This is a genomic window from Ureibacillus sp. MALMAid1270, from assembly GCF_049202975.1.
Lineage (GTDB): Bacteria > Bacillota > Bacilli > Bacillales_A > Planococcaceae > Ureibacillus.
In genome coordinates, this window is the sequence record NZ_JBMIRP010000057.1 from 1 (window position 1) to 41,049 (window position 41,049).

Here is a 41,049-nt window from a genome sequence, read left to right on the forward strand (position 1 = left end):
AACGAAGTTTTGATAAGTTTCGTGTGCAATAAACGTTGGTTTCATTTTGGCACCTCAATCACAAGTAGTAAGGGAAAATAATCCCTTCACCGGCGATTATTGTGGTGTTTTTGAAAAGTCAAGTGTTTCTTGTCGAATTCGAGGAAATATTTTGATAATTAATTTCCAGTTTTAAAAAAATGAACATTAAAAAATCCCACCTAAAATAGGAGGGATGAAATAAATTGGTTTGAGTAAAATCCTTGAACCACAAAGCTCGGCGAATGCCGAGAGTCTATTAAGAAAAGAGGAGGACGATATATTATGAGAGAAATTAAAATAAAGGATAATAAAGATTTTATTTTAGAATACATCCATGGAGTACATGGGCAAAAAATTATAATTACTAAGGCTGGGGAATGCTATCGAGTAGATTGCAATACTATTTCAGGTGAAAATGAATATGAATTTCCATTAAATCAGTTCAATGAATTATCCCCATTCCAACTATATAAATACCTTGATGAGAATAACTTTGCGCTAACCCTTTTTGATGAAAATGAAGGTGATATTGTGATTCAAGCAGAAAGAATAGAATTTAGGGATTTATGTGATACCGAAGAAGAACTTTTAAAGTATATAAAATGGGATTTAGTTGATCATCTAGTTGATCTTGCTTACATTGAGGAAGAAGACGAGGAAGAGTATCAGGATTTCAAAGATGATTTATTAGATGCTTCTACCAAAGAAGAAATACAAAAACTATTAAATCACTACATAGAACTAAATGGAAAATATAGTATTGAAGATAAAATCGATAGTTTCATGTTCCTCATTTAATTCCTTGTTTGGCGAACCGTATTACAAATAGGGGTAGAATAAAGGAAGGGATTGGCAATGAAAAGTGGATAAACAAGTCGAATTTATAAAACGTTAAGGGAACAAGTTCGGTATATGGGCAACTTGTTCCTCTTTTAGTTTCTGTAATTGACTTCGCAAATAGTCTATCTTTTTCTTTTCCCGGTTGTAATCTACCATTAATTTGAATAGTTCAAGAAGTTAAATTAGTTATTTGTACTGGTCTTCTTCCCATTTATCATAATCTTTGTCATATTGGTCAAGATTGCCGTCTCTTTCGAAATATTCTTCGACGTCTGGACGTGAACCATAATCCCAATTACCTTCTGGATCGTCTGGATGATTTGTGTAATCATTTGGATCGGCTACCATAATAATTTATTCTCCCTTCATTATTCTGAAATTGATGTAGCATATTTATTTTAACCGAATATAAATGTATGTTCCAGTGCGTCTAAACGCTTAATTTACCCACTTGTAACAAAACCCACGTTAATTTAGGTAGATGGTGTTTTTTTGCCCAAAAATCGGGGTTAATCAGTCTCTTAAATCAACTTTAGGCATGGAAGTAATACATAGTATTATAGTCAATCCTAAATGTATTTCTTCCCATAAAAAACAAGGTTTTTACTTCATTATCTTGAAGAGTCATCATGTATAAATTTTCAAAAGATAATGGAGGAGATACACTTGCAAAGAACAAATCACTCAAGAAAAACAATGGAAAATGAAATTGTTGAATTCCATCACGAAGATTACCAATTTATCATTACACGTTTTAAAAAAATCAACTGGAAGCAATACAAGGGGTTCGCTCAATATCAGTACTTTTTATTTGTGTTCGACAAAAGGCTAGCAAAGGTTAATAAAGAGGAATCTTTAACCGAAGTTTTCAATACAGAGATTAGAGACAATGTTTTTGAAACCTTTGAAAATCTTAAGCAAAATATAGATGCTATTTTGAGCGAGTATATTCTGGATGATGATGCAATCTTTGAGTGTTTAAAAGTGGTTGAAAAATTGAATCCTATTTATTTGGACAAGGACGAGGAGTGAATCCTTGTCTTTTTGATTGTTTAAATTTCCGAATATAAATTATAAAAATCTAATCCGAAAAATGCAGTAATCATCGCTTTGATGTTGAAATAAACGTAAAAGGAGGTGGAAATATTGCTTAAATTAAGTGTAGAAGAATTAGTCGAAATTAATGATTTTTATAATGGTTCATCTAGAGTCACAATCACCTATGTAACAGGCGATACCGTTCTATTAGAACTTTATGATGGTGGTGATATAGATGAGTTCATTCTTAGTAGGAGGGATTTGATAATGGTACTTAGAAACTTTTATGTTGAGGATATTTGTGACATTGTTCATTCTGGAGTTAATGGATATTTTGACGTAAAAGTAGATGAGTCTAGTGAACATTATCCAGTGCAAATTACTGTTGAAGATGGACATAAATATTACTGTAATTTAAAAGAACTTAATTATATAAAAAATATAATTGACCACCAAAAGGAATCTTAAGTAAAAAGACCTTTTTCGTAGATAGACCGAATGTACAAATGACAGAACCAGTTTTAAGATGTTATGAGTATGGCAAAATAAACTTGACAAATACAAAATTACAGTCGTTAGCGGTTAAAAACAGGTCCATATAATGGTTACCTATGATAAAATAGGAAAAAAGATGGATTTTCATTCTTATGGGGGGCTATTTATGAATATTAGAGACAACCAAGAAAAATTTTTAGATGAAATATCATTGCTAAAACAAGACTTAATTTCTACCTTGAATTCAGTTAATGTAGAGAAATTCAGAGAAGAATATAAAGGACGCTTTAGTTCAGAAAGGTTTAAGGAATATTTTGTTGAAAAGGCCGCAATACATACAGTTTTGAAATATGTCTTAATTCGTATGATCGAAGAATCGATGGCTAGGGTAAGACCTAAGTTGAATGAGGACGGATTGAAGATTTGGCATGAAATGAGTAAGAATTTTAGAAAAGATTACAATTTGTTATTTGATTTCGCCATTAACGATGTAAAAAGAGAGCAGGATCTTGGATACATATTTAAAGATACAATTTACGACGATGATGCTTTTGGAAGTAAATCAGATGGAGTTTTGAATAAACATATCCCAATACTGGCTAGGTATAATTTTTCAACCTTAGATGAAAATTCATCATTAACACTCATAGACAGTTTATTTAGTTCCGAAAAAAGGGAAGAACTTCAAAATTTCTATGAACCTTCTCCTATAGTAAATTTCTTATTACAACAATTAGGCTTGATATAAAAGGTGGTGCAATATGTTAAATAAAATTCGCTTAATAAATGATTTGAAGGAATTACATAAAGAAATCGTAATTGTTTATAAAAATATTTTTGATTATAAGTATATCAATGACCCATATTTTGTGAATTTGATTACTGAGGAATATAAAAAAGAAAATATTTCTGCAGAGGATAAAAAAGAGTCTTGGAATATACAGTATTTTCATCGATCTGCCTATACATTGCTAAATAAAATTTTATTTATTCGTATATGTGAAGATAAAGGATTCATGTTGAATGATGAAGATAAAATCATGGACCAAGAAATTAATACTAATGCGGGGCAAAAGTTGTCTATGCTTGGATTACAAAAGTGGACAAGCCTCATTTCAAATTACAGTCTGTCTGAATTGATAAGATTTGCTTTTAAAGACATGAACCGATCTTATTATAATATTACTTTGTACAAAGAGGATAAGTATGATTGGCTAATACCTAACAAAAAAGATGTAGAACTTTTATTTGGTGATGAAGATTCAAATAGCAAAAAGTTATTTTATGATTTCGAATCACTAATAAAGAATATTATTGAAGTTTTAGATACCTCAAGATATAACTTTGGTGACTCATCAGATAACGTTTTAGGAGACGTTTATGAGAACTTTATGGATCGTGATACACGTAAAGCATTGGGGCAATTTTATACACCAGACTTTGTTATTGAGTATATCTTAGAAAATACAGTTAAAAATGTTGATATTATTTCAAACCCTTTTGTTAAGGTATTGGACCCATCCTGTGGATCTGGTCACTTCTTAACCATGGCATACGATTTGTTAAGAGAGAAATTTGAAGAGAATATTGATAGGCTACGTGAAAAATATAAAAGTGAAATCTATGAAATATCAGTTGGTGATAATAAATTCAATATTAAAGGAATTGACTATTGGTCTAAAAAGTATTTGCACTATCATTTATTAAAACATTGTATATATGGCGCAGATATTGATGGATTTGCACTACAAATTACAACAATTAACCTATTGTTAAAAGACTTGGATAACTTTATAACCGATGAACTAAATATCATTGAATGTGACAGTTTAATTAAATGGGAAAGAGATTACGAATGGTTATCACTAAAGGAACAATTAGAAACAGGGGATTTATTGTTGGAAGTTAAGCATAGAAATATTCTAGGGGTAAAAGAGACCTTAACTCCATCCTTTGAAGAAGCATATGAGATAGTTAATAAAGGGGCTTTTTGGTCAAATGAATTTGACTATATTGTAGGTAATCCACCATATATAACCGTTGGTGGTAAATACACGGAACTACTAGAGGATATCTATGAAGGGTATTTATCCACAAACTATAAATTTTCCGACTATAAAATGAACACTTATATTTTGTTTATGGAACGGGGAATGGATGTTTTAAAAGAAAACGGAAGTTTATCATATATTACTCCACGGGCCGTACTTGATAATTATTATTTTAAAAATATAAGAAAATTTATATTGGATAATCTAAAAATCAATTCACTAATTGAAATAAATTCAAAAGTATTTGATATGGCGGAAACAGGGGGAAATGCAATATTTGTTTTGGAAAAACAATCTTTAGAGTATAACTATGAAATAGATGTGGCTAAAGTAAATAACAATGACGAGTTACAAAACTTGAATTTTACAAAATTAAGCCAGTCTAATTTCCTAAATAACAACAACTATAATTTTACTATAGGCAGTTCTTCAAGTTATGAGATTATTTCCAAAATAAAACAAAACACAGTCCCTCTTGGTGATATTTTTGAAATAAAGAACGGAGTTAACACAGGTAATGCTGCTAATGTGCTACTGTCTGATAACAAATTAGATGACAGGTACTTACCAATTATAGAGGGTAAGGATATACAAAGATTTAATGTAAATTGGGGTGGGTTATTTATATGTTACGACAAAGACATAAGGGAGAAAATTGATTTAAAGAGCCTAAAGACGAAGCAAAAGAAAATTGATTTTGCACTTAGAACAATTGATATATTTTCTAGAGAAAAGATAGTAGTTCGTCAAACAGGTGATAAACTTATTAGTGCAATTGAAAATCAAAAGTATATTACACGTCATTCAGTCCATTTAATGTATCCTAAAGAGGAATCATCGATTAAATCCCAAAAATATATAACTTGTTTATTGAATTCAATATTAATGAATTTTTATTATCAAACAGTAATTCCAGAAAAAAAGAAAGCATTTGCTGAAGTAAAGATTGTAAACTTGGAATATTTACCCATAAGAAAAATATCGACCGATAAAATTCAATTGTTTGAGATACTTTATGACAAACTATTTGAAGGGTATTCAAAACTAGAGCAATTTAAAGAAGAGTCAATTGAAATATTTATGAAAAATGACTTTATGGAAATCAAAAAATATCTTGATAAAAAAGGAGAACTTTTAGGAGAAATATCTTTACTTACAACGGAAATAAATAAAAATATATTTGATATTTATGAAATGGATTTAGATGAAATTAAAAGTATTTATAAATTGAGTGATATGGAAATGTCAAAAGAAGAGGAAATAATCTATAGTAGTAATGGCGCTGTAGGAAAAAGCGAAATATTATCTAAAACCATAAATGAAATTAAAAAGATATTGGACCCAGAGAGTTTCATTAACGAACATGTTAATAATAATTTATCATTAACTGATATGAGCAAAAAGTACAATTCACATCTAATTACAATTAACTATCTTAGGGAAAATTACTCCAGTGAAAATGCAAAGGAAGAACCTTGGATATTCTATAACTTTTCTGAGGTATACGAGACCATTGACACTAAAATTCGCAAGAAAGCACTAAATTTATTGAGGGAAGAAATGGAATATACCTCTTTAACGAAGTTAAGTGAGAAATTATTGGAGATTAATCCCGAATTAATAGTTGCAATGGAGAATTATAAGAAAGACTTTCCAGTTAAAAAACAAAAAGAAATCATAAAAAAAGCAATTAATGATCAAGCAAGTACTTGGAGTTCTTTTGTGAAAAACAAAGGTAAAAATAAACAATTTGTTAAATATGATACTAATATATATGGACTGTCTGATTGGGAGGATGAAGTGCATAAAAGGTATTTTATTGATTTAGTCAACTATTATACTTCAAAAAATGAAGCGAACTTTGTTGGAACTATATTTGAAGGATTGTCTAAGACGAAAAAGAAAGCAGAGGCTGCCTTGAAATCCTTAAAAGAATTAGTCTTTAAAGATAAAGAGGAATATTTAGAAGTACTTACTGAAAAGGTAAGGAAGGCTTTTGATTAGACTGGAGGGCTAGTTAAATGGACCATATATTGCCCATGTCAGAAAGAGTGCCTGTAGATGAAACTCTACAGGCACTTGAGTATATAAGGTATGAAAGAGATAAAGACGCTGTACGGCAATATTTTGAGGATGTAATGCCATTCAGCGAGTCCACATCAATAAAATATCGTAGAAGGCTATTTGAGCGTTATGTAGTTTTGGAAGAGGAACAAGTTGTTTACACTCCTTTTCTAGAAATACTCAGTGAAATCGGTAGTTACCAAACCAAGAAGGAAATATTGTTTTACATGACTGTTGTTAAAACTTTAACACTTCAAATTGTGTTAAAGGATATTTATTCAGGCAAGTTATGCAAGCATTTCACAAAGACTGAACTAATGGATTATTTAACGCAGCGAATGATAGAACATAAAACTTCTTCGGTTGAGAAAACATTATCGGTTTTAACAACTATCCTAAAGGATTTTAATATTATATCTGCCAAAGAAGATCCCTTAAAAAATGAAACTAGTTTTGTTGTGAATGAACGATTGCGACCAACAAATGAGACAGTTGCATTTAGTTTATACTATGAATTTTTTGTAGTTCAGGATAATCGAATTCCAAGGACAGAAAGGTTACATAATGCAGAGACATTTAAATATTTATTAATTGACCGTTTTTTGGCAGATAGATATATAAAATGGCTAATTACAAATAACTATTTAGAATTCCATAAAATGGGGGCAAATGAACAATACCAGTTTACATGTTCTTCATTAGATGACTTTGTTAAAAAGGTGATAGAAAATGTTGAAGAATAAAATAAGTTCAAAAATATCTTCAATGGCAAAAAGGAAGTTGCTTTTTATTATCGGAGAACACCAAAATGGTAAGACAAAGGGAGTTCAAAGTTTTTTAAATGAACAATTTGGCGATTCTTGGGACAACTATTACATTGATTTAGGGGTGTACTTACAAAGTCAATTAAACGAAGAACAAATTGAAACATATAGCATGTTCCCAGAGGAATTTGAGTACGATTCTGTTAATATTATTTCCGAACTTTTTAATGTTAAGTCAGAGGATCTACTAGTGATAGACCACTGTGAATGGTTATTTGCTGAAAACCAAACAGAATGGTTAAAAATATTAATGAGGGAGTCAGAAGATAATAGGACAATCATTGTTATAGTTCCAGAGGAATATAGTGAACTTGTACCATCACAAGCATACAGTGTTATTCATTGGGGAGGAGGATCACAATGAAGATTAGGGATATAATTGAAGTACCCGATATAGATAAAATTGTAAAGTTAAAAGAGAATTTATCAGAGGATGCAGACCAACAAAAGATTGAGGAACTCCTTAAAGGCTATGTCATCACTAGTAATGTAGCGGAAAATTTGGAAAGGTTCTTCTATAGTATTGTAACAGCACCTGATAAGGGGAAAGGTTTCCAAATTACAGGTTTACCGGGTTCAGGTAAATCACACTTTTTATCTGTAATTGGATTATTGATGCAAGATGAGCATGCATTTGATTTACTGCAAATAAAAAGTGAAATTATCAATAAGGGAAAAACATTTGTGAAAGGTAAAAAGATATTTACTGTACCGCTTGTTGCAGAAGAAGGAGGAGCAAATGTTTCCTTAGAAGATATGTTTTTTAAGGCAGCAGAGGATATAACGGGTTTTCCTTTTACAGATGAAAGCGATTATATTCGTCAGTTTGAAGAGGCGATTATTGGCAATGATAATTTTAACCAGAAGTTTTCGGATTTCATAAGTGAGAAATCTAATCAGAAATATAGAAGTTGGTATGATATTAAGGAGAAACTAAATAGTAAACGATCCTTAACAGGAGCAGCCAAAGAATTTATTAACAAGGAAAAGATTTCTTTCTTTAATCCTGATCGAGGACGTACAGAACGAATAGAGTATTTGTTTAATTATTTAGTGGAAGAAGATTTTGATGGACTCTTGGTGTTAATCGATGAATTATCTGAATATCTAAATGATAGAGGAAATAACGCTAGAAATGACGCTTTATTTTTAAAACAGTTATTAGAGTATGAAAGTAAATTACCCGCTTGGATAATTGGTTCATTTCTTAACGCGTTGAATGATATTACGGTACCTGATGTTTATCAGTTAATGAGGGACCGTTTCCCTTCTGAAAATCAGTTACGTTTAACTGTAACAGATGTAGAAGATATTATTGATCAGCGATTAATAGTTAAAAATAATAAGGATAGAATTAAAGAAATTGCTACAATTCTTGAAGACAAATACAATGCTTTTAAAAAAACCGATCTTAACCAATTTCTTAAAACATACCCTTTGCACCCTGAAACTTTAAACCTATTGTCAAAGTCCCTTCGATTCTTATCCCGACAGAGGTCGCTTGTTGACTTCATATTGACAGAAGTAAAAGGTAATAAAGACGGAGAAGGTATATTAGATAGAGACGAAATGCATTTAGTAACCCCTGACCGTATATACACTCATTTTCAGGATCGTATAAAAGAGGATGCGAGTAAAAGAGAAATCTTTGAAATAATTTATGCTTACTATATGGGGCTTGAAGGTGATGCAAAGGGAAGAATAAGTGAATTATTCGAAGGGGAAGAGAAGGACCACGCTATTAAATTAATTAATCTGATGACTCTATTAAAGGTATTGGATTTGGAAGAGGACTACAACGTAAGGGATTTAACTTATATGATCCAATATCCTAAACTTGAGGGTGACTTAGCAGAGAGTAAAGTTAACAAACTACTTTATAAAATGTTTGACAAAGGGCGTTATATCGAGTTTATAGACAAAGAAAATGCCGGAGATAATATTTATTATATTAGTAAGGACACTAGTGTAGTAACAAAGATTAAGAATGATACAAAGCAGGTTTTAAATACACTTGAAAGCAAGAATAGTTCCATTATTGTGGATGAAGTAATGAGGGCACTTGTGAGAGAGCCGCTTCCGATCTCTCAATACAACGAACCTTCAACCTATACCGCTGCGAAATGGAATAATACTGAACGCCAAGGAATAATCCAATATGGCCGTATAGATGATATAGCGAAAAAGGAAATATTAAATCGTGCTTTAAGAAATATTAAGGATTCTGAAACTGATTACTATCTGTTTATTGGTACATTTTTGGATATTGATTATCAAAAGCAATCTTTCAAACAAGCAACAGATTCTATATTAGAGGGAAATGTTTCTAATTTAAGTCTATTTGGTGGTAGTAAAGATACAACAAAAGAATTAGATAAGCGTTTACTGAACAATATCATTTGCTGGCTACCATCAAAACAACTAGATAGTCAAGAAGGAAAAAAGGACCTTGAAGAACTTAAACGTTATTACGCCCATTTAAAAGTACTTAACAATTATAAAGAAGAGTATGAATACTCAGCAACAAAAGAGTTACAAGAGGCAATTGAAAAACTACAAGAGACAATTTACAGAGATGAAGATAATGTCCAAATAATTTTGCAGAACTTGTATTTAAATGGTTCAGTTTTTACGTATGAGGGTGAACTGGACGATTCAAAATTATTATCAGAATCATTTACCAAAATAACTCAATCAATTATTTCAGCCGCTCTAAAACATTCGTTTAGTGATCATACTTTTATCAGACCTGAAGAGTATATTCCACTATCTGAGCAAATGCTTAACAGGTTCGTTGGCAATTATATATTCGGAGTAAAGGATTTTAATGAGGCACCTCATAATGAGCAGAGGATTATTACACACATTGTTCAAAAGTTTGGAGAGGTTGAACAAGTTGAGGGGAAAACAAAATTTAGACTAAATAGTAACGATAATAAGTTAATAAAATTAGTAATCGATACTGTCTCGAATTCCAACTCTGGAGAGGTAACTTATAACGAATTGTATAAGACAGTGCGAAAATCATCATTCGGTCCAGATAAAAATACGGTTGAATTATTATTTTCGCTACTTATGAAAAAGGGTTATTTACTTCCAGTGAAGAGTGATGAACGAATACAATTATCACAAGTAAAACTTCCATTAAAAACCGGAATTCATAAATTTCAATTGGGACAGTTTGTTGACACCAAATTTATCGAACCATTAATGAAATTAACTTTGGTTTTATTTGGTCGACGTTTTGAAAAGGAAGACTTAGCCTACCAAGAGGAGTTATGGGAAGACTTAGTAGCATATAAACAAAAAACGCTAGATAATGTCGATTTACTACTTCGTAAAATTGAACAATTCCAAAGTGATATCCACCTTGATAAAAGTAGTTTTAATAAAACTTACTCAATTGTTGAATCGATAAAACAATTTGTTGATAGTGTGGAGGAGTTAAATGGGTCAAAAGATGGCTTAGAATACTTTATATCCCAAAATTTGCAGTTATTTGAGGTTAGTAAGTTACAAGAACTTGATAATGCCTACCAACAAGTTGTTGATTGGTTTTTTGAGACAACCGAACAAAGCAACCAATCGGAAGTAGTAATGGTATTCAATCAGATGAATGATAACAAATTAATAATACCTTCAGCGAATAAGTATCAAACACTTAGAGAGCAAAAAGGCATAGTTGACAGTTATTTAATGGTCGGAGATGCATTTATATTTGATAATGCAAAAGAAAGGTTACTAAAAGAGTTTAGAGCCTTAAAAAAGCAATATGAAAAACTTTATATCATTGAGCATCATGAGCAAAATAATCAGGAAGTATTCCAAGCCATAGAAGATATAAGACACAGTGAAGATTACTTATTCCTTGAAAAGATTAACCAAATTGAAAATATTAGTGTCGATTATGACTTTATTAATATTCAGGCAGCCTTAGCAAAAGAGTGGAACAAGGCTTGTCATGAATCTCCTTCTAGGTTCCTAGAAAGTAATTGGACGTGTACTTGTGGTTTTGAACTAGGCAGCCAAATCATAGTTAACAGTCCAGCAGAATTTATTGAATCAATTAATGAAGCAATAAAAAAATATATGATCTCATTAACAGAAACATTTAATCGAGATAAAATCAAGAAAAGAATAGATTACCTCAAGGAGATAAAAAAGCAAACGAGTGTTGTTTTATTGGCTGAAAAAATGCTTGAGTTAGAATTAGATGAAAATATCACAAATAAGTACCGTGCATTATTGGAAGAACATCCAGAGTTAATTGTATTTATTAATGAAGCCCTTAGTGCGGATGCAAAAGTAGTTGAACGTGATATTAACAAACTTATTGAAGCCTTTAAAAACAAGGCATATCCAAAACGAGAGTTGTTGCTAAAATTTAAGAAAATGATTGATGCACAGGGAAATATTGAAGATGATCAATATATAAAGTTTGTAGACATTGAGGATTGATAAAATGGCAAACGAAATTTATAAGTATTATTTAGCAAAATATATTGAATTGATAAAAGATACTGTTCCCATGCATCCAATTATAGTTCTAAGGGATGATAATGGCTTATTTACGGACATTGAGGATATAGAAATTTCTTTTCTATATCCCCACCATGTTTATAAAATTGAAGACCATCATGGGTTTAGAAAAAGGTTTGAACATTTAAAACAAGGCTTAAATAAAGATGATTATTATATTTTTATTGTTAATAAGTCAGAATTAATAATGAAAATACAAGATTTTACTAAACGTGCTTATAAAAAGGTTATTCATGAAGTCAATTTAAAGGATTTTCTTAATCAAATTGAGCAAGGTCTAAACTGGCATGAGCGAATAAATGACTATGCAGCAAGTGACATAGAAAAAACCTTTGAACGTTTACTTATGTATAGAAAGACTATCCCTAAGAAAAATATTAATCGGGAAGAAACGGACCTAATTCTTTTATCCGCAATTTATGAAATGGATGCTACTAAACTATCTGATTTGGCAGATTGCTATATATACTATCGGAACATTTTAGATGTTTATAGTTTAAATAAGCCGTTAGATGTTGAGGTCAACCTACAAAATCTAATGATTACAGTCTTTAAATACTTCCATGGAGAATTTGTGGGAAATATAATAAGAAATTCCCTATTTGAACCTTTCGACAAATCGATATGGATTTCTCTAGTTTTAAAACAATTTAATCAATTAACAGATGAAAACCTACAAAAAGTTTTAGGAAATGATTACACAGAGTTGAAAGATTTAGATTTCAATGAATTAGTTGCCTTGGCAGAAAGAGTTGAAAGAAAAGAAAAGAAATTATATCTACAAAAGCGAGACCAAGCAGAAAAACTGATTAGAAAATGTGATATTTCCTTATATCAAAAGGCAGAAGATTATGTTTTATTCGTTAAGGAAAATCAAAATTCCCCAACATCAATCGTTACTGGAATAAAAAGTGTTTTGAAAGATTTTAATTTAGAAGGTGCAAAAAAATTATATAGATATTCCTTTGAGGATTTAAAAGAGGTATCAAATATAGTTGAAGGTATCCCCTATCAAATTAACTCTGTAAAAAGTGCACAAACGTTTTTAAAATCCCTAGTTACTTGGTTAGATAATATTTATGAATTGGAAGGGGACACAGTCAATTTAATTAACTCTATAAATGATTATAACCAATGGTATCAACTCTTTACTGAAAAGTTATATGACTTGGAATATGAACTCAGTGAAATTAGATATAGTTTGGATGCAGAATCATTTATTGAATCTAGAAGGTATGAGGCGTTAGAAATAAGATTAAATAATATTTTAAACGTATTTAGAAAAACATTTGCGAAGTTTATTGAGGATCATTATCCTAATTGGTTGGAACACGGTTCAGAGCAACCGATATTAAACCATAGCATCTCAAATTTTATACCAGTAGAAACGGGTAAAGTGGTATTTGCTATTTTTGATGGTATGAGATATGACGCGTGGAAGAAAGTTGTTGAACCTTATTTCCAATCCTTATTAATCGAAAGGGAAGTATATAATGGTCATAGTTTAGCCATGTTACCATCAATAACCTCTCTTTCCCGTGAAGCCATCTATAATAACATTCGTTCTAGATATAGTAGCGAAATTAATTATATAACAAAATCAGAAAGTGAAGCAAGACAACAAGAAGTAAGAGATTCTTTATTAATGGATAAGCGTATTAACATTCTTATTTTTAATATGTTTGATAAGGAAGGTCATTCCTCTACACAAGGGCTGTCCGTGTTTTATAAAAGACAGAAAGAGGTATTTGAAGCAAGTATCAGAGAGTTAATCAATACTCTACCTGAAGATGTTCATATCGTAATCGCATCCGACCATGGTTTTGCAAAGGTTAATAATTATATAAAAGTGGATGATGCAAGTCAGGTAAAATCGAGATATGTTGTCTCATCAAATGAAGTTCCCGAAAGTATTAAGATAGGTGAGTATAAACTTTCATATACGGATAAGGGCTACTATTATGGTGGAGGAGAACGAGATTTATATAGCCATGGAGGAGCAAGTTTTGAAGAAGTAATTTTACCGTTTGTTCACATTAAACCTAAGAAGTCTATTCACATGGCTATTAATGAGCCAGTTAATGACAGTAGTTTTAAATTAATTGTAAGAGAAGAGGAAATAAATTTAAATCTCTCTCTAAATAACAAAGAAAAAGTAATATTAGATACTTTAAGTCGAACAAATCAATTAACAACTAGAGATATCGAAAGTATGCTTATTAATAGATTCGGTGAAGCAGGCATGGTAGATGGTATGATGAAGCGCTTGAACCGAAAATTAGCAAGGAGTGGAGAATTAAAGTTAGATATCAGTTCCGCGGGCGAAATTATTGTTTATAAATTAGTACGATAATTTTAAGGTAGGTGAAATTAAATGAGTGAGTCTGTTACAAGTAATATAATAAAGGCATTAAGAAATGGTACAGTTCCTGCTGAGGGTACAGAAAAAATTGCAGTAGGTATTGATAAAGAACTAGAGCAAATAGAAAGCCAGATAAATGAGGTACACAGTGGTAGAACAGATTTTAAATTTGTCATTGGAGATTATGGTTCTGGCAAAACCTTTTTTAGTACCGCTGTAAGAGAATTAGCGTTTGATAAAAACTTCGTCGTTTCTTCGGTCGTAATTTCTCAGGAGGCACCTCTTCATAAATTTGAGGTTCTTTATAAAAAAATTATGGATGGTATGCGAGTTAAGGACAACAAAAATGTTCCTGCATTTACATTTATCTTGGAAGAATGGTTATTAAGTATTGAGGATAAAGTGATTGAATTAACTGGGTTAGATCCTGATGAAGACCGTGAATCTTTTAATGCAGGGATGACCAAGCAGATTGACCATGAACTTCAAGTCATAGGAGCAATAGCGGCATCCTTTTCTAGTGCAGTAAGGTCTTTTTATAACGCAAAATATGAAGGGAACTCTGCGCTTTCTCAAGCAGCAGTTGCATGGCTAAAAGGGGATAAGGTTCCAAGAGAATATAAGTCAGAATTAAAAGTTACAGGTGAGGTAAATCGAGAAAATGCCTTTCAGTTCTTTAGAGCGTTATTACATATGATTAAGGCAACCGGGTATAATGGGCTATTAATTCTGTTCGATGAAGTTGAAACTGTACAGAAATTAATGACTAAGCAGATGAGAGATAATGCTTATGAAAATTTACGATTGTTTATAGATGAGGCTGATAGTAATGGATTTCCTAACTGTTATTTCCTTTACACGGGAACCACTGAGTTAATGGAAAGTGAACGGGGAATTAAAAGCCTTGAACCTCTGCATCAAAGACTAAAAGTAGATAGGGATGAGCAGTACAGAAATCTACGACAACCGGTTATTTTCCTTGATTCTTTTAATAAAGAAAAATTATTATCGGTTGCAAGAAAAGTAAGAGACATTCATGCGGACGTTTTTAATTGGGATGCTCAAAGTAAAGTTAGTGATGCATTCTTGGGAAATCTAGTTAACGAAATGACAACAGGATTTGGTGGAGAAATAGCCATAAAGCCAAGAGGATTTTTAAGAACGTTAGTTGACATATTAGATAAGTCAGAGATGTATGAAACCTATATACCAGATGAAAAATTTGAATTTAATGCTGATGTCCGAAAATTAGTCGAAGAAACGGAAAATGAATCAGCACATATAATAAACTTTTAGGTGATGATTAAATGAGTAATTTTCATTTGTTATGTGAACCTCTACAAAACGGCATTATTTCAAAACTAGGTTGGAGAAATTTAACTTCGATTCAAGAGATGACGATACCTGAAGTGATTGACGGAAAGAATTTGATACTTTTAGCACCAACAGCCGGCGGAAAGACTGAAGCAGCATTCTTTCCAGTACTTCATAATATACATACCGAGGGGCTAGATGGCCTTTCGGTTATTTATGTTTCTCCTATTAAGGCTTTATTAAACAATCAAGAAGAGCGACTAAATAATCTATCATCTTTTGTATATCGGAGTGCCTTTAAGTGGCACGGTGATGTTACAAGAGGTGAAAAAGAAAAGTATTTTAAAGACCCCTCTAGTATATTAATGATTACTCCAGAATCGTTAGAGGTTATTCTAGTAAACAAAAGAATTAACAAAGATGAACTCTTTAGAAATGTTAGGTCGATAGTAGTAGATGAAATTCATTCATTTGCTGATGGAGAAAGAGGAGTTCACTTAATGGCCGTTTTGGAACGGATACAAGAATATTCAAAACATGATATACAACGTATTGGTTTATCCGCTACGGTAGGGAATCCTGAACAAATAAGTGAATGGCTACAAGGTAGCAGTAATCGTCCAAGAGGTGTGATTGATCCTCCTAAAGAGAACAAGCCAAAGAAAATTGAAATAAAATATGTTAATGATGATGAGCAATTAGGAATTGAAGTGTATAAGAGAGCCTTTGGGAAGAAAGCCTTATTATTTTCAAATAGCAGAACAGGTGCAGAAGGTATTAAAAATGTGCTGCAAGAGAAAGGCATAGAATCATATGTACATCATTCATCTATAAATAAATATTTTAGGGAGGTTGCGGAAGAAAAATTCAAGTTAGGGAAAAACAGCACTATTATTGCAACTAGTACTCTCGAATTAGGAATTGATATAGGGGACTTAGATGTTGTATTACAACTTGATTCGCCTTACTCTGTCTCATCCTTTCTTCAAAGGATGGGACGAACAGGGCGGCGTAAGGGAAGTGTAGGACATTTTGTGTTTTTTCCAACACAAGAAGAAAAACTTGTGATTTCAATTGCCATTCTCAATTTGGCAATGAAAGGTTGGGTGGAAAATGTCCAAGTGACCAAAAAATCATTTGATTTAATGTTTCATCAGATTCTGATGCTTTCCTTAGCGTATATGGGAATAAACAAAGAACTAGCCTTCAAGATTTTAAACAAGTCCTATCCATTTTCTGCGATATCTCAAAAAGATTATTATGAATTACTAAATCACATGATTGAAGAACAATTTATCCAAATTGAAAGGGACAATATATTTATTAATTCCGAAACAGAAAAGAAATTTGGACGAAGTAATTTTATGGAACTTTACACAACTTTTGAAACGAATAAAGAGTTTACGGTACGCTTTAAAAATAGAACAATTGGCACTTTAGAAAGATGGTATGTTAATGCACTTGGAGATGAATTTCAATTTACTCTTGCAGGGGCCCACTGGCAAACATTAAAAGTTGATTATGAACGGTCTATTGTTTATGTAGAGGAGGCAAAACATTCTCTTCCACCAAGATGGATGTCAGATAGTAGGTTTTTTTCTTATGAACTTGCTCAAGAAATTTTAAAAATAGTTACTACTGAAGAAGACTACGAATTTTTAAATTCAAATGAATTATTAGTCCTATCTAGATATCGTGAAGAACTAAGGATGTCAGGATTACAAGATAATACTTTAATCATTGAAGAAAGAAAAGATGGTTATATTTTTACTACATTTGCTGGTAATCAGGTAAATTATACATTAGCCAATTCTATTCGTACTTCTAGCAATTGTTTTGATATCAGTAATTTATCTTGGAAGGGATTTAAATTAAAATGCGATAATAGAGATATGCTGCCAGAATTAACTGAAATAACAGCAGTGATTAATCATATCAAGAATGGTGAATTTTACAACAAAGATATACTATTGCAACTTAAGGAGATCGTACCAGATGTGTCCTTTTCAAAATATCAAAAATACCTACCAATAAAATTTAGAAAAGAGCAGTCGGCTGAGTATGTATATGATATAGACATGACCTTAAAGTACTTAAATAGAGTTGAGATAAGAGGAGTTAAAGATTTGATTTAACTACATGGAAAAAAGGGAGAATTATATAAAGTAAACGAAACCATTATCATATTTGGAGTAGAAATTTCTACTCTTTTAATTTTGTAAAAAGAGGAACGTATATTCCTATATAACATGTTAATTTGTAAAACTAAAAATTCAAAGAGAGAGTCTTTTCTTATTTTCCAAAAAAATATGGGTAAAAATCTATAATCTAAGTTATTTAATGGCTACATAACAATTAAGATTATAAAAAAGTTAGACTAATTACATTGTGTAACAAAAATGATTACGAGAGTTTCATTTGTTATTATATAAAAGTAGTATTTTCTATTTTCTGGGAGGGCGTGAATTTGAAATCATTAGGTCAGTATTTACCATCATTAATTAGTGAATGGCACCCGACCAAAAACGGAGAAAAGTCACCTTTTGACGTTTCATATGGCTCTGACTTTGAGGCATATTGGAAGTGTACAAATTGTAATTTTGTTTGGAAGGTACGAGTGGCTAACAGAACCCTTCATAAAACAGAATGTCCAAATTGTAATAAAAGATGGAACCATTCGTTTCCAGAACTTGCACTTCTTTATTACATAAAACAAATATTTTCCGATGCAATACTAGATTTTGAAATCGAACATGACCGTTTTAAGGGAGTAGATATTTTCATTCCATCTATCCATACCGTAATTGAATATGATGGTTACTTTTATCATAGAAAACAGTTGGATAGGGATCGTGAAAAGACGAGACTCCTTTTAGAACAAGGATATTATGTCATTCGAATTAGAGAAGGTAAATTGAAGGATTTAGGAATTATACATTCAGAACTGCAAGTTTACTTATACCACAGAAATGGAGAACCTTCAGTAAATAAATGTATTAAGGATGTCTTATTATTATTATGTAATATCCAGAATATTGACAAATTTCGACAGCAGTTAATATATAAATTCAAAGAAGAAGTAAATATCATTAAAGACACAATCCCAATTCTTGGACAATTACTTCCTGTTGTCCAAGAGAATAATCTTCTGGAAATGTATCCGGAATTAGAAAAAGAGTGGCACTTTGAAAAAAATCAACCTTTTCTACCACAACATTTCAAAGCAAAATCAAACTATTCTGTCTGGTGGAAATGTGATAAAGGTCATGAGTATGATTCGAAAATTATTAGTCGTACAAAAGGACACGGTTGCAGGTTTTGTGAAGGCTCGGAGGTTACTCAAGATAATAGTTTGTTAACGTTATATCCAAGTATTGCAAAAGAATGGCACTACCAAAAGAATGGTATGATTACCCCCGATAAAATACATGGTCGTTCTAATAAAAAAGTTTATTGGATATGTCCAAACTGCAATTCCTCATACGATAAAATTGTGAATGAACGTACTGGTGGAAGAGAAAATTGCCCTTATTGTGCAGGTAAAAGGGTTAATAACACAAATTCATTAGCAACATTGCGGCCAGATCTAGCCAAAGAATGGCACCAAACTAAGAATGATAAGAAGTCAGACGAAGTATCTACGGGTTCTCATTACTATGCTACTTGGAACTGTGATCGAGGACATACCTATCAGGCATACGTATATGAACGTAGTGGGGGAAGAGGCTGTGGAATATGTTATGAAGAAATCGGACGGTTCAAACCTCATAAGGTTTCAATTGAAAAAAGTATAATAACCAAAAAGCCCTATTTATTAGCCCAATGGGACTTTGAAAAAAACACTGTTATTCCTGAAGAGGTTGGGGCATACGCAAGGCAATTCATTTGGTGGCGGTGTTCAAACGGATGTAGTTGGCAACAAGAGCCAAATTCAAGAAATAGTTCAAGATGTAAAATTTGTAGAGTTAAAGATTAAGTTTGCTAACTAATAGTTTTTTAAGAGGTGAAATATTTGATTAACTATGTTCTTGTGCTTCTAGCATTATTGATAATAGGTGTTTCTTTGATAATTCGCGCTGGTCGTACTGAATCAAAAAATCTAGATGAAGCATATGAGTATCTAAACAAGTTTCGTGAATATGGTAATAGTATTTTCAAAGGAAAGGAGAATTACGAGGCCTATGAATGGCTAACAATGAGAGGGCCAAAAATGCAAGCCAAGGTTGGGGAATTAGGAATTGCAAGGGGGTTTATTCCCCCGTATTCAAACATTCAATATAACACATATCAAATTATCGTAAATGCACTTCCTACATTAAGAGATGAGGCAAGAGACCCAATGAGAGGCTATAACAGCCTTCAGAATAGTATAGTCCAAAACTACCTCACAATGATTGATGATGTGCTATTAAGGTATATAGGAAGGTTAGAAAATAGACTGGAAGATTTTAAGGCACAGTTAAAAAACCCTTTTATCTGGTTAAGAGAGGGCGTTCAATTTTTTGTGCAAATACCAATTCTCCTTTTATATTGGAGTGGATTAATTAAGTATGCTACTTATTATCGGTTCACTAATAATATCATAATAAAGTTTATAAATTTTGTTATTATTGTAGTTGGCTTACTCAGTTCAATAATCACAATTGTAACTGGATATAATCCTTTCATGGAAATATTTAATAAATATTTAGGTAATTAAAAGTAAACCGTATTTTTCAACATTGTAAACTAATGGGGCTAATATCAAGAGCATTTTCAATTATTATTAAAAATTATGCAATATTAAAATTGCTATTCAATTACACTTAATATTTAAGGTGATCAAAATGACTAAATCTGCAACTATTACAATTGAACCATTTGAGTTATCGGCATTAGAACAACTCTCTAAAATAATAGGAGATAGGTACACTGGATCGGGTATAACGGGTTTTTTCCAAAAAGCAGGATTTCCACAATATCAGCATGATGGAACAACAAAATGGAGATTTATTTACCAAGTGTTACAAGAAATCCAAACTTATCCCTCCGGACAATATCAGGTAGCGAAAATCATTCAAGTACTTTGTAACCCTCAAGAATTTATTAATAATGGCGATTATCATGAGGAAATTGTCGGACAAGTAAACGAGATTATAAAATTTTATGGCCTTAAAATTAGTATCGAGACCGGCAAAATTGTTTACACAGGAAAAAAGATACAAGTTTAAATAGAAACTCACAAGAGGTAAAAGCGTTTGATTCAAGGAATTACCATGAAGAGATTCGTAAGCACGGAAGGGATCTTTTTGCCGGAAGAAAGATATTTTCACGCTGTCTTTGAGTGCTGCAAGGCATTTGATAAGTATGTCTCAGAAAAGGCTAAATTAGATAAACATGGGTCAGATTTAATGAGTGCAGCATTATCAATGAAAGGTAGTTTAAAACTAAATAAACAAGTAACTGAAACAAATCGCAATGAGCAAGAAGGTATTATGCACCTTTGTATGGGTGTTATGAGAGCGATTCGTAATCCTAAAGGGCATGAACTTGCCCTAGAATGGCCGATTGATGTCAAGGATGCTCTAGATATTCTTTCTTTGTTAAGTTTCTTATTTCGCCAAATAGATAAGTCTATTTATTGGGAATAAACTTTCTGTGTTGGAATATCAGGAAGCCGATGTAACTTTGTTTAATTTGTGTTTCAAGAAAAGAGTGAGAAATTCTCACTCTTTAAATTCGTCCATTTTAATATGATTAGATAAAATTGAATAAAACTGTATAGAAGTACTTAATTTATTGTATTGTTGTTGCTTGTTGCTTTTTTGCATTAGTAAGTATCTCATTAATATTCCACCATTCGTTGTTAGGAAATGTTTTCATTATTAGAGTTGTTCTAATATCACGATAGGAATCTACCTTATCAACTGATAATGTAACTGTAATTTCTGTTTCCGCTTCGAGCCAATTAAGATTTAATTCATAGGTATTCGGCCGATTTTCTGGCAATCCAGAGATGGGATTCCTTGTTACCTTTATTAAACCTAACTGTTCAAGTTCTTTAATATGATCAATTGCTTTGTTCTTAGAGCATCGTGCAGCAGTCGCTATTTGTTCATATGTCATATAGAATTGTCTATTCTTATCTCTGAAGCGTTTGGAATGAATTAGTAATGCGTTAATTGTAAGGTGTAACTTTTTGGGATATTGATAAATAGTTAACATTTCACTTCTGGTCACTGTAATCTCTGTTTTTCCCTCAGTCAGCCCTATGTTTTTATTATAAACTTGATTAACAATCCGTGAAATTTCTCGATAGCATTCTTTCAGTGGAGTTTGATAATATTTTGGATCTTGTTTCTCCATCCATTCATTAAGCCTTTGCTCACACTCTTGTTTTGAAATCTTTAGGGTATTAAAATAGATGGCTAGTTTACAAAGAGAAGCATTTCTGGAATTCGGTGTCCTTATGCCATTTTTGTATAATGACGCTAATGAATTCGGAGATTCTTTGGATAAGTCTAGATTAGTTAGGTCTGGACTAATTTCTCTTTTCACGGGTTTAAGAATCCGGGATAAGTCAGTTTTATCTGGTAAATCATTAATTAAATCCTTTAAAACATCAGCATCTATAGGTTGTATTGTTAAAATAAAATCTAAGGAACGGATAGGTTTAAAGCCATTGTGAACGTCAACATACCAGCAAATATTATCGTGTTGATTTTTATTTTTAAAATTTATACTCAGAGGGAGTTTTAAGCCTTGAGTAGGAGAAGGTCTTTTTTCTATTTTTCCGTTTATATTTCCATTAAGAAGATTTAGTGTTGATTCAACCGCAGCATTATATAGTTTTTCCATAGACTTGTATGGAATTTCCTTTGAAAAGTAAATATCGACATGATATCCCTTAGTACCGCTCCAACTTGTGAAGATTTTATCGGTAGGGATACCCAAGTCATTTAAAGATTCATAGAGAGCCAAAACCACCCTCTTTGCCTCTGTTTTATCGGGGACATCTACATCAAATGTCATAAATTTTGTTAGTGTTTTTCTGCAAAAAATCCCGTATGTATTTTCTCTCATTAAGTGCGACACTAAAAATCCATCGTGCAGACGTTTATGACTTTTGTTTTCATACGCATTAAAAGTTTGATAACCATTGCCATCGTTATTTTGTTTGATGTACTTGTATCTTACTGTAATGAATAACTCCTTTAATTTGTCCAAAACTGCATTTAATTCATCCAAAAAATCACGTCCTTTCTATTCTTTAATCAAATTTTCTTTTTTAATATTCTCCCTTAATACAAAGTTAACGGCTTAATATTGTTATATCATAAGAGCAAAGAGACCAGATTAATATGTTTGAACATAATTGTGGCGAGTTTCGTGAAAATGTGAAATACCTATTTAATCCAGATATTCTAAGCATATAAAAACATTTTAAAAACAATAATTAAGTACTTCTGTACTATAATTTTTAATTACGTCTATCTATACTAGTATGGCTTTTTAAGGAATATTTTTATTTTGAAATTTAACAGATTGAAAACAAGGATAGAGCATATGTGTGTATAAAGTAATATGTGTAAAATATTTTCACTAGAAAGGTGTGTACACTCATATGGTTAGCAAGGAAAGACAAAAGAAATTGGATTACGTTAAGGCGATTCACAATGATTATACTATTGTCATTGCAAAGCATCCCCGCTTCGAATGGGTAAATCATTCGGAAAGCGAGTTTATTTACTTTTTATACATTACGAAAAGTCAAAAGTGTTTCGTAGATAAAAATACAGCCCGTATGGGTGAATACAATATCCTTTGTTTTCAAAATTTCTATTCATCCTTCATAAGCCTAATGAAGGTGATTGTACCTATACTGGCTGAATATATTTTAGACAACGACGAACTCTTTAAAATAATCATGTTATGTGAGGAATTAGAAGATCCGGATGAAGAGCCACTTCATGAGAAGGATAGCGATGAATGATTAGCAACGGCAAGGATACTATCCTTGCTATTTTTTATTTACAAAAATCTACAACAATATCTATATGGGTTTCATTAATAATAAAGGTTTTTCCTTCTTAAAAAAGAAGTTACAAATAGAGCATTCCCTTGAAATAGGGGATTAAAAAGAAGGGAGAGGAGATGAATGGGCAAATATGAATATAGCGTTCATGAGTTAATTAGAATAAATGAGTTATTTAACGATGCAGCAAGTGTCCTATTGCATAACTTAAATAAATTTGTTTATGTGGAAATAATTGACCGTGAGGGTGAAAAAAATTGTTTTACCCTGACTAAAAGAGATTTTAAGGCGATTCAAACTGATTTTTTTATAAGCATACTTAATGATATTATCCTAGACGGATTGGACGATGAACTAATTATGAGTGTTAAATTAAATCCCAGTGTTGAGAATTTTCCGGTTGAAATTATTTTTACGTATCAAAATGAAATTCATGAAAGGTACTTTTGCAATTTCAAAGAACTCGGATTTATCTATAATTCATTGAAAAAACAAAAAGAAAATGTTAATTAGATAAAAATAATTAAAGGACAAAGCGATAGTGTGCTCACCAATGACAAAGCCTGTGCCAACATAATATTTGATCGTTAATGTTGGTGCAAATGTAGGGAGGTGTGCATATGCAATTGACAAATGAATCAACGATCATGGGAATAGATGCCTCATTATCTTCTACTGGCGTTGCTATAACAACCCTCGAACAAAAAATTGTCATTCTTCATACAATAAAAACCAATGCTGATACACCCATTCACAAAAGGATTCATTTTGTATATATGGAACTTGAAAAAATAATTGACGATCACTATGTACAACTTATTTTATGTGAAAATAATTATACTGGTGGAAGTAAGGAAGTAAATTGGGTTATAGGAATAATCTTTCTCATTGCAGCAAATAAAGGGATAGCAATAAAGACATATGCTCCGGCTTCCATTAAGAAGGCTGTCACAGGTAATGGAGGGGCCAGTAAGAAAGAAATAAAACCGGCTATTCATAAAATTTACGGTGTTCTAAGAACTAACGAGCATGTACGTGATGCATTGTGGATCATACATTGTTATTTTGTCAAAGAAGGAGAGGTAAGAGATTTATAAATTAACGGCTCAGTAGTATTGCATATTGAAGAGTAAACATAGCGTTTGCTCTTTTTCACTTTTGTAAATACTATCAATAAAAGGAGTTGAGCATGATGTATAAACATGAAATACATAAATCATTCACATATTTATTTTTCTTTGTAGTAACAATAATTTTTTTAATCTCAACGGTTCCTATATCGTTCCAAGTTGACGAATACACATACATGACTGCCTTGATCTTTTCTATAATTGGTACGGTTTGTTTTAGTGAGATATATTTCGGATTACATGAAACAATCAAGGATAAGGATTTCCTTGCAATATTCGTACGAAATCTTTTTCTACTCTCCGTTTTTTTGATTAACTGTTCCATAGTGTTACTAGGAAATTGGTTTGTGCTGCAGTACGGACTAGTAGATACGTTAAATTATACATGGTACACAGTAATTGCTGGCTTTATATGGTTAATTAGTTTTCACATTGCCAAGATAATACCAAATCTACCAGCAATGGTATTGAAGAAGAAGGAGCAATAGATCCCGCTCCTTTTTTCTATTGTCAAAATATGTCGAATAGGTGCTTTATTTGACGTTGATTTGGCCCTGACTGTAACTCTCGATCAACGTATAATAATAGAATATCCATAATTTTCAATAGAGTGGAGGGGTTTAATATAGATTTGCTAATACCTAACAAGAAGAAAAGAGTGAATACTCACTTATATAATGCCTTGTGTAGAATGCTTTTAATCTTATTGTTTACTCCTTTGACCTTACAATTCTGGGATTACAGTTTTATGTCTTTTATCATTGTTACATATCTAACCATGCAGGCAGGGGGATTTATATATAAGCGTATGTATATTCCAACGTATCAATACGCTGTCTATGAGAATGAATATAATAAAAAAATGCCAACTGTTTTTTCGTGGGTTATGCTTACTTTAGTATTATTTGTTTCAATAATATCTGGACTGATATTATTCTTTCAAGGATATAAAGTGTTTTATATATTCTTCATGCCTTTCTTTTTCTTCATGGGGGCATTCTGTTGGAATCTAGTAATTTACACTTTCACCGAAACGAGGAAATACCATGCAGGAGATTAATTCAAATATCCGCTTTGTTGTTACACTTTTTATTTGGGCAATCATATTTTGTATTATTTATTCAGTTTTGTTTTACCCAATCAATTATTTTATCTTAAAATTTAGTCACGCTGTCTATTTTGGTTTATTTGCGGGAGTATTTATTGTTAGTGGTGTTCTGTTTCACCGTTTCTATTTGAATCTATTTGATAATGTTATAGATCATTTTCAAATCAAGAATGAGACATTTTGGAATGGTATTGCACTTATTGCTTTTAACTTTACAAGTTTGTTCGCAGGTTTCTTCATCTATATGATAACTAAGGATTTGACTTACGCGGAAGTTACTGCAATGGTTTATAGTTGCGCCTCAGTAAGTTGGTTTATACCTCTAAGTATAATAAGAAGGGAAGTAAAGGAAAGACAGATTAAGGAAGAAAAATCTAACGAAATCTTTATTGACGAAAATGGAATTAAGAGACTTTATTTTAAATTATAGTTAGGATTGATTAGTAATAATTAGTATTAGTTAATAACTATTGAGAATTTTTATTTATGATAATAACAAAGAAAAAAGCATTTCAAAATCAAATTAATTTAAAAGTAAGTTGAGGCCATCATGTCCGCCTATCCACATAAAATGCACGTCTCAAACTGGAAAAAGTGTAATCAAGCAAAACTGTGTCACCTCTTTCAAGGAGCCACAACCTCTGTCCAACTATTTTAGGGCTAATCATTTACAGTTATTCTAATTAATAAAAACAGCATACCTATTGATATGCTGTTTTTAAATTTCTTATAATTTTAATCAACTATTTGGATACTGTACTTTATTAAAGTCATTAATTATTAATCTTAAAAATAAATGTATCTGCGTGATCTTTAGATGCTATGTTGTCGTAAAAGATCATTTCAGAAACTCTTTCACCTTTTGGAATTGTTATGTATATTTTACCTTTACTTTTTCCATTAGGTCGTATTGTAGATGGTTTAAAAGTATCTTTTACATTGTCATCCCCAATTAACGGAAAAGAATCTATTTCAACACCATTTTCGTTGAAGAATGAGAATGATGAGGGGCTAACATTAAAAGAGGTTAAATCAGTATCTCCTATATTTTCAACAGAAATATCTAATTCAATAAAATCTTTTTCTTTATTAGTATTTTCATTACTTGATATATTACTTTGAATTTTAAAATTGTCCACTTTTAACTTGTATTTTACTTCAACTTCGCTTGTCCGAGTGTCGTTTACTTGTACTTCAAATTCTTTTCCTAATTTAACGTGACTTTCTATTGACACATATTTTTTCACATTGTTTTCTTCAGTATTAACTTTGTTTTCGCTACAACCAGTTAATAATAGACCAATCATTAATGTAATAGGAATTATTTTTTTCATCTCTATCTACCTCGATTTGCTAAATATTTTTTTCACTAGTTTAGTATTTACTTCGTTTTAACGTTGAATAAAGTTTTGTACACAATAGATTCCATAAGATACACTTTGTTTGAAGTTTTTGTATTTTATGAATTTAATGCTTTTTCTAATACCAGACAAAACTATTTATGGATAAACATTTGAACCCAAAAAGTCCCCTTCTCCCCTTGAACTACTCCGATACCAATTTCTGTACCATACGAGTCAAGGATATTGCTACGGTGTCCCGGACTGTTCATCCAATCTGTTACAACTTCTTGAGCAGATAATTGTCCAGTAGCGGCATTCTCGGCTACATTATCAAAGTCTACTCCAAAATACTTCAGCATTTCAGATGCATACCCATAGGTTGGAGAACGGTGATCAAAATAATCATTGTCATACATATCTTGGGCTTTGATTTGAGCAACTTTCGTTACTCCCATATTTAATTTTAGTGGAGGGACTTTTACTTTAGCCCGTTCAGCATTAACCAATTTCAACACTTCATTTGCAATAGGTAAAATTTCAGATACTGCTTGATAATCCAATGTGCGTTTCACAAATGCAGCCATTTGAGCCCGTGTCACATATCCATTTGGATTAAAAGTGGTGCTAGTTGTACCAGATGTAACTCCAACAGAAACTAATGTTTGAACGGATGAATATGCCCAATGGTTCTTTGGAACGTCATTAAAAGTTGTAGAAGATGTTCCCTTAAGATTAAATGCTTTAACTAAAATTTTTGCCATTTGAGAACGAGTTAAAAAAGCATTTGGATTGAATTTAGTTGCTTTAGCAAATACACCTTCTTCTGTAAGAGCCACAATATAAGGATAAGCAGAGTTACTTGTGTTAACATCTGTAAAGTTTGGATCTGGACGATTCTCTATGCTAATATTTAAGGCCTTACCGATCATTACGGCTGTTTCTGCTCTTGTCATATTTTTATTTGGCTTGAAAGTGCCATCAGAGAAACCTGAAATAATCTTCTTAGATACCAATTCATCAATTTCTTTTTTGGCCCAATAATTACTTGGAATGTCCTTAAACTGTGTTGTTTTTGTAGAGGCTAATGTGCTTGTAGTGGACATTGACAACAAGACTATCAACACTATTACAAAAGCAGTTAATTTTCGAATGAATTTCATTTGTAATTCCTCCATAAGTTTCACGGTTACTTAACGTTTATGTATTTTCTGAATTTTTTTAAATCCCAAACAATACTATTCTTTTTTTGTAATACAATTTTTTGAAAGTTTCATAAAACTTCTGGTCATGCAAGAAAATATTATATTTTTTCGTGTCTACACCAAAACATGGTCTGGACCCAAATGTTACCTACTAGTTCTTCATTACATTCTAGTAAAATTCTCTGTTTGCAACACTTGGTATTTATTGTAAAGTAATGTCGGCGTTCAAGAACAGATTTTAGTGGAGAACTATTTTTTCATGTGTATTTATTTTTCATGCAGTTTTTTCAAATATCTACAATGTGATTAATTTGTTCTCTATTTAAATTTTGTGAATTAGGGTTTTCATCAATAAATTTAAAAAATAACTCTGGATGTGAAAACACTGAGATTTTATCATCTTGCAGATGAACTTTTCCTTCAAAGTGATTAAAATAAACACCCCAAGTGTTTATCCTTTTTTCTTTTAAAAAATTAGATAATCTAAAAACATGGGTTCCAACTTGACTAATAAGATTATAATGTAATTTTTAACTCCCATTGGATACATTGAAATATGGAATCTTTTATCATATACCTTTAACTAAACGAAATTTCATCATAGATAATAATTTTTTCTTAGTTTCCTCTGAAACTTCTTGGCTGACATAAATGAGAGCATATCCTTTTCGCATAAGGTTAAAATACTTTGTCGTATACGGAACCCACCAAACTGATCTAATTTTTTTTAGAAAATTTTCAGCAAGTTCTTGCGTTATTTGATTTTTTTCTAACTTTCTTACAGCAAGTTTAATCGTAATTGCAAACTTAATCTGTAAAATGATAAGGATAAAAAGGAATAAGTAAAAAATGCCCACCTTACAAAACCTACCTTTCTTTGATAAAATATATCGAATTTTATAACTGCTATTAAAATTTAACAATAATTGCGTTACACTAGAGTTACACAATATAAAACTGAAGGGAAAGTGTCCAATGCATTTAACATTAAAATGTGATAATGCAAAATTATATTATGAGTTATTTAAGTCAACGAAGGATACAGAGGAATATGTAATCCTAATACATGGTTTAGGAATGGATAGCCGTTATTGGTATAAAATAGTACCTCAATTAAGAGAGAATTTTAATGTAGTAACGTTTGATTTAAGAGGACATGGGGACAGTACAGCAGGAGAAAGTGAAATAAATTGGGAAGTAATTAATAATGACTTATTAACATTATTAAATCAATTAGATATCTCAAGTTGCCATTTTATAGGACATGGTCTTGGGGGGAATATTGCAATTCAGTTCTGTTATCAATATCCTAATTTTTTCAAAACGTTAACGATAATATCAACTTTAATTTATTTTCCACCTGAGGCGGCTAGTGCAACATTATCTTATAGAAAACACCTAGTAAATTTAGGTGGATTCCAAGCATTAGCCGAAGAATTAGTTCCAAAAATACTCTATAATTCTTCTCTTGTTTATGAAAAAGACTTGTTGTTTTCGAGTTATTTGAAAATTTCAAGTTTTTCCTTATATATGCAATTTTTCAAAACTATGATTTCAAATCCTCATAATTTAGGAGAATTGTCTACCATTACTATTCCAATTCTAGTAATTGACGGTGCTTATGATCCAATACTACCGAAAAAAGTAACAGGTTTATCCACCTTTACATTTCAAAATAGTCACTATGTAACAATCTCCGATACTGCAGATGCACCATTTTTGGAAAACCCTGTTGAAACTTTACAAGCGATTGAACGTTTTTTATTATCAATTGAAGTAACACAAGTAACGTATGATACATATGTAGAATCTTATTTAAATGAATTTAAAAAAAATTTAGGGGAACTAATGCAAAAGGAAAAGTATGAAATAAATTCACAAGTTTTACATGTGCAACTTATGAATACTTTTAGTGTTAGAAATGATAATGAATACATTCTTGAAGGATGGAATCAGAGGATGGCAAAACAACTTTTTTGTTATCTTATTTTCCACCGTACTTCAACAAGGGAACAAATATGTGACGATTTAATGAAAGATAAAGATTTAACTTCTTCGAAAAAAAACTTAAGAGTATATCTTCATTATTTAAAGGGGTTAATTAACAATGAGAACGAAGAATTCATCAAATCAGATAAAGAGCATATTTATTTAAAAGGAAAAATAGAATGTGATCTTGTAACGTATATAAATCGCATTAATAGTTTAGAAAATAAAGATATTACTATGTTTTATGGAGAATACACCCAAGTAATAAATAATATTCCGAAAAGTTTCTTTCCAAGTATTTATGACGAGTGGGCTTTAAATCTTACACACGAAATCCAAAAAAAATTAGTTAAAATATCTGAAAAACTTTCTCAATATCATATTTATAGAAATGAATTATTGAAGGCGACTGAGTATTTGGAGTTAGTTATGGAATTTGATTGTATCGATGTATACTTTTATGAAAAACTTAAACAACTATATATACAATTAAATAATTTTAATAAATTGAAAAAATTAGAAAAACAGTATAGTGATCATTTTTAATAAATAAAATTAAATACACATAAATTATGGTGAAATGTTTATAAATTTAAAATTATGCTAACAATATTTTTATAAGCAAAGAGGAGAAATCGATGGAAAAGCCTATTGATTGGAAAGAATTTCTGAATGAATATTTCAAGAGAATGGAAAAGGAAAAGAAGAAAATAGAGTTTAAGGTGATTAAGAATGACAAAGAAATAGTTAATCCTATAAAGATTTTAAACGTGAAATCAAGGTGAACTTATACTTAACTCCTACCAATATTAATAGAAGACAGTGTCAGGACTAAAGATTTCTCTTGGATTCCTAATGGTTAGTATTCCTTGCAACGTCTTAGATTGCTTTCTTGTGCATTCGCCCTTTTCGTTTGGAATAAAAACTATACACTTAAGACCAGATAGTGATATATGCTATTTGGTCTTTTCTTTTTTAAAAAAATGGAGGAATATAGTATTTTTATGTGATTTCCATGTCTTACTTTTAGGAAAACTTTACTAATGAAAATAATAAATTTACCTGCCGAAAAAAATCCATAGATAGTGATTAAAGTAATTATTTACTGTCTAGAAAAAAGAAAGAAAACGAATAAATTAGATTTTTAATAACATTTATTTATTTTGGCAGTTTAATGCGATATTCAGTGCTTTTTGACTGATTTTAAGGTTAAGCCGTTTGACTAAGCATGTGAATTTTCGGATCAGACATGTGGAACTTTTTAAAGGTTTATGCTCCTAAAAGTTTAATAGATACATCAAAAAAGTAATGCTGAAAGGAGAGTACTCATGACAGGCTGGGGACAATTTACAGAATGGATAGAGCATTTAGGGACAGGTTCTATGGTAACACTATATGTTATAATTTTTGGAGGGCTTTTTTTACTTTGTGTGAATGCTTTCGTTGAAAGGGCATTGAAAGATAATATAAAAAGTTTAATTATCTCAAAGTATATCTTTAATTATTGTGTGCTCTTTCTTCTTGTTGGAAGTATAATTCTGGGTTTGATCCTTTGAAGTAGGGTGTATTTGGTAATTGGAAGAAGCAGTTAATGGTAGTATCTTTATGAGTATAAGAAAGCCTAAAATGCGCAATTAGTGCTTATAAGCCTGCATGTTTTAGGCTGTTTTTTATTTTTTTCGTTATTGTGTTAAAGCAGCCGTTAGTTGAGTAATTTCTTTTCAAGAATGATTTTATGTAATCCCTTTTCGTCAGTATATGTTTCAATAACATCAAATCCATTTTTAATATTCAATACTAACATATTACGCCATTTATTCATTGTTTTTGTTTGAACAACACTATATCCATTTTTCTTTAAATATTGATGTTGTTTTTGCATTAACTCAGAAGCAATACCGTGTTTTCTGTAATTAGTATCTACACCTCCTAACCAACTATAAAATTTATTATTATCAAGTTCATATCCAATCTTATAACCAATAACTTTCATACCATTCATCGCAGTAATAACCAATAGTTTGGGTTTGTTTTCCATTTTGTTTATCAAATCATCAGTAGTACCAAAAATAACTTTATGTAATTCCATAATTCCATCTAAAACATCATCATTAGGGATTGAATTAAAAATGAAATAATCAAAGTTCAAATGTTTTCCTCCTTCCAATCGAGCAACTCAGAATAAATATTTCGTTAACTTATTAAGACAGTCCATCTTAAACAAAACTGTCCCGTTAGTGAAAAATCGCTCTGTTATAGCATAACTCATTTCTTATTATTTTTTGATGAAAATACACCTTATTCTTGAAGATGTTTAGATGCGCGGTATAATCATCATCATCAAATAACTGGGGTGATTAAGTGGAAAGATATCTTGGTATTATAACTTATGCAAGTGACCTTGAGAGTTATAAAGAAAGTATGAGAAATTTCGCAGCAAGAGTTAATAAAAAGATAGATGTGATTTTATTAACGGAAGTAAATATTATAGAAGAATTTATTAAAGGAAATCATGAGAAATATTGTAGAGTCATTTTTTACGATTATGAGGAATTTAATAATATTAAACAATTTCAATACGTCTTTGGGCTTTGTCAACTCTATAATTTAGAACTGTCGATTATTAAACAAGATATCCATTCTGATGTTGCGGTAGAGTTGTCATACCTTCTGCAGGTTATATAATAGGTAGGAGTAGATATTTTAAAAAATAGGGCTATACAGATATTAATAATGGTATAGGAGATAGCATATGATTTGTGAATGTGGTGGAGTTCTAAATGTAATACGAATAGAAGAGTATCCAAAAGATGTGAGAGATAAAATTAACTATAAGCGTCTTTGTGATGCAGAGTGTTTGAAATGCGGAAGTATTAAATATAGTCAACCTTATGATTGGGGTAATACTTTAAACCCGGTTAGAAAACTTAATGGAACAAATAAATAAGAACTTTAATAGTATTGAGGTTTTTATCAGGATCCAAAATTTTTAACAAAATGTTATTGGAAATAAAGGAAATAATCCATATAAGTGGAACTAGTATAATATTAGAATTCCCCTTAAATTCCAATATTTTGGGTATGTGGTAAAAATTATACTTTGCTCTTCCTTTATAATGAAATTTCTTAAAGACCAGACATTAATTTTGTCTGGTCTTTTCCATTAATATCAATTCTTTAATCCGAATAAATTCGCCACAATTATCTTTTAACATACTGACCTCGTCTTTTTCCCAATATGTTATAACAATTGTAAGCCAATCAAATTGGCAAAATGAAAGGAGAGGATGTGGAATGGAAAAATTATTAAAAGAAGAAATGGAAAACTTATTTAATGTAGGTGTAGGAAATCAATTCAATTTCGTTGGTTGTTATAAGGGTGAAAAGGGAAGTTATCTTATTGATCGAACTGATGGCCAAACGTACACTGACGACTTTTTAGCAGAAAATACAACTGAAGCGATTGAAATTCTATTTGAAAAGGTTGAAGAAATGATTGATGAAGCACAGAGGTGGCTATTAAAAAGATATTCGGAGTTAGACCGAGAAAATCCTTATGAAAGTAGAGACGAAGAATTACAGGATAAATTGAAAGTGGTGGTCATAACTGCCCTTTATAGGCTTCAATATAAAAATCTGAAGAGCATAATTACAGAAGAGCAAGAGTTACAATTGGCTGAATTAAAATATAATAGGTTAGTTAAGAAATATGGACTTAAAGAGGAAGTAGATTTACATTTTAATAACTATAAATAGGGTAATAAGGAGGGAACAAAAAATGGAACTATTGAATAGCAATGACTTAGAGGCTGTTAGGAGTATGTATCTGCAAGCACAAAATAAAAGTGCCAGCCTCAACAGTGATGGTACATACAATTTATATTTGAATTTCGGTTATGGGTGTGACGAATATAAGGTTACTGAGAAACAACTAAACTACATTCGACAATAAGCACTACGCAGTATTATTTTAAATCCTTTAAAAATGAAATGTGCTGGCAATGAGTTTAAAACGCGCTATAATACGACCAATAATTAGTTTGTCAGATAATATGTCTTATGCGACAAAACCTATGGTTCAGCCTATATTTTTTCGTCGCATAACATAAATATTCAGTATTCAATTTTCGTCGTATAACATAGTGCAGGAGGGGTTCCCCTAATGGAAATTATTCCAGTTACTTTTTCTCATTCAATTAACGAATTTAGAAACCATTTGATCGAACAGAACAGAAGTATGAATACTATCAAAAGTTATGTGCAAGATTTACTCTTTTTAGAGAATTGGTTGTTTTCCAGATACTCTGATCCAATTATGGTAGAGGCTATAACGAAAACTGACATAAAAGATTTTGAAAGTGAAATCAAAATAAATTCGTTCTTATCACCTGCAACAATTAACAGAAGACTGGTTTCAATAAAAAAATGGTCTGACTATTTGTTTGAATCCAAGTATTCTCCGGTTAATTTAGGACGAGAGATTTCAGTTATGAAGGTTCAAAAACAGAATACCATTCGTTGGTTAACAAGACAAGAAGTAGGCCGTTTATTACATGCAGTACAATTAACAAAACATAAAAATTTTCAAAAAGGGTTATTACATGAAACACTTATCATTCTTCTAGTGAATCTTGGGTTACGAATTGAGGAAGCATGCTCCTTAACAAAGAATTCAATTTCGTTTCGTAATAATTTAGTAAATGTGTTGGGTAAGGGATCTAAGCATAGAGTCGTACCCCTAACCGAAAAAACAAAGGCACACATACTTCTTTGGTTGGAAAATAGGGAGAAAGATTCCGATTATATTTTAGTTAGCAGCAAAAGCAGTCAATTAAGTACCAGAGCCGCTCAGCATATATTAAAAAAGTATAGCACTCAAATTGGTATAGAGATTACTCCACATTCTTTAAGACACACCTACTGCAAGCAGTTAGCAGATAGTGGAGTTGGGCTCCAATCTATAGCAGATTTAGCAGGTCATAGTTCGATGGATACTACTCGAATTTATGTTACTCCATCTATAAAAGAACTGCAGAACGCCCTTAAGAAAACAGAATTTTAATTGACCTAAACTATTGAGAATGAGAAATATGTAAAAGATGTTTATTCCTCTACTTATACGCGTTATAATGGGGGTGTAATATACTAATATATAGAATATACGCAAAGGAGAGGCTACCTAGGAGCCTCTCCTTTCTTCCGTTTGCGGAAATAATTATCAATACGCGCTAAAATATTCTTAAAAGAAAAACACTACGTTCGTAACATTGGATTGGAGAGGATTGAATGTATTATTTAGATTACGTATCCAGTTATTTCTGTATTGCAGGTCTTCTATGGTTATTGATGATCCTGGGAATTAAGTTTCTACCGAACGTTTTAAAACAGGGAAAAGAAAATGCTGCCAAATGCCAAGAAAAACTGCTGTTTATTAGTATTCCTTTATCCTTGATAATAGGGTATTCAGTTTTTCACTTCTTTAATTTATACGAATATATGATGGTTGTTTAAGATTCTAATATATTTTATATAGTAGAATTTATTGTTAGGGTTGTACTCTATTAGAAAAAATTATATAAAAACCCAACTTGGCCCTTTACATCCAATAATTATTGTGATAACATTTAATCAAGTTATTATAATACATGATTTAGTTTAGTTTAGTGTAGTTTAATTTTAAATTTTAGATTTTAATATATTATAAATAAATCTCTTTCTTTTTATCACTTTAGAGGGAAGAGAACAATAGATATACTAATATACTTAATTTAATATGATGATGAGTTTGTGATTCACTATGAATTCTTACTCATAATCGTTGTGCATGAGTATGCCTTTGTTGGCTTATGCTTTAATTTTTCATGCATACTTTGAGTCTATTAGTTATATATCTTTGTTCTTTTCAATTTGTGATAAAGAGGAGGAGATTTTTTTGTGCGGATTTTTCTAATGTCTTCAAGTTTAAGACTAAACAATTGAATAAGATAATTAAATTCTATGGGGGTTGGGTGCAAATGGTATTAATCTAACAATTAAAGACGGAATATTGCGAATAATCGAGGGTCTTAAGGCAAGTTTTCAATTAGAGTGAAGGGTTTATCTATGTTATTCGAATTAAATTACTTTATATCTAAGGAGGAAATTTTTATGAAAAATAATGGAGTTTATAAGATTGGTTATATGGTTCACTTAAGTGTTGAAAGGGATGACAGCATAGACCTAGATTTGAAACACCGTGTATTAGAAGTCTTGTTAGAAAGTGTTAAAGGGTTAAGTGTTGCCAATTACCATTCTTATAAGAGTAATCCACTAGTTGCTCAGTATTTTATCAGTATATTAAGAAAGCAAGGCATCGACACGATTGCTGTGCAGGATCGTTCAATCTTTAAGAAGGATATCATCAATCTTTTTATCGAAGAGGGGTTTGATTTCATTTTGATTGAAGTTAACAGCAGCAAAACAAAATACCGAATTGAGGAGATTACTAACAAACAATTAAGGTCTGATCTTCACAATGTAGTCAGAACCAGTAAAGTTAAATGGGAAAATCTCGGATTTAAATATAGAAAGGCACTAAACAGTTATGAAAAATTGGCAAAAATTTCGAATGAATTAATAGATGAATACGAATCTACCACTGGTATTAACGTATCCGCCTATTAGGGTTCGTTATTGAAGGAAACCGTTTCTGATTTAGTGAAAAGTGACTATAAAACTATACAAGGAGATGATTGTTTATGAAAAACGTAACATTTTTTACATTATTACCAGAGACAATTTTAGGGAGAACAAGGAATTCTGCTGAGGAATTTTTTGAGTACTGTATGATGGCGGATATATTTGCTCAGAGCAACAACCTCAATATTGTTAATGGTTGTGGAATTTCAAACCTTGGAGATGTTAATATGCGAAAAAAATATTTTTCGAGACTTAAAAGAAGATCAACTGTATTAATAATATCTCCTGTACATGTTGCAAACCCTGTAATTCTAAATTTATTCATCGGTAAGGATGTAACCTTCAGGGTGATTGAAGGTGATTATCTTATAAAACCAAAAAATTTAAAAGAATTTTTTTTAGAAGAATTAAAATCATCGCCAGAAGAGAGTGCAGTTAATTCGAAGTGAAAAATTGCTATGTTTGAAAAATAGAGGTAAGTGGACAATCAGCAAGCAAAAATATGAATAGGGGTGTTATGAAATGATGCAACTTGAAAAATTGATATCAGAAGGAAATGCACAAATAGTGGAGGAGACAGAAGAAACAAAAGGACCAAAAAAATTTATTTTAATTGACTGCGATCCACTGGCTCCTAGACCAAATCGGGTTCTTCAAGAGGTCTTAAAAGGTACAGGTATAACTAGTGAAAAAGAGCCGATGTTTAAGATTTTTGGAGCATGGAAATGGGATTATAGTGACGTTGATGATGAAACTTGGGATAAGGTTATTGAAACAATTGAAGAAAGGTTAGATTTAGCCTATGAAAATGGGTGGACAAGAAGGGTAAGTTGGATGCCTACGAGTAAAAAATACCGACAAAGCATCAAATAAGGATATAGTCCACTAGGGGGCAGATAGTAACGGGCATTTGCCTAAATTAAATATGGAGTTTAACTATCGTGCCCCAACACTAAATCCTAATTATAATTCGGCTTAAGTTTTATTACTATAAGCAAAATGAACAAGATAAGGAGGAGATAAAATGGTAAAGGTAATTGATTATGATGAACAAGGTAATGTAAGAGTAACTAGAGTTTTTAACGGTGAGATAAAAGAAGAAAAAATCTATCGTAAAGAAGATATTGAAGTTATAAGCGAAGAGGATTTTGAAATTCCTATCAAGAGGATTAGTCTCAAAAACTCTACTAAAAGTGAAATCAAGGATCTATTTGATTCACTTATCGAAGAGGATTTGTAACGGAGGTTTGACCAGAACCTTCGTTATATTTAAAAGTGGCAGGGAATGAATAATTCAAGGCGTGAAAGATTACAAGACTTATAAAAGGAATTGAGTGTCATTCGTTCATTAATTGATAGATTTTGGCAAGAAAGTCAGAACAACAATATTATCTAGCAAACATTGAGCGCAAAATTGCTAAACAAATTCGTTTTTTGAGAATCATTAATGATCATTAAGATAATGAAATGTCAGGGGGAGAATTAGATGTTCACATTGGATGAAACGAAAGAATTAAGAGAGATGTTTCCTGATAGCAATGATTTACTTACTGATGAGGAATTTAAAGTAATGGGGTGGTATATTTATTCTCTTTGGAAAAAGAACGATTTCAAAAATAAAGAGATCATCTACCGTAAGGAAACGGGAGATATTTTCAACTACTTCTTTGAATATGACAATCAACTCTTCATGCTGTCGGATGAGTCAATTTACTGGGGGCAAGGTGAAATTAGTATAAGAAAAGTATGTGACACCACTTATGAGATAAGCAAGAACTATCTTAAGAAGTTTATTAGGAATGTAGAATGGATCAACCAATATGACTACTTTGAAGGTAAAGAGGACGAATTTGACTTTGAGTTGCACGGAGATGGTCATGAACATCATGTTGAAATGGCTTATGGTCTCATTGAAATTTTAAGAAATAAGGGCTATAAAATTTCAGATTAGAATTATTTGAAATTAAAAGCAGCCATATGACTAGAGTCTTGCAGACACTTAGAAGGGATATTGTTTGATAATTAGAGTGGGGTTAAAATCAGAGCCACATATGTGGCGCCCTTCAAAAAGGAGGTATTTTAGTGATAAATAATGAGGAAAACAAATTCCATATTGGAGAAATAACTGCAAGTTTTGGTGTGAATATTGTAGGGATAGATGTTTGGCATAATCAGGGCTCATTAGTCTACGTACTAGCAGAAGTTTTTGATGAAGATTCTAACTTTATATTGTGGTACGTCATAATGCAACCTGATAGCAAAGTAGTTCAGAGGGTAAATTCTGACTACGTCAATATTAAAAGCCGTGGAATCATACCAAGATTTCCACATTTTATAGAAGAGTAGTATCGATAGGTGTTTACTTGTCAGAGCATTTCAATATGAAAATAAGGGAGAGATTTGTAATGAGTTGTAATATGGCTTTTATCGTTTCATCTTCTAAAGAAGGTGAAAAATCTGCTGTGAAGCATTGGCCTTGCTATTACGTTTCTCACTCTTTTAATTGTATCTTCACTAAACTCAAGTGTAGAACGTTGGACAAAAGCAAATGAAAAATGGGAGGTAAAAAAATGATAAAACCACGGTTCAAAAGTGAAAAAACTGCAAAGATAGCCTTGCTAATTGGAAAAATCGTCACAATGATGTTCATAACCGTTCTAACTTACCCACTCGTACTTTTTTTAGGCGAGTTTAAAATGACACAAGAAACTTGGCTTTTATACATCGGGGGCACGGCTGCGGGAGTTCTGTCAGGGAAAATAAAACTACATGGAGGGGTAAATAAAAGAATGACCCGATGGATTATATTCTTGTCATGTTTAACCATCATGCTTGTGGTTAATATTCTAATGAACATCGATGACAAAGCGCTTATCACAATTTTAGGATTACTTGTAGGAATTCCAACTTATGCAAGTCTTAAATACCATTTTAGTGATCTTGAAAAGGAAGTAAAGAATTATTTTAAAAAGAAAGATTATAGAAGGTATAGGATATTTCGAATCTGAACTAGAATCGGTGAAAGAATAATTTTTTAACTATGTCGAACTTCAAAAAAACTATTAGGAGCGTGTTAACATGAAAGAAGTTAGAGCACTATCTGTATTGATTAGAAAGAACAATAATGAACATGAGGTTCAAGAGGAGTTTAGTGAACATAAGCATGAACTGATTAAATTTTCGGAAGAGAAGGGCCTTGCCATTAGTAAGTTTGATATTTTCTCTAAACCAATGCAAGAACTTATCTATTACTATAAGCCTCTGGATATGACGGAATATGTTACATCTTTAAGGTTTAATGAAACTATACTTACTTTCGGTCCAATTATCTTAAATGTGTTTAGTTTACAGACACTTGAAAGAATGTCTATGAAAAATATTGACTTCATATTTGCTTTCTATGGCGAAAATAATTCAATGATAATGAAAGAGATGACAGCGAGAGAGTATGTGAAGTTAAGGAAAAGGAATAAAATCCCGAACCTTTGCTACTTCCCAATTAATTTAGCAACTGATGAGGGGGTGGCAATTTGAAAACAAAATATGGTAGACCAATTATAAAAATCGATTGGTCAGGTCCAGAGGGAAATGTCTATCATGTAATGTGGAAAGCAGAAGCAATGCTTGAATATTTAGAGGAATTTGATAAGTGTGAGGAACTGAATTATCGGTTTAAACATGATGGTTTGAAAAGTTATGAGGAAGTTCTTGATTTAGTCAATGAGTACGTAACAATTGAAAATATGGACGCCTATTATTCTCTTAGAGCCCAACTTGATGGGGAGGAGAATTATGATGAGTAAATTGTATTTAAAATTGGTTCCAATGGAAGACAAGCGTATGGAGTTTAGTGTTAATTTTCATCGGGTTTCAGAATTATGTTGTGAATTGCAATTAGATAGAGTCTCGGAATAAATAACAATTTTTCCGGGTGAAATGAACCAAAATTACTGGAAATTGGATTGGAATGGCCTGCACAATCATTATTTTCATTGTATTTTCAAAAATGTCCATGACAAAGAAACCTATTACCATTA

Annotated in this window: 44 protein-coding genes; 38 read left to right on the forward strand and 6 right to left on the reverse strand. The window is 31.4% G+C overall.

Features of this window, described 5'->3' with window-relative positions; translation table 11 throughout:
* Positions 1-303 precede the first annotated feature (303 nt).
* The gene (locus ACOQFO_RS07080; protein ID WP_421688994.1) at positions 304-819 is read left to right on the forward strand and encodes a hypothetical protein; all 516 of its coding nucleotides are present in this window, start codon (positions 304-306) and stop codon (positions 817-819) included.
* Positions 820-1,047: 228 nt separating this feature from the next.
* Here the strand turns inward: ACOQFO_RS07080 and ACOQFO_RS07085 are convergent, their stop codons facing one another.
* Positions 1,048-1,209: a hypothetical protein gene (locus tag ACOQFO_RS07085; protein ID WP_421688995.1), complete on the reverse strand. Its 162-nt coding sequence runs from the start codon at positions 1,207-1,209 to the stop codon at positions 1,048-1,050.
* A 318-nt stretch (positions 1,210-1,527) separates the two neighbouring features.
* On the opposite strand from ACOQFO_RS07085, the gene ACOQFO_RS07090 reads away from it, so the two are divergent.
* From ACOQFO_RS07090 to ACOQFO_RS07155, 14 genes are all read left to right on the forward strand, one after another.
* Positions 1,528-1,893 carry a hypothetical protein gene (locus ACOQFO_RS07090; RefSeq protein ID WP_421688996.1) on the forward strand — a complete coding sequence of 122 codons (366 nt, stop codon included), beginning with the start codon at positions 1,528-1,530 and terminating at the stop codon, positions 1,891-1,893.
* A 114-nt stretch (positions 1,894-2,007) separates the two neighbouring features.
* Positions 2,008-2,367, forward strand: coding sequence for a hypothetical protein (locus ACOQFO_RS07095; protein WP_421688997.1), 360 nt, complete (start codon positions 2,008-2,010; stop codon positions 2,365-2,367).
* Between the two features lie 193 nt (positions 2,368-2,560).
* A complete protein-coding gene (locus ACOQFO_RS07100; protein ID WP_421688998.1) occupies positions 2,561-3,142 on the forward strand; it encodes a hypothetical protein in 582 nt (193 codons plus the stop codon).
* 13 nt (positions 3,143-3,155) lie between these two features.
* Positions 3,156-6,449 (forward strand): Eco57I restriction-modification methylase domain-containing protein, encoded by a 3,294-nt coding sequence (locus ACOQFO_RS07105; protein WP_421688999.1) that lies wholly within the window; start codon positions 3,156-3,158, stop codon positions 6,447-6,449.
* Positions 6,450-6,466: 17 nt separating this feature from the next.
* Complete coding sequence (locus tag ACOQFO_RS07110) at positions 6,467-7,252, forward strand: hypothetical protein (RefSeq protein ID WP_421689000.1); 786 nt, start codon at positions 6,467-6,469, stop codon at positions 7,250-7,252.
* The gene (locus tag ACOQFO_RS07115) at positions 7,239-7,697 is read left to right on the forward strand and encodes a hypothetical protein (RefSeq protein ID WP_421689001.1); all 459 of its coding nucleotides are present in this window, start codon (positions 7,239-7,241) and stop codon (positions 7,695-7,697) included. Before ACOQFO_RS07110 ends, ACOQFO_RS07115 begins: the two co-directional genes overlap by 14 nt.
* A complete protein-coding gene (locus tag ACOQFO_RS07120) occupies positions 7,694-11,791 on the forward strand; it encodes a hypothetical protein (protein WP_421689002.1) in 4,098 nt (1,365 codons plus the stop codon). Before ACOQFO_RS07115 ends, ACOQFO_RS07120 begins: the two co-directional genes overlap by 4 nt.
* 4 nt (positions 11,792-11,795) lie before the next feature.
* Positions 11,796-14,225: a PglZ domain-containing protein gene (locus ACOQFO_RS07125; RefSeq protein WP_421689003.1), complete on the forward strand. Its 2,430-nt coding sequence runs from the start codon at positions 11,796-11,798 to the stop codon at positions 14,223-14,225.
* Between the two features lie 21 nt (positions 14,226-14,246).
* Positions 14,247-15,530 (forward strand): BREX system ATP-binding protein BrxD, encoded by a 1,284-nt coding sequence (brxD, locus tag ACOQFO_RS07130; RefSeq protein WP_421689004.1) that lies wholly within the window; start codon positions 14,247-14,249, stop codon positions 15,528-15,530.
* Positions 15,531-15,541: 11 nt separating this feature from the next.
* A complete protein-coding gene (locus tag ACOQFO_RS07135; protein ID WP_421689005.1) occupies positions 15,542-17,683 on the forward strand; it encodes a DEAD/DEAH box helicase in 2,142 nt (713 codons plus the stop codon).
* 332 nt (positions 17,684-18,015) lie between these two features.
* On the forward strand, positions 18,016-19,524 hold the full coding sequence (locus ACOQFO_RS07140) for a zinc-ribbon domain-containing protein (protein ID WP_421689006.1): 1,509 nt from the start codon (positions 18,016-18,018) through the stop codon (positions 19,522-19,524).
* A gap of 36 nt (positions 19,525-19,560) precedes the next feature.
* The gene (locus tag ACOQFO_RS07145; protein WP_421689007.1) at positions 19,561-20,247 is read left to right on the forward strand and encodes a hypothetical protein; all 687 of its coding nucleotides are present in this window, start codon (positions 19,561-19,563) and stop codon (positions 20,245-20,247) included.
* Positions 20,248-20,374: 127 nt separating this feature from the next.
* A complete protein-coding gene (locus ACOQFO_RS07150; protein ID WP_421689008.1) occupies positions 20,375-20,758 on the forward strand; it encodes a hypothetical protein in 384 nt (127 codons plus the stop codon).
* Between the two features lie 27 nt (positions 20,759-20,785).
* The gene (locus ACOQFO_RS07155) at positions 20,786-21,178 is read left to right on the forward strand and encodes a TIGR02391 family protein (protein WP_421689009.1); all 393 of its coding nucleotides are present in this window, start codon (positions 20,786-20,788) and stop codon (positions 21,176-21,178) included.
* Between the two features lie 145 nt (positions 21,179-21,323).
* On the opposite strand, the gene ACOQFO_RS07160 is transcribed toward ACOQFO_RS07155, so the two are convergent.
* Positions 21,324-22,775: a TOTE conflict system archaeo-eukaryotic primase domain-containing protein gene (locus ACOQFO_RS07160; RefSeq protein ID WP_421689010.1), complete on the reverse strand. Its 1,452-nt coding sequence runs from the start codon at positions 22,773-22,775 to the stop codon at positions 21,324-21,326.
* A 376-nt stretch (positions 22,776-23,151) separates the two neighbouring features.
* On the opposite strand from ACOQFO_RS07160, the gene ACOQFO_RS07165 reads away from it, so the two are divergent.
* From ACOQFO_RS07165 to ACOQFO_RS07190, 6 genes are all read left to right on the forward strand, one after another.
* Entirely contained in the window at positions 23,152-23,520 is a 369-nt protein-coding gene (locus ACOQFO_RS07165; protein ID WP_421689011.1) for a hypothetical protein, read from the forward strand.
* A gap of 165 nt (positions 23,521-23,685) precedes the next feature.
* Positions 23,686-24,075, forward strand: coding sequence for a hypothetical protein (locus ACOQFO_RS07170; RefSeq protein ID WP_421689012.1), 390 nt, complete (start codon positions 23,686-23,688; stop codon positions 24,073-24,075).
* Between the two features lie 107 nt (positions 24,076-24,182).
* A complete protein-coding gene (locus ACOQFO_RS07175; protein ID WP_421689013.1) occupies positions 24,183-24,659 on the forward strand; it encodes a crossover junction endodeoxyribonuclease RuvC in 477 nt (158 codons plus the stop codon).
* A 95-nt stretch (positions 24,660-24,754) separates the two neighbouring features.
* Positions 24,755-25,180, forward strand: coding sequence for a hypothetical protein (locus tag ACOQFO_RS07180; protein ID WP_421689014.1), 426 nt, complete (start codon positions 24,755-24,757; stop codon positions 25,178-25,180).
* A gap of 260 nt (positions 25,181-25,440) precedes the next feature.
* The gene (locus tag ACOQFO_RS07185; protein WP_421689015.1) at positions 25,441-25,752 is read left to right on the forward strand and encodes a hypothetical protein; all 312 of its coding nucleotides are present in this window, start codon (positions 25,441-25,443) and stop codon (positions 25,750-25,752) included.
* The gene (locus ACOQFO_RS07190) at positions 25,739-26,230 is read left to right on the forward strand and encodes a hypothetical protein (protein WP_421689016.1); all 492 of its coding nucleotides are present in this window, start codon (positions 25,739-25,741) and stop codon (positions 26,228-26,230) included. Before ACOQFO_RS07185 ends, ACOQFO_RS07190 begins: the two co-directional genes overlap by 14 nt.
* Positions 26,231-26,573: 343 nt before the next feature.
* Here ACOQFO_RS07190 and ACOQFO_RS07195 read toward each other — a convergent pair whose 3' ends face one another.
* The 3 genes from ACOQFO_RS07195 to ACOQFO_RS07205 all read right to left on the reverse strand — a co-directional run bounded on the left by ACOQFO_RS07195 (position 26,574) and on the right by ACOQFO_RS07205 (position 29,202).
* Complete coding sequence (locus ACOQFO_RS07195) at positions 26,574-27,134, reverse strand: DUF4352 domain-containing protein (RefSeq protein ID WP_421689017.1); 561 nt, start codon at positions 27,132-27,134, stop codon at positions 26,574-26,576.
* A gap of 161 nt (positions 27,135-27,295) precedes the next feature.
* Complete coding sequence (locus ACOQFO_RS07200) at positions 27,296-28,303, reverse strand: S-layer homology domain-containing protein (RefSeq protein ID WP_421689018.1); 1,008 nt, start codon at positions 28,301-28,303, stop codon at positions 27,296-27,298.
* A gap of 611 nt (positions 28,304-28,914) precedes the next feature.
* On the reverse strand, positions 28,915-29,202 hold the full coding sequence (locus ACOQFO_RS07205) for a hypothetical protein (protein ID WP_421689019.1): 288 nt from the start codon (positions 29,200-29,202) through the stop codon (positions 28,915-28,917).
* 118 nt (positions 29,203-29,320) lie between these two features.
* Between ACOQFO_RS07205 and ACOQFO_RS07210 the strand changes: the two genes are divergently transcribed.
* The 3 genes from ACOQFO_RS07210 to ACOQFO_RS07220 all read left to right on the forward strand — a co-directional run bounded on the left by ACOQFO_RS07210 (position 29,321) and on the right by ACOQFO_RS07220 (position 31,890).
* Entirely contained in the window at positions 29,321-30,880 is a 1,560-nt protein-coding gene (locus ACOQFO_RS07210; protein WP_421689020.1) for an alpha/beta fold hydrolase, read from the forward strand.
* Between the two features lie 92 nt (positions 30,881-30,972).
* Positions 30,973-31,119, forward strand: a complete 147-nt coding sequence (locus ACOQFO_RS07215) for a hypothetical protein (RefSeq protein ID WP_421689021.1) — start codon at positions 30,973-30,975, stop codon at positions 31,117-31,119.
* 543 nt (positions 31,120-31,662) lie between these two features.
* The gene (locus ACOQFO_RS07220; RefSeq protein ID WP_421689022.1) at positions 31,663-31,890 is read left to right on the forward strand and encodes a hypothetical protein; all 228 of its coding nucleotides are present in this window, start codon (positions 31,663-31,665) and stop codon (positions 31,888-31,890) included.
* Between the two features lie 146 nt (positions 31,891-32,036).
* Here the strand turns inward: ACOQFO_RS07220 and ACOQFO_RS07225 are convergent, their stop codons facing one another.
* Positions 32,037-32,483, reverse strand: coding sequence for a GNAT family N-acetyltransferase (locus tag ACOQFO_RS07225; RefSeq protein WP_421689023.1), 447 nt, complete (start codon positions 32,481-32,483; stop codon positions 32,037-32,039).
* A 212-nt stretch (positions 32,484-32,695) separates the two neighbouring features.
* Here ACOQFO_RS07225 and ACOQFO_RS07230 point away from each other — a divergent pair, with 212 nt between their 5' ends.
* The 14 genes from ACOQFO_RS07230 to ACOQFO_RS07295 all read left to right on the forward strand — a co-directional run bounded on the left by ACOQFO_RS07230 (position 32,696) and on the right by ACOQFO_RS07295 (position 40,815).
* Entirely contained in the window at positions 32,696-33,019 is a 324-nt protein-coding gene (locus tag ACOQFO_RS07230) for a hypothetical protein (RefSeq protein ID WP_386853184.1), read from the forward strand.
* 67 nt (positions 33,020-33,086) lie between these two features.
* Positions 33,087-33,281, forward strand: a complete 195-nt coding sequence (locus tag ACOQFO_RS07235; RefSeq protein WP_421689024.1) for a hypothetical protein — start codon at positions 33,087-33,089, stop codon at positions 33,279-33,281.
* A gap of 347 nt (positions 33,282-33,628) precedes the next feature.
* Positions 33,629-34,090 carry a hypothetical protein gene (locus ACOQFO_RS07240; protein WP_386853186.1) on the forward strand — a complete coding sequence of 154 codons (462 nt, stop codon included), beginning with the start codon at positions 33,629-33,631 and terminating at the stop codon, positions 34,088-34,090.
* Positions 34,091-34,112: 22 nt separating this feature from the next.
* The gene (locus tag ACOQFO_RS07245) at positions 34,113-34,286 is read left to right on the forward strand and encodes a hypothetical protein (protein ID WP_386853187.1); all 174 of its coding nucleotides are present in this window, start codon (positions 34,113-34,115) and stop codon (positions 34,284-34,286) included.
* Positions 34,287-34,496: 210 nt separating this feature from the next.
* Positions 34,497-35,396: a tyrosine-type recombinase/integrase gene (locus tag ACOQFO_RS07250; RefSeq protein ID WP_098798375.1), complete on the forward strand. Its 900-nt coding sequence runs from the start codon at positions 34,497-34,499 to the stop codon at positions 35,394-35,396.
* A gap of 1,085 nt (positions 35,397-36,481) precedes the next feature.
* On the forward strand, positions 36,482-36,997 hold the full coding sequence (locus ACOQFO_RS07255; RefSeq protein ID WP_421689025.1) for a hypothetical protein: 516 nt from the start codon (positions 36,482-36,484) through the stop codon (positions 36,995-36,997).
* A 74-nt stretch (positions 36,998-37,071) separates the two neighbouring features.
* The gene (locus ACOQFO_RS07260; RefSeq protein ID WP_098798378.1) at positions 37,072-37,461 is read left to right on the forward strand and encodes a hypothetical protein; all 390 of its coding nucleotides are present in this window, start codon (positions 37,072-37,074) and stop codon (positions 37,459-37,461) included.
* Between the two features lie 73 nt (positions 37,462-37,534).
* Complete coding sequence (locus ACOQFO_RS07265; protein WP_098798379.1) at positions 37,535-37,885, forward strand: hypothetical protein; 351 nt, start codon at positions 37,535-37,537, stop codon at positions 37,883-37,885.
* Positions 37,886-38,036: 151 nt separating this feature from the next.
* Entirely contained in the window at positions 38,037-38,252 is a 216-nt protein-coding gene (locus ACOQFO_RS07270; RefSeq protein ID WP_066790631.1) for a hypothetical protein, read from the forward strand.
* A gap of 246 nt (positions 38,253-38,498) precedes the next feature.
* Complete coding sequence (locus ACOQFO_RS07275) at positions 38,499-38,963, forward strand: hypothetical protein (protein WP_421689026.1); 465 nt, start codon at positions 38,499-38,501, stop codon at positions 38,961-38,963.
* A gap of 131 nt (positions 38,964-39,094) precedes the next feature.
* Complete coding sequence (locus tag ACOQFO_RS07280; protein ID WP_421689027.1) at positions 39,095-39,358, forward strand: hypothetical protein; 264 nt, start codon at positions 39,095-39,097, stop codon at positions 39,356-39,358.
* A gap of 224 nt (positions 39,359-39,582) precedes the next feature.
* Positions 39,583-40,020, forward strand: a complete 438-nt coding sequence (locus tag ACOQFO_RS07285) for a hypothetical protein (RefSeq protein WP_141549740.1) — start codon at positions 39,583-39,585, stop codon at positions 40,018-40,020.
* Positions 40,021-40,090: 70 nt separating this feature from the next.
* Positions 40,091-40,546, forward strand: coding sequence for a hypothetical protein (locus ACOQFO_RS07290; protein ID WP_098799341.1), 456 nt, complete (start codon positions 40,091-40,093; stop codon positions 40,544-40,546).
* Positions 40,543-40,815 carry a hypothetical protein gene (locus tag ACOQFO_RS07295; RefSeq protein ID WP_066192475.1) on the forward strand — a complete coding sequence of 91 codons (273 nt, stop codon included), beginning with the start codon at positions 40,543-40,545 and terminating at the stop codon, positions 40,813-40,815. The genes ACOQFO_RS07290 and ACOQFO_RS07295 overlap by 4 nt, the downstream gene beginning before the upstream one ends.
* The last annotated feature ends 234 nt before the right edge of the window (positions 40,816-41,049 follow it).

Excerpts from the sequence above, each read along its gene's own strand:
- ACOQFO_RS07185 (WP_421689015.1), top strand. The coding sequence starts at position 25,441 with ATGTCTTTTATCATTGTTACATATCTAACCATGCAGGCAGGGGGATTT.
- ACOQFO_RS07210 (WP_421689020.1), top strand. The coding sequence starts at position 29,321 with ATGCATTTAACATTAAAATGTGATAATGCAAAATTATATTATGAGTTA.
- ACOQFO_RS07110 (WP_421689000.1), top strand. The coding sequence starts at position 6,467 with ATGGACCATATATTGCCCATGTCAGAAAGAGTGCCTGTAGATGAAACT.
- brxD (WP_421689004.1), top strand. The coding sequence starts at position 14,247 with ATGAGTGAGTCTGTTACAAGTAATATAATAAAGGCATTAAGAAATGGT.
- ACOQFO_RS07195 (WP_421689017.1), bottom strand. The coding sequence starts at position 27,134 with ATGAAAAAAATAATTCCTATTACATTAATGATTGGTCTATTATTAACT.
- ACOQFO_RS07125 (WP_421689003.1), top strand. The coding sequence starts at position 11,796 with ATGGCAAACGAAATTTATAAGTATTATTTAGCAAAATATATTGAATTG.
- ACOQFO_RS07100 (WP_421688998.1), top strand. The coding sequence starts at position 2,561 with ATGAATATTAGAGACAACCAAGAAAAATTTTTAGATGAAATATCATTG.
- ACOQFO_RS07260 (WP_098798378.1), top strand. The coding sequence starts at position 37,072 with ATGAAAAACGTAACATTTTTTACATTATTACCAGAGACAATTTTAGGG.
- ACOQFO_RS07150 (WP_421689008.1), top strand. The coding sequence starts at position 20,375 with ATGACTAAATCTGCAACTATTACAATTGAACCATTTGAGTTATCGGCA.
- ACOQFO_RS07235 (WP_421689024.1), top strand. The coding sequence starts at position 33,087 with ATGATTTGTGAATGTGGTGGAGTTCTAAATGTAATACGAATAGAAGAG.
- ACOQFO_RS07170 (WP_421689012.1), top strand. The coding sequence starts at position 23,686 with ATGGGCAAATATGAATATAGCGTTCATGAGTTAATTAGAATAAATGAG.
- ACOQFO_RS07255 (WP_421689025.1), top strand. The coding sequence starts at position 36,482 with ATGAAAAATAATGGAGTTTATAAGATTGGTTATATGGTTCACTTAAGT.
- ACOQFO_RS07215 (WP_421689021.1), top strand. The coding sequence starts at position 30,973 with ATGGAAAAGCCTATTGATTGGAAAGAATTTCTGAATGAATATTTCAAG.
- ACOQFO_RS07080 (WP_421688994.1), top strand. The coding sequence starts at position 304 with ATGAGAGAAATTAAAATAAAGGATAATAAAGATTTTATTTTAGAATAC.
- ACOQFO_RS07240 (WP_386853186.1), top strand. The coding sequence starts at position 33,629 with ATGGAAAAATTATTAAAAGAAGAAATGGAAAACTTATTTAATGTAGGT.
- ACOQFO_RS07290 (WP_098799341.1), top strand. The coding sequence starts at position 40,091 with ATGAAAGAAGTTAGAGCACTATCTGTATTGATTAGAAAGAACAATAAT.
- ACOQFO_RS07190 (WP_421689016.1), top strand. The coding sequence starts at position 25,739 with ATGCAGGAGATTAATTCAAATATCCGCTTTGTTGTTACACTTTTTATT.
- ACOQFO_RS07135 (WP_421689005.1), top strand. The coding sequence starts at position 15,542 with ATGAGTAATTTTCATTTGTTATGTGAACCTCTACAAAACGGCATTATT.
- ACOQFO_RS07115 (WP_421689001.1), top strand. The coding sequence starts at position 7,239 with ATGTTGAAGAATAAAATAAGTTCAAAAATATCTTCAATGGCAAAAAGG.
- ACOQFO_RS07270 (WP_066790631.1), top strand. The coding sequence starts at position 38,037 with ATGGTAAAGGTAATTGATTATGATGAACAAGGTAATGTAAGAGTAACT.
- ACOQFO_RS07275 (WP_421689026.1), top strand. The coding sequence starts at position 38,499 with ATGTTCACATTGGATGAAACGAAAGAATTAAGAGAGATGTTTCCTGAT.
- ACOQFO_RS07105 (WP_421688999.1), top strand. The coding sequence starts at position 3,156 with ATGTTAAATAAAATTCGCTTAATAAATGATTTGAAGGAATTACATAAA.
- ACOQFO_RS07285 (WP_141549740.1), top strand. The coding sequence starts at position 39,583 with ATGATAAAACCACGGTTCAAAAGTGAAAAAACTGCAAAGATAGCCTTG.
- ACOQFO_RS07165 (WP_421689011.1), top strand. The coding sequence starts at position 23,152 with ATGGTTAGCAAGGAAAGACAAAAGAAATTGGATTACGTTAAGGCGATT.
- ACOQFO_RS07220 (WP_421689022.1), top strand. The coding sequence starts at position 31,663 with ATGACAGGCTGGGGACAATTTACAGAATGGATAGAGCATTTAGGGACA.
- ACOQFO_RS07245 (WP_386853187.1), top strand. The coding sequence starts at position 34,113 with ATGGAACTATTGAATAGCAATGACTTAGAGGCTGTTAGGAGTATGTAT.
- ACOQFO_RS07120 (WP_421689002.1), top strand. The coding sequence starts at position 7,694 with ATGAAGATTAGGGATATAATTGAAGTACCCGATATAGATAAAATTGTA.
- ACOQFO_RS07175 (WP_421689013.1), top strand. The coding sequence starts at position 24,183 with ATGCAATTGACAAATGAATCAACGATCATGGGAATAGATGCCTCATTA.
- ACOQFO_RS07265 (WP_098798379.1), top strand. The coding sequence starts at position 37,535 with ATGATGCAACTTGAAAAATTGATATCAGAAGGAAATGCACAAATAGTG.
- ACOQFO_RS07250 (WP_098798375.1), top strand. The coding sequence starts at position 34,497 with ATGGAAATTATTCCAGTTACTTTTTCTCATTCAATTAACGAATTTAGA.
- ACOQFO_RS07180 (WP_421689014.1), top strand. The coding sequence starts at position 24,755 with ATGTATAAACATGAAATACATAAATCATTCACATATTTATTTTTCTTT.
- ACOQFO_RS07200 (WP_421689018.1), bottom strand. The coding sequence starts at position 28,303 with ATGAAATTCATTCGAAAATTAACTGCTTTTGTAATAGTGTTGATAGTC.
- ACOQFO_RS07085 (WP_421688995.1), bottom strand. The coding sequence starts at position 1,209 with ATGGTAGCCGATCCAAATGATTACACAAATCATCCAGACGATCCAGAA.